The organism is Roseibium sp., assembly GCF_048260565.1.
In the GTDB taxonomy this organism is placed as follows: Bacteria; Pseudomonadota; Alphaproteobacteria; order Rhizobiales; family Stappiaceae; genus Roseibium.
The window spans coordinates 54178-108758 of sequence record NZ_JBLXGP010000018.1; the positions used below are offsets into that span (position 1 = coordinate 54178).

Annotated in this window: 61 protein-coding genes and 1 tRNA gene (1 of these 62 running past the window's edge); 47 read left to right on the forward strand and 15 right to left on the reverse strand. The window is 60.5% G+C overall.

The annotated features are described in order from the left end of the window. The 3 genes from ACN0SO_RS25480 to ACN0SO_RS25490 all read right to left on the reverse strand — a co-directional run. Positions 1–221, reverse strand: partial view of a hypothetical protein gene (locus tag ACN0SO_RS25480; RefSeq protein ID WP_417682428.1) — the 5' portion only. It extends 82 nt beyond the left edge of the window; the window shows 221 of its 303 coding nt (coding positions 1–221); it begins with the start codon at positions 219–221; its stop codon lies off the left edge, out of view. A gap of 107 nt (positions 222–328) precedes the next feature. Continuing rightward, on the reverse strand, positions 329–700 hold the full coding sequence (folB, locus tag ACN0SO_RS25485) for a dihydroneopterin aldolase (RefSeq protein WP_417682430.1): 372 nt from the start codon (positions 698–700) through the stop codon (positions 329–331). Between the two features lie 123 nt (positions 701–823). Then, a complete protein-coding gene (locus ACN0SO_RS25490) occupies positions 824–1282 on the reverse strand; it encodes a hypothetical protein (protein WP_417682432.1) in 459 nt (152 codons plus the stop codon). A 222-nt stretch (positions 1283–1504) separates the two neighbouring features. On the opposite strand from ACN0SO_RS25490, the gene ACN0SO_RS25495 reads away from it, so the two are divergent. The 7 genes from ACN0SO_RS25495 (at position 1505) to ACN0SO_RS25525 (ending at position 9395) form a co-directional block, all read left to right on the forward strand. Further along, positions 1505–3517: an acetyl-CoA carboxylase biotin carboxylase subunit gene (locus ACN0SO_RS25495; RefSeq protein WP_417682434.1), complete on the forward strand. Its 2013-nt coding sequence runs from the start codon at positions 1505–1507 to the stop codon at positions 3515–3517. A 180-nt stretch (positions 3518–3697) separates the two neighbouring features. Then, positions 3698–4354, forward strand: a complete 657-nt coding sequence (locus ACN0SO_RS25500) for an HAD hydrolase-like protein (RefSeq protein ID WP_417682435.1) — start codon at positions 3698–3700, stop codon at positions 4352–4354. Positions 4355–4513: 159 nt separating this feature from the next. Continuing rightward, positions 4514–5806 carry a diguanylate cyclase gene (locus tag ACN0SO_RS25505; RefSeq protein ID WP_417682437.1) on the forward strand — a complete coding sequence of 431 codons (1293 nt, stop codon included), beginning with the start codon at positions 4514–4516 and terminating at the stop codon, positions 5804–5806. 90 nt (positions 5807–5896) lie between these two features. Next, on the forward strand, positions 5897–6184 hold the full coding sequence (locus ACN0SO_RS25510) for an acylphosphatase (RefSeq protein ID WP_417682439.1): 288 nt from the start codon (positions 5897–5899) through the stop codon (positions 6182–6184). Positions 6185–6416: 232 nt separating this feature from the next. Then, positions 6417–7637 carry an NAD-dependent epimerase/dehydratase family protein gene (locus ACN0SO_RS25515; RefSeq protein WP_417682441.1) on the forward strand — a complete coding sequence of 407 codons (1221 nt, stop codon included), beginning with the start codon at positions 6417–6419 and terminating at the stop codon, positions 7635–7637. A 4-nt stretch (positions 7638–7641) separates the two neighbouring features. Beyond that, complete coding sequence (locus tag ACN0SO_RS25520) at positions 7642–8514, forward strand: glycosyltransferase (protein WP_417682442.1); 873 nt, start codon at positions 7642–7644, stop codon at positions 8512–8514. Continuing rightward, positions 8514–9395: an NAD-dependent epimerase/dehydratase family protein gene (locus ACN0SO_RS25525; protein ID WP_417682444.1), complete on the forward strand. Its 882-nt coding sequence runs from the start codon at positions 8514–8516 to the stop codon at positions 9393–9395. Before ACN0SO_RS25520 ends, ACN0SO_RS25525 begins: the two co-directional genes overlap by 1 nt. Positions 9396–9398: 3 nt before the next feature. Here the strand turns inward: ACN0SO_RS25525 and ACN0SO_RS25530 are convergent, their stop codons facing one another. Then, positions 9399–10004 carry a hypothetical protein gene (locus ACN0SO_RS25530; RefSeq protein ID WP_417682446.1) on the reverse strand — a complete coding sequence of 202 codons (606 nt, stop codon included), beginning with the start codon at positions 10002–10004 and terminating at the stop codon, positions 9399–9401. 136 nt (positions 10005–10140) lie between these two features. Here ACN0SO_RS25530 and ACN0SO_RS25535 point away from each other — a divergent pair, with 136 nt between their 5' ends. After that, positions 10141–10401: a type II toxin-antitoxin system ParD family antitoxin gene (locus ACN0SO_RS25535; protein WP_417682448.1), complete on the forward strand. Its 261-nt coding sequence runs from the start codon at positions 10141–10143 to the stop codon at positions 10399–10401. After that, complete coding sequence (locus ACN0SO_RS25540; protein WP_417682450.1) at positions 10394–10681, forward strand: type II toxin-antitoxin system RelE/ParE family toxin; 288 nt, start codon at positions 10394–10396, stop codon at positions 10679–10681. Before ACN0SO_RS25535 ends, ACN0SO_RS25540 begins: the two co-directional genes overlap by 8 nt. A 3-nt stretch (positions 10682–10684) precedes the next feature. On the opposite strand, the gene lipB is transcribed toward ACN0SO_RS25540, so the two are convergent. Continuing rightward, positions 10685–11395 carry a lipoyl(octanoyl) transferase LipB gene (lipB, locus tag ACN0SO_RS25545; protein ID WP_417682452.1) on the reverse strand — a complete coding sequence of 237 codons (711 nt, stop codon included), beginning with the start codon at positions 11393–11395 and terminating at the stop codon, positions 10685–10687. A gap of 108 nt (positions 11396–11503) precedes the next feature. Between lipB and ACN0SO_RS25550 the strand changes: the two genes are divergently transcribed. From ACN0SO_RS25550 to ACN0SO_RS25565, 4 genes are all read left to right on the forward strand, one after another. Next, a complete protein-coding gene (locus ACN0SO_RS25550; RefSeq protein ID WP_417682455.1) occupies positions 11504–11770 on the forward strand; it encodes a FliM/FliN family flagellar motor switch protein in 267 nt (88 codons plus the stop codon). Between the two features lie 105 nt (positions 11771–11875). Continuing rightward, positions 11876–11962, forward strand: a tRNA-Leu gene (locus ACN0SO_RS25555). 750 nt (positions 11963–12712) lie between these two features. Beyond that, on the forward strand, positions 12713–14170 hold the full coding sequence (locus tag ACN0SO_RS25560) for a DUF1254 domain-containing protein (protein ID WP_417682457.1): 1458 nt from the start codon (positions 12713–12715) through the stop codon (positions 14168–14170). Between the two features lie 96 nt (positions 14171–14266). Next, positions 14267–14848 (forward strand): nuclear transport factor 2 family protein, encoded by a 582-nt coding sequence (locus ACN0SO_RS25565; protein WP_417682459.1) that lies wholly within the window; start codon positions 14267–14269, stop codon positions 14846–14848. Between the two features lie 102 nt (positions 14849–14950). On the opposite strand, the gene ACN0SO_RS25570 is transcribed toward ACN0SO_RS25565, so the two are convergent. Further along, positions 14951–15814: a transporter gene (locus ACN0SO_RS25570; protein ID WP_417682461.1), complete on the reverse strand. Its 864-nt coding sequence runs from the start codon at positions 15812–15814 to the stop codon at positions 14951–14953. 173 nt (positions 15815–15987) lie between these two features. On the opposite strand from ACN0SO_RS25570, the gene ACN0SO_RS25575 reads away from it, so the two are divergent. Further along, entirely contained in the window at positions 15988–17028 is a 1041-nt protein-coding gene (locus tag ACN0SO_RS25575) for an AraC family transcriptional regulator ligand-binding domain-containing protein (protein WP_417682463.1), read from the forward strand. Positions 17029–17411: 383 nt separating this feature from the next. Continuing rightward, entirely contained in the window at positions 17412–18038 is a 627-nt protein-coding gene (locus ACN0SO_RS25580) for a hypothetical protein (RefSeq protein ID WP_417682465.1), read from the forward strand. Here ACN0SO_RS25580 and ACN0SO_RS25585 read toward each other — a convergent pair. Continuing rightward, complete coding sequence (locus ACN0SO_RS25585) at positions 18028–18507, reverse strand: NUDIX hydrolase (protein WP_417682467.1); 480 nt, start codon at positions 18505–18507, stop codon at positions 18028–18030. The genes ACN0SO_RS25580 and ACN0SO_RS25585 overlap by 11 nt on opposite strands. Positions 18508–18541: 34 nt before the next feature. After that, the gene (locus ACN0SO_RS25590) at positions 18542–19420 is read right to left on the reverse strand and encodes a LysR substrate-binding domain-containing protein (protein WP_417682469.1); all 879 of its coding nucleotides are present in this window, start codon (positions 19418–19420) and stop codon (positions 18542–18544) included. 142 nt (positions 19421–19562) lie between these two features. Here ACN0SO_RS25590 and ACN0SO_RS25595 point away from each other — a divergent pair, with 142 nt between their 5' ends. The 6 genes from ACN0SO_RS25595 to ACN0SO_RS25620 all read left to right on the forward strand — a co-directional run bounded on the left by ACN0SO_RS25595 (position 19563) and on the right by ACN0SO_RS25620 (position 25363). After that, a complete protein-coding gene (locus ACN0SO_RS25595; RefSeq protein ID WP_417682470.1) occupies positions 19563–20807 on the forward strand; it encodes an MFS transporter in 1245 nt (414 codons plus the stop codon). Between the two features lie 3 nt (positions 20808–20810). Then, complete coding sequence (locus ACN0SO_RS25600) at positions 20811–21425, forward strand: LysE family translocator (RefSeq protein WP_417682473.1); 615 nt, start codon at positions 20811–20813, stop codon at positions 21423–21425. A gap of 180 nt (positions 21426–21605) precedes the next feature. Next, on the forward strand, positions 21606–21902 hold the full coding sequence (locus tag ACN0SO_RS25605) for a hypothetical protein (RefSeq protein WP_417682474.1): 297 nt from the start codon (positions 21606–21608) through the stop codon (positions 21900–21902). Between the two features lie 69 nt (positions 21903–21971). Beyond that, entirely contained in the window at positions 21972–22487 is a 516-nt protein-coding gene (locus ACN0SO_RS25610) for a hypothetical protein (RefSeq protein ID WP_417682476.1), read from the forward strand. Positions 22488–22623: 136 nt separating this feature from the next. Then, on the forward strand, positions 22624–24042 hold the full coding sequence (gene mgtE / locus ACN0SO_RS25615) for a magnesium transporter (RefSeq protein ID WP_417682478.1): 1419 nt from the start codon (positions 22624–22626) through the stop codon (positions 24040–24042). Between the two features lie 208 nt (positions 24043–24250). Next, positions 24251–25363, forward strand: coding sequence for a hypothetical protein (locus ACN0SO_RS25620; RefSeq protein WP_417682480.1), 1113 nt, complete (start codon positions 24251–24253; stop codon positions 25361–25363). Between the two features lie 45 nt (positions 25364–25408). Here ACN0SO_RS25620 and ACN0SO_RS25625 read toward each other — a convergent pair whose 3' ends face one another. Next, positions 25409–25891 carry a MarR family winged helix-turn-helix transcriptional regulator gene (locus tag ACN0SO_RS25625; protein WP_417682482.1) on the reverse strand — a complete coding sequence of 161 codons (483 nt, stop codon included), beginning with the start codon at positions 25889–25891 and terminating at the stop codon, positions 25409–25411. Between the two features lie 166 nt (positions 25892–26057). On the opposite strand from ACN0SO_RS25625, the gene ACN0SO_RS25630 reads away from it, so the two are divergent. From ACN0SO_RS25630 to ACN0SO_RS25690, 13 genes are all read left to right on the forward strand, one after another. Continuing rightward, positions 26058–26483, forward strand: coding sequence for an organic hydroperoxide resistance protein (locus ACN0SO_RS25630; protein ID WP_417682484.1), 426 nt, complete (start codon positions 26058–26060; stop codon positions 26481–26483). A gap of 101 nt (positions 26484–26584) precedes the next feature. Continuing rightward, positions 26585–27022 carry a VOC family protein gene (locus tag ACN0SO_RS25635; RefSeq protein ID WP_417682486.1) on the forward strand — a complete coding sequence of 146 codons (438 nt, stop codon included), beginning with the start codon at positions 26585–26587 and terminating at the stop codon, positions 27020–27022. Positions 27023–27066: 44 nt separating this feature from the next. After that, positions 27067–28704, forward strand: coding sequence for a serine hydrolase (locus ACN0SO_RS25640; protein WP_417682488.1), 1638 nt, complete (start codon positions 27067–27069; stop codon positions 28702–28704). Positions 28705–28790: 86 nt separating this feature from the next. Next, positions 28791–29501 carry a GH25 family lysozyme gene (locus ACN0SO_RS25645; protein WP_417682490.1) on the forward strand — a complete coding sequence of 237 codons (711 nt, stop codon included), beginning with the start codon at positions 28791–28793 and terminating at the stop codon, positions 29499–29501. 92 nt (positions 29502–29593) lie between these two features. Beyond that, positions 29594–30010, forward strand: a complete 417-nt coding sequence (locus tag ACN0SO_RS25650; RefSeq protein WP_417682492.1) for a MerR family transcriptional regulator — start codon at positions 29594–29596, stop codon at positions 30008–30010. After that, entirely contained in the window at positions 30007–30450 is a 444-nt protein-coding gene (locus tag ACN0SO_RS25655; RefSeq protein ID WP_417682494.1) for a PaaI family thioesterase, read from the forward strand. Before ACN0SO_RS25650 ends, ACN0SO_RS25655 begins: the two co-directional genes overlap by 4 nt. A gap of 18 nt (positions 30451–30468) precedes the next feature. After that, complete coding sequence (locus ACN0SO_RS25660) at positions 30469–30906, forward strand: GNAT family N-acetyltransferase (protein WP_417682496.1); 438 nt, start codon at positions 30469–30471, stop codon at positions 30904–30906. Positions 30907–30943: 37 nt separating this feature from the next. Further along, positions 30944–32116 (forward strand): isovaleryl-CoA dehydrogenase, encoded by a 1173-nt coding sequence (locus ACN0SO_RS25665; protein ID WP_417682498.1) that lies wholly within the window; start codon positions 30944–30946, stop codon positions 32114–32116. A 116-nt stretch (positions 32117–32232) separates the two neighbouring features. Then, on the forward strand, positions 32233–33114 hold the full coding sequence (locus ACN0SO_RS25670) for a hypothetical protein (protein ID WP_417682499.1): 882 nt from the start codon (positions 32233–32235) through the stop codon (positions 33112–33114). Between the two features lie 168 nt (positions 33115–33282). Further along, positions 33283–33708 (forward strand): ACT domain-containing protein, encoded by a 426-nt coding sequence (locus ACN0SO_RS25675; protein ID WP_417682501.1) that lies wholly within the window; start codon positions 33283–33285, stop codon positions 33706–33708. Positions 33709–33860: 152 nt separating this feature from the next. After that, a complete protein-coding gene (locus ACN0SO_RS25680; protein ID WP_417682502.1) occupies positions 33861–35042 on the forward strand; it encodes a GGDEF domain-containing protein in 1182 nt (393 codons plus the stop codon). 114 nt (positions 35043–35156) lie between these two features. Then, positions 35157–36026 (forward strand): adenylate/guanylate cyclase domain-containing protein, encoded by an 870-nt coding sequence (locus tag ACN0SO_RS25685; RefSeq protein WP_417682504.1) that lies wholly within the window; start codon positions 35157–35159, stop codon positions 36024–36026. Positions 36027–36181: 155 nt separating this feature from the next. Further along, positions 36182–36796 (forward strand): ATP-dependent Clp protease proteolytic subunit, encoded by a 615-nt coding sequence (locus ACN0SO_RS25690; RefSeq protein ID WP_417682506.1) that lies wholly within the window; start codon positions 36182–36184, stop codon positions 36794–36796. 81 nt (positions 36797–36877) lie between these two features. Here ACN0SO_RS25690 and ACN0SO_RS25695 read toward each other — a convergent pair whose 3' ends face one another. Then, entirely contained in the window at positions 36878–37279 is a 402-nt protein-coding gene (locus ACN0SO_RS25695; RefSeq protein WP_417682508.1) for a Clp protease ClpP, read from the reverse strand. Positions 37280–37455: 176 nt separating this feature from the next. Further along, complete coding sequence (thiE, locus tag ACN0SO_RS25700) at positions 37456–38067, reverse strand: thiamine phosphate synthase (RefSeq protein ID WP_417682510.1); 612 nt, start codon at positions 38065–38067, stop codon at positions 37456–37458. 241 nt (positions 38068–38308) lie between these two features. On the opposite strand from thiE, the gene ACN0SO_RS25705 reads away from it, so the two are divergent. Next, on the forward strand, positions 38309–39553 hold the full coding sequence (locus ACN0SO_RS25705; protein ID WP_417682512.1) for an adenylate/guanylate cyclase domain-containing protein: 1245 nt from the start codon (positions 38309–38311) through the stop codon (positions 39551–39553). Here the strand turns inward: ACN0SO_RS25705 and ACN0SO_RS25710 are convergent. Further along, entirely contained in the window at positions 39439–40197 is a 759-nt protein-coding gene (locus tag ACN0SO_RS25710; protein WP_417682513.1) for a DUF599 domain-containing protein, read from the reverse strand. The genes ACN0SO_RS25705 and ACN0SO_RS25710 overlap by 115 nt on opposite strands. Before the next feature lie 299 nt (positions 40198–40496). Here ACN0SO_RS25710 and ACN0SO_RS25715 point away from each other — a divergent pair, with 299 nt between their 5' ends. The 5 genes from ACN0SO_RS25715 (at position 40497) to ACN0SO_RS25735 (ending at position 44185) form a co-directional block, all read left to right on the forward strand. Further along, positions 40497–40619, forward strand: a complete 123-nt coding sequence (locus ACN0SO_RS25715; protein ID WP_268956872.1) for a hypothetical protein — start codon at positions 40497–40499, stop codon at positions 40617–40619. A 162-nt stretch (positions 40620–40781) separates the two neighbouring features. Further along, the gene (locus ACN0SO_RS25720; protein WP_417682559.1) at positions 40782–41216 is read left to right on the forward strand and encodes a DUF1489 family protein; all 435 of its coding nucleotides are present in this window, start codon (positions 40782–40784) and stop codon (positions 41214–41216) included. Between the two features lie 132 nt (positions 41217–41348). Next, entirely contained in the window at positions 41349–42629 is a 1281-nt protein-coding gene (locus ACN0SO_RS25725) for an MFS transporter (protein ID WP_417682516.1), read from the forward strand. 93 nt (positions 42630–42722) lie between these two features. After that, positions 42723–43472 (forward strand): VWA domain-containing protein, encoded by a 750-nt coding sequence (locus ACN0SO_RS25730; protein WP_417682518.1) that lies wholly within the window; start codon positions 42723–42725, stop codon positions 43470–43472. Between the two features lie 5 nt (positions 43473–43477). After that, positions 43478–44185, forward strand: coding sequence for a DnaJ domain-containing protein (locus tag ACN0SO_RS25735; RefSeq protein WP_417682520.1), 708 nt, complete (start codon positions 43478–43480; stop codon positions 44183–44185). 17 nt (positions 44186–44202) lie between these two features. On the opposite strand, the gene ACN0SO_RS25740 is transcribed toward ACN0SO_RS25735, so the two are convergent. After that, positions 44203–45603, reverse strand: coding sequence for a serine hydrolase (locus ACN0SO_RS25740; protein ID WP_417682522.1), 1401 nt, complete (start codon positions 45601–45603; stop codon positions 44203–44205). A gap of 603 nt (positions 45604–46206) precedes the next feature. On the opposite strand from ACN0SO_RS25740, the gene ACN0SO_RS25745 reads away from it, so the two are divergent. From ACN0SO_RS25745 to ACN0SO_RS25770, 6 genes are all read left to right on the forward strand, one after another. Next, the gene (locus tag ACN0SO_RS25745) at positions 46207–46539 is read left to right on the forward strand and encodes a phasin family protein (RefSeq protein ID WP_394701477.1); all 333 of its coding nucleotides are present in this window, start codon (positions 46207–46209) and stop codon (positions 46537–46539) included. A 570-nt stretch (positions 46540–47109) separates the two neighbouring features. Continuing rightward, positions 47110–47442 carry an ATP-dependent Clp protease adapter ClpS gene (gene clpS, locus ACN0SO_RS25750; protein ID WP_346895229.1) on the forward strand — a complete coding sequence of 111 codons (333 nt, stop codon included), beginning with the start codon at positions 47110–47112 and terminating at the stop codon, positions 47440–47442. Positions 47443–47454: 12 nt separating this feature from the next. Then, positions 47455–49899, forward strand: coding sequence for an ATP-dependent Clp protease ATP-binding subunit ClpA (clpA, locus tag ACN0SO_RS25755; protein WP_417682524.1), 2445 nt, complete (start codon positions 47455–47457; stop codon positions 49897–49899). Positions 49900–49992: 93 nt separating this feature from the next. After that, complete coding sequence (locus tag ACN0SO_RS25760) at positions 49993–50619, forward strand: LysE family translocator (RefSeq protein WP_417682526.1); 627 nt, start codon at positions 49993–49995, stop codon at positions 50617–50619. A gap of 169 nt (positions 50620–50788) precedes the next feature. Next, the gene (locus ACN0SO_RS25765; protein WP_417682528.1) at positions 50789–51547 is read left to right on the forward strand and encodes an AzlC family ABC transporter permease; all 759 of its coding nucleotides are present in this window, start codon (positions 50789–50791) and stop codon (positions 51545–51547) included. Further along, positions 51544–51897 carry an AzlD domain-containing protein gene (locus ACN0SO_RS25770; RefSeq protein WP_417682530.1) on the forward strand — a complete coding sequence of 118 codons (354 nt, stop codon included), beginning with the start codon at positions 51544–51546 and terminating at the stop codon, positions 51895–51897. Before ACN0SO_RS25765 ends, ACN0SO_RS25770 begins: the two co-directional genes overlap by 4 nt. A gap of 52 nt (positions 51898–51949) precedes the next feature. On the opposite strand, the gene ACN0SO_RS25775 is transcribed toward ACN0SO_RS25770, so the two are convergent. Next, positions 51950–52990 (reverse strand): helix-turn-helix transcriptional regulator, encoded by a 1041-nt coding sequence (locus ACN0SO_RS25775; RefSeq protein ID WP_417682532.1) that lies wholly within the window; start codon positions 52988–52990, stop codon positions 51950–51952. Positions 52991–53091: 101 nt separating this feature from the next. On the opposite strand from ACN0SO_RS25775, the gene ACN0SO_RS25780 reads away from it, so the two are divergent. Further along, a complete protein-coding gene (locus tag ACN0SO_RS25780) occupies positions 53092–53736 on the forward strand; it encodes a glutathione S-transferase family protein (protein ID WP_417682534.1) in 645 nt (214 codons plus the stop codon). Positions 53737–53981: 245 nt separating this feature from the next. On the opposite strand, the gene ACN0SO_RS25785 is transcribed toward ACN0SO_RS25780, so the two are convergent. Continuing rightward, on the reverse strand, positions 53982–54410 hold the full coding sequence (locus ACN0SO_RS25785) for an HIT family protein (protein WP_417682535.1): 429 nt from the start codon (positions 54408–54410) through the stop codon (positions 53982–53984). Between the last annotated feature and the right edge of the window lie 171 nt (positions 54411–54581).

Below are 54581 nucleotides of genomic sequence, written 5' to 3' on the forward strand. Positions count from 1 at the left end.
TTGGGATAGGCGAGTTGTCCCCGGTCGCAGTAGCGAACATCCGCGACATAGCGGGAAAAGGTGTATTGCCCGGTCGTGAAGACGACAGCGCCATTGCGTTGGACCATGTGCTGGGCCTGTGAACAGGTCATTCGTCTCAGGTCAGGACGCGCCTGGGCAACCTGGCTCAATGCCGGGATAGTGAAAATGGTAATCGCAATGATTTTCGCAAGGGACCGCATGCGTGCCTCCAGATACAGCGCCAATGACGGCAGGTCATTCCTGAAATAGAGCAGTCCTACAGAAAAGCGACAAGATGGAGAGATTGCGGACCCGGAGCCGATGACGGTCAGCTTCGCGACGGCCGGTCCCGAAGCAGTTCGACGCTGACTTTTCCGGTCGGAACCGGAAGCGGCGCGCTGGGCTTGTGAACGCGGATCCTGATCTTCTGGATGCGTTCATCAGATTCGAAAATCGCCTCGATCACCTGCGCGGCCAGCCGCTCGATCATCTTGAAGCGGGTTTCCGTGACGGCGGTCTCCACCGTCTTGACCAGGGAGGCATAGCAGACGGTGTCTGCGTATTCGTCGGTCTCACTGACTTTCTGAAGGTCCACCCAGCAGGTCAGATCGATGTGGAACCTCTGGCCGAGCTTTGCTTCTTCGGCAAAGAGGCCGTGATAGGCAAAAAAAGCGAGGTCTTCGAGGTGGATCGCATCCATGGCGCTTGATCTTCCGTCAGAGGGCCTCAGGGAGGGAGGCGCTGCGACGGGCTTAGAGGCTTCATTTGCGAAAAGCGAGTCCCCCGGTCAAAAATATCCGGGCGCGCCGGAGGCGGGTTATCCTCAGGTTGCCGGAGAGCAGACCCCGCCCGGCAATATGTCCATGGCCCCATCGAGGGAGAACCCGGCCTGGCGGTCGTCGTCGAACAGAACCGACAGGTAGCTTGAGGATCTGAGGCGATTCCACAGGTAGACGAAATTGTCCGCGCATGTTGGACAGTCCGTCGGCAGGTAACCGTTGCTGTCCGCGGTCAGCTTGACGAGGGTGCGACCGATGACGATTCTGACCCTCTTTCTAGGCGGAGCGGGATGACCTCCGATACCGATGCTGATCAGGCTGACCGGACGGTTCTTCTGTGCCTTGCACCAGATCGTGAAATGAGAGCCGTCGCTGTTGGCCGTCCAGTATTTCGTAAAGCCCTGAACCGTTCCGCTGTGCCATTTGCCGATATCGGCCGCAGTAGCGGACGCCGGTATCAGAGCGGTTATTAAAACGATTGCGAGTTTTCGCGGATCGATCATAGGTTTTCCTCCCGAGATCGAAGCAATAGAGCTGAAATCTGTTAAAATTGATTATATGACTTTGCTTCTGGAAGGTTTCCCGACTTTAGACGGACCCGACCGTTTGTGTCGCGCAGCCTGTTTTTCCGGCATTTGCGAGGGGTGGCCCATCTTTTGGATATGTTGCACGCGGCGCGGCCTGCACATACAAACGTTGAACGATAAAAAACGGGCTGAGTTTGCATGTTTTCCAAGATCCTGATTGCCAACCGTGGTGAAATCGCATGCCGGGTCATCAAGACCGCCCGGCGCATGGGTATCAAGACCGTGGCGGTCTATTCGGATGCCGACCGGGATGCGCTGCATGTGGAGATGGCGGACGAGGCGGTCCACATCGGCCCGGCGGCGGCTGCCGAATCCTACCTCATTCCGGAAAAGATCATCGCAGCCTGCAAGGAAACCGGTGCGGAAGCGGTGCATCCGGGCTACGGCTTTCTGTCGGAGCGGGCCAGTTTCCCGGAAATGCTCGCCAAGGAAGGCATCGTCTTCATCGGCCCGAACCCCCGCGCCATCACGGCGATGGGCGACAAGATCGAATCCAAGAAATTCGCCAACGAGGCCAAGGTCAGCACGGTTCCGGGCTATCTCGGTGTGATCGAATCGCCGGACCACGCGGTCAAGATTGCCGAGGACATCGGCTATCCGGTGATGATCAAGGCCTCCGCCGGGGGCGGCGGCAAGGGCATGCGCATTGCCTGGAATGCGGAAGAAGCCCGCGACGGCTACACCCGTTCCAAGTCGGAAGCCGCATCTTCCTTCGGCGATGACCGGGTGTTCATCGAGAAATTCATCGAGAACCCGCGCCATATCGAAATCCAGGTGCTTGGCGACAAGCACGGCAACGCCATTTATCTGGGCGAGCGCGAATGTTCCATCCAGCGCCGGAACCAGAAGGTGATCGAGGAAGCGCCGTCGCCGCTTCTCGACGAGGAAACGCGCCGCAAGATGGGCGAGCAGGCCGTCGCATTGGCCAAGGCCGTAGACTATGACAGCGCGGGCACCGTGGAATTCGTCGCCGGTCAGGACAAGAGCTTCTATTTCCTGGAAATGAACACTCGCCTGCAGGTGGAGCATCCCGTTACCGAGCTGATCACCGGGATCGACCTTGTGGAGCAGATGATCCGGGTGGCTGCCGGCGAGAAGCTGGAGATCGCACAAAAGGACGTCAAGCTGAACGGCTGGGCGGTGGAAAGCCGTATTTACGCGGAGGATCCTTACCGGAGTTTCCTGCCCTCCATCGGCCGGCTGGTGCGCTACGCGCCGCCGGAGGAAAGCAGCAGAGACGGGGTTACGGTCCGCAACGACACCGGTGTGGTCGAGGGCTCGGAAATTTCCATGTTCTACGATCCGATGATCGCCAAGCTCATCACCCATGCGCCGACACGCGACGAAGCCATCGACGCCATGAGCGAAGCGCTGGACGCCTTCTATGTGGATGGTATCCAGCACAATGTCCCGTTCCTGACCGCTCTCATGAACCATCCGCGGTGGCGCTCCGGCGAACTGGCGACAGGCTTCATCGCCGAGGAATATCCGGACGGGTTCTTTCCCTCCGAACCGGATGATGAGGCTCGTGGGGTTCTGGCGGCCGTTGCCCTGTCCATGGGCGCGCTCAACCGGGAACGGCTGGATCATCTTCCAGGTCGGCTGCGGCCTCACTCCGGGGCTGTCCGGGAGGACTGGGTGGTCGGGATCGACAAGTCCTATGTGCCGATCCGCCTGGCTGCCGGCTACCCGGGGACGCCGATCGAAATCGATGTGGCGATCGGGAACGGACCGGTCACCACGGTTGAGTCGGACTGGGCTCCCGGGCAAGCGCTCTGGAGCGGGTCTGTCGGCGACCGCTCCGTCGTCGTCCAGGTCCGTCCCGTTCTGGGCGGCTATCGCCTCGACTGGCAGGGCTTTTCGGTGATTGCCAAGGTCATGACGCCGCGCATGGCCGAACTCGATGCACTGATGCCGGAAAAATTGCCGCCGGATACCTCCAAGATGCTGCTTTGCCCGATGCCGGGCCTGGTTGTTTCCATCGCCGTGGAAGAGGGCCAGGAGGTCAAGGCCGGCGAACAGCTGGCGATCGTCGAAGCCATGAAGATGGAAAACGTGCTCAGAGCCGAACGGGACGGTACCGTGTCCGCGATCAAGGCGAAGGCGGGGGACAGTCTTGCCGTCGACGCGGTGATCATGGAATTCAGCTGAGTTTTCGTAGCCGACGGAATTCGATGCGGCGCGTGTGTCAATGTTCGGGCCGCCTTGCCGTTTCTGCCTCAAGCTCCGCGTCAACGGACCTGTGACATCGTATAGGCTTTTCCTGGCCGGTGCGGCGGTATACAGAGCGGTATAAACGTCTTCTTCAGCTCTGTCGTCTATCGGGCCTTTATGACCTATTCCACACTTCTGTTCGATCTGGACGGTACGCTGACGGATCCCTTTATCGGCATCACCCGGTCCATCCAGTATGCGCTGGACAAGATGGGGGCGTCCCGCATTCCCGAAGCTGCAGACCTGCGCTGGTGCATCGGACCGCCGTTGTGGGAAAGTTTCGGCGTTCTCCTGGAAAGCGAAGACAAGGCGGTCCAGGATCGGGCGGTCGCCCTCTACCGGGAGCGTTACACCACGGAAGGGCTGTTCGAAAACACGATCATCGATGGTATCGAACGCCTTGTGGCCGATCTGGACGCCAGCGGACGCAGGATGTTCGTGGCAACCTCGAAACCTCATGCCTATGCGGCCAGGATCATCGAGCACTTCGGCCTGACGCCGCATTTCGGCAAGGTCTACGGCTCGGAACTGGATGGCACCCGCTCCGCGAAGGCGGACCTGATCGCCTATATCCTTGAGGAGGAAAACATTGCTGCAACCGACTGCGTGATGGTGGGAGACCGAAAGCACGATCTGATCGGGGCCAAGGCCAACAAAGTCGCCGCGCTGGGCGTCACGTGGGGCTACGGCAGCCGCGCGGAACTGGAGGCGGAGCATCCGGAAGCGATTTTCGATCGTCCGCAGGAACTGGAAGCCTGGGTCGCCACAAGTTGAGGCGGTTGCCTACATGAATTCCACAGGTTGTCGCCGGTGAGAAATCGCTAATCGGAATTTATGTTTTTGCGCAGTCTCAGCCGGGATTCGTGCCCTGACGTAATGAAATGTTATCGAGTTCTTCCTAAGTAAAATGCGTTACGGACTTCGGGATTCTGGATGTCGATGACGAGTGTGGCAAAGGAACTGGTGAGCGCTGGCACAGCGCCTAAAACCGTCGGCTATTTCGGCAAGCCGCAAGAGCCTCGTCCTGCCGTTCCGACCCGCTATCGTCTCCTGCCTCTTGATATTGCCTCGATTTCTCCGGTTGACGATCTTCGGATCTGCATCGTTTCGGTTTCGCCGGACGATGCCGGTACAATGCTTCGCCAGGTTCGTGCCGGGGTCGGGGATGCCTGCTACGTGATCGCCTATGTTCGCGAAGGTCTGGGTGGCAGATGGACACCGCGCCTGCTGGACCTGGGAGCGGACGATGTCGTGAGCGAAACGGGGCCAGATCGCCTCGATCTGCCGCTCCGAAGGGCGGAAAGGGCCGCCGCTGTCCGCGGCCGTATGCAAGAGGCGGTCTCCCGGCTGGAGGGCGAACGCGACATTCTTCAGGCCGCGATCGACAATCTTCCCTCGCCGATCTTCTTCAAGAACAGGCAGGGGATCTACAGCGGCTGCAATGTCGCCTTCACCCAATTTATCGGTCTCCCGGCCGAGAAGATCAAAGGGGCCAGCGTCTATGACGTCGCGCCCGAGCATCTTGCGAAAGTATACGAGGAAGCCGACGAAAAGCTGATGCAAAAAGGCGGCTCCCAGTTCTACGAGGCCGAAGTGTGCTATGCGAACGGTGAGAAACGTCATGTGATGTTCAACAAGGCCGTGACGCGTGATCCGTCCACCGGACAAGTGAACGGTCTTGCAGGCGCGATGCTGGATATTACCGAGCGCAAAGAACTGGAAGAACAGCTCCGGCTCGCAGCCGAGTTCGATCACCTGACCGGGGCATTCAACCGGCGCAAGTTTTTCAAGTCGGCCGGGGTGGCAGAAGCGGAAGCCCGGGAAAACGGGGCCGGTCTGGCCGTTCTCGTGATCGATGTGGACAATTTCAAGAGCATCAACGACCAGCATGGCCATGCGGTCGGCGACAGCGCGCTTTGCCATCTGGTTGAACAACTGGGCGAGCACCTGAGCGAAGGGCATTTTTTCGCGCGGGCCGGGGGCGAGGAATTCTTTGTCCTGCTCAGGGATTGCGATCTCGACCAGGCCGCCGCCATGGCGGAATCCATCCGGCGGAGAATTGAGAACAGCATCTTCAGCGAAAGCGGCGTGGTGCTTTCCTATCATGTCAGCATCGGTGTCGCGGCTCTCGAACCGAACGAGACGGTTTCCTCGGCTCTGATGAGGGCCGACAAGGCCCTCTACCGGGCCAAGGAAGTGGGGCGGAACCGGGTTTTCGTCGCCTGATGCCTGCGTACGCGGGTGCTTTATGATAAACTGAAATTCTTCGGTGCAAATCAGAATGCTTCCGCCGGTCAACGGCGGGCTGGGAAACCCATGACAGCTGCAGACAAATGCGTTCGGGCGATCATCCGCGGCCGGGTGCAGGGTGTCGGCTATCGCGCCTGGTGCGCACAAGCCGCGAGCGAACGCGCTCTGTCCGGCTGGGTCCGTAATCGCCGTTCCGGGGAAGTCGAAGCCTTGTTCTGCGGAGAGGAAGCAAGCGTCGATGCCATGCTCGCAGTTGCGTGGGAGGGGCCCCGGTTCGCGAGGGTGCTTGAGGTGGAAGTCATTGGAGAGAAGGCAATCCCGCCCGGGCCTTTCGAAGTTCGGGATACGTATTGAGCATCGCCTGGCGTTGCCGCTGCACCATCATCGGCCTCGGTGCCAGCTTGGTTTTCGCAAGGTTTTTCAGCGCCCGGCGGTTCGCCTCTGGCGGCGTCCCGTTATTTTTCCTAAGCTTTTCCACGTGTGAGATTCCCTTGTCATGTTATTCACACGCAAATGTCGTTTACCGTGGGACTCGGATTGTAAGCCGGCTTGTCGGCGCACAAGTGTTTGATCGAAGGAGATGATCGTGAAGATTGCTGTTCTTGGTGGAGATGGGTTTGTCGGCTGGCCGACGTCGCTGCATCTGTCCGATCTGGGCCACGAAGTTCACATCATCGACAATCTGAGCCGGCGCTGGATCGATACCGAGCTTGGCGTGCAGTCGCTGACGCCGATGGATTCCATCCAGGAGCGCACCCGGATCTGGAAGCAGGAAACGGGCAACAAGATCCATTTCCACCTGATCGACATCGCTTCCGATTACGAAGTCTTCAAGAAATGGCTGGCCGAGGCGCGGCCGGACGCGATTATCCATTTCGCCGAGCAGCGGGCCGCGCCCTATTCGATGAAATCGGACCGGCACAAGAACTACACGGTCAACAACAACGTCAATGCGACCCACCACCTGCTGAATGCCATGGTGGAGCTTGATCTCGACGCCCACCTCGTTCACCTGGGGACCATGGGCGTCTATGGCTATTCGACCGTGGGTGCCGCCATTCCCGAGGGTTATCTGCCGGTCGGCATCGAGACCATGGAAGGGGAGACGGTTTCCCAGGAAATCCTCTATCCGGCCAATCCGGGCTCGATCTACCACATGACCAAGTGTCTGGATCAGCTCCTGTTCCAGTTCTACGCCAAGAACGACGGCTTGAGGATCACCGACCTGCACCAGGGCATCGTCTGGGGCACGCACACCGAGCAGACCCGGCGCCACGAACAGCTGATCAACCGGTTCGACTATGACGGCGATTACGGCACGGTCCTGAACCGGTTCCTGATCCAGGCGGCGATCGACTATCCGCTGACGGTGCACGGCACCGGCGGCCAGACGCGGGCCTTCATCCATATCCAGGATTCGGTGCGCTGCATCGAACTGGCGCTGAAGAACCCGCCGGCGAAGGGCGACCGGGTCAAGGTGTTCAACCAGATGACGGAAACCCACCGGGTGCGGGATCTGGCGGAACTCATTTCGAAGATGACCGGTGCGAAGATCGCCTGGCTGCCAAACCCGCGCAAGGAAGCGCCGGAAAACGATCTGGTGGTGAAGAACGACCAGTTCCTGGAGCTTGGCCTGGAGCCGATCACGCTGGCCGAAGGGCTTCTTTCCGAAGTGGTCGATGTGGCGAAGAAATACGCCTATCGCGTCGACCGCAGCCGCGTTCCGGCCGTGTCCGCCTGGACCAAGGAAATCGCCAAAGAGGTGGAAAAAGACCCGGAACACCCACGCCTGCGCTCGGTATCCTGAATTCATGCCCGTCGAAGATATCGGGCCGGTATTTGAAGAACCGGCCCGAAACGCCCACGCCTATGTGACCCTTGTCACCAATCCGGACTATGTGACCGGCGCGGTCGCCCTGTTGCGCTCGCTGCGCCGGACGGGGACAGAGGCCGATCTGGTGGTGCTTCACACCCCCGGCGTGGAGGGAGTGGATCTGGACGCCTTGCGCGAATTCTCGCCACGGCTCGGCGCCTGCGAACGCCTGCCCACATCCGCCGCCTTTAACGAGCGCCATGAGCGCGGACGGCTGCATCAGGCTGCCCCCTTCACCAAGGGCGGCAAGCCGGTGTTCCACACGCCGCTCGACAATTTCGTCAAGCTGAGGCTGTGGCAGCTGGAGGATTACGAGAGCGTGGTCTTCATCGATGCGGATGCCATCGTGTTGAAGAGTTGCGACAAGCTGTTCGGCTATCCCGAGTTCTGCGCCGCGCCCAATGTTTACGAGGCGCTTGCCGACTTCCACCGCATGAACAGCGGTGTCTTCACCGCGCGGCCGTCCAGGGCGACCTTCGCGCGCATGATGGCGGAGCTGGACCAGCCGGATGTGTTCTGGCGCCGGACCGACCAGACCTTCCTTGAGAGCTTTTTTCCCGACTGGCACGGTCTGCCGGTCTTCTGCAACATGCTGCAATATGTCTGGTTCAACTTGCCTGATCTCTGGGACTGGGGGCAAATCCGCGTGCTGCATTTCCAGTATGAAAAGCCCTGGCAGGCGGACAATCCGAAGGCGGAACACCTTCAGCCGCTGATCGACCTGTGGCAGGCGTATTATACCGGCAAAGGCATTCCCGACGACATTGGCGCGCTGCCGGGACCTTCCGGCCTCAAGAAAGAAACTCCGTAATGCATGTGCTTTTGACCGGCGGGACCGGCGCGCTCGGGCGGTTCATCGCCGCCGGCCTGCTTGAGGCCGGGCACGCCGTGTCATTTCTCGGGCGCACGCAGCCGGAGGATCCCCGGATTGCGTTCATCGCCTGGGACTTGTCTGCCCCTGATATCGATCTGCCGGCCGCCGATGCACTGGTGCATTGCGCGCTGGCGCATGTGCCGGGCCGGTACCGTGGCGGGGAGGGCGACGATCCGGCCGGCTTCCTGCTTGCCAATGTGGACGGCACGCGCAAGCTGTTCCAGGCGGCGAAGACGGCCGGGGTGCGCCATTGCGTGTTCTTGTCGAGCCGGGCGGTCTACGCGGATAACGGCCAGTGGGAAGTGCTGACGGAGACAGCCCAGGTGCGTCCCGATACGCTCTACGGCCAGGTGAAACTGGCGGGCGAAGAGGCGCTGCGGGCGCTGTGCATTGAGCATTTTTTCGGAACCACCTTGCGCGCGACCGGCATCTACGGCCTGCCGCCGGGGGCTGCCACCCACAAGTGGTCTGAGCTTTTCTCCAATTTCAGGAACGGTGCCACCGTGATGCCGCGCGTGGGTACGGAGGTACACGGCGACGATCTCGCCGCTGCCGTTCTGCTCGTTCTGGAAAAGGTGGATGAGCGGGCAGTGCCTTACGAGGTCTATAACGTCTCAGACCTGCTGCTCGACCGGCAGGATTTGCTGAAACTCTTTGCCGAGGCGACGGGTTGTCAAACCGCGCTGCCGCCCCGGGCGGCCGGTCCTGTCGGGGTCATGGAGCCGGGCAAGCTGAAGGTGCTCGGTTGGGCTCCGGGCGGCATGGGAAAACTGCGGGAATTCGTGGAAGCGGTGGCGGCTTCCGGGGAAGCGGATTAGTTTTCAGCCACGCCGACTGTTGAAGTCGTGGAACTTCACGACGATGTCATTCCACTCGGGATCTGTCTTTGTCTCAAAATTGCCTTCGAGCAGCTTGATCCATTTTTCTCCGAATTCGCGATAGAAAGTTATCGAAACCGGCTCGGAGTTTGTTACATGCGGTTCCCAATTACCTTTCATTTCACTTAGGGCTCTAAGCTGTTCGATAGTTATCGAGCCTTTCAACGCATCCAGCTCCCTAAAAGCTTTCCAGCTTAACGTGATCATCCACTCTCGTTTTTCATTGTTATCAATGAATTTGTCCAAGCCGGTATAGACACATCCTGGCGGATAGGCGGTTCCCGATTCCACGAATTGCTGCCGGAGTTCGTGCTTCCATTCAACTCCATCGTTTTCCTTGTCAATCTGCCGGACCAAAAGGCAAAGCCAGACTGCTACATGATTATCGCGGGCCCAAAACCCATAACCCGCAAACTCTGTGAATGATGTTCCCATGGGAATATTAGGTTCGAAGCCCGGATGGAAAGCAATGGCAAGTATGGGACTTAGGGCGCGCGTTCCATCCTCAGGTTGCCGTCCCGGGCGAACGCCGTAAGAGCCTCTGCTCAAGCAATCGGCCTCACGGAATACTGGCCCCACTTTCACGAGGAAGACAATGGAGCGCGGAGTTGGCGCTTCAGTCTGGCTAATAATTCTTGTTAGAAATTGTTAGGACTGCCATACTTCACCTATGAAGGCGGAACCCATGAAAACACTGACCATTTCCCTTTCTCCGCATCAGGTGGCGCAGCTGCAGGATGCGGTGAAATCCGGCTCGTATGCCTCCAACAGCGAGGTGGTGCGGGATGCGTTGCGCCTTTGGGAGCAGCGCGAGGAACTGCGCAAGCTGGAAATGGCGCGTCTGAAAAAGGCGTATGATGAAGGAATGGCCAGCGGTGAAGGCCGATCGGTTGATGCAGATACTTTGTTGGCGGAGTTGAAGGCGGAAGCCCGGTCGCGTGGCTGACTTTGTTTTAAGTCCTCGCGCGGAACAGGATATTCGCGGTATCTGGCACGAGATTGCAGCGGATAATGAGGCGGCTGCCGATAATTTGCTGCGACGGTTCTTCGACAAGATCGAACTGGCGGCAGGACAACCGGAAATGGGCGCTCCCCGCCCGGAATTGAGCCCGACCGCCCGCATTTTGATCGAGGGCAGCTATGTCATCGTCTACGAGCCCATGCCCTGCGGGATACGGATTGTGACGGTCGTATATGGCGGCCGAAAACCTGAGAACTGGCTGTAGGTCTCACTCCACCGCCCGCGTCTCTCCAAAAATCTTCTCGAACTCCGCGCGCAGGACTGTGTCGTTTTCGGCCATGGAGACGGGGATGCCCAGGTCGACAAGGCTGGTGACGCCGTGGTCCTGGACGCCGCAGGGGACGATGCCGGAGAAATGCTCCAGTTCCGGGTCCACGTTGAAGCTGATGCCGTGGAAAGTGACCCATTTACGGACGCGAATCCCGATCGCGGCGATCTTGTCTTCCACGTTGAGCCCCCGCTCCGGACGGCGCACCCAGACGCCGACCCGGTCCTCGCGGCGCTCGCCGCGGATGTGATATTGCCAGAGCGTGTTGATGAGCCAGGCTTCGAGTGCGGCCACGAAAGCGCGGATGTCCTGGCGCCGGCGCTTCAGGTCCAGCATCACGTAGGCGACCCGCTGGCCGGGGCCGTGATAGGTGTATTGGCCGCCGCGCCCGGTCTTGAAGACGGGAAACCGGTCGGGGGCGACAAGGTCGCCGGCGTTCGCGCTGGTGCCTGCGGTGTAGAGCGGCGGATGTTCTATCAGCCAGACCCGTTCCTCGCCGGTGCCCGCGCTGATCCGGGCCACATGGACCTCCATTTCCGCAACCGCTTCCTCGTAACCGACGAGATCGTCGGAAACGACCCACTCGACCGGCGGACTGGAAACCTGGGGATGAAAGTCGTGGGCGAGGCTTTCGCGTTCCGGATGGGACATGGGGTGCTTTAAGCTTTTGTTAACGATTTGCGCTGTGAATGGGGCTTAAGGTTTCGTTAAGATCCTCGTTCGCGCGCAGCATCACTCTCATATAGGCGGAAGGCTGTCATGGCCACCTTCGATGAAATCAATGTCGACATCTCGGTCGTTCTCGGGTCCTCGGAAATGCCGGTGCATCAGCTCCTGCGCATGGGCCGCGGCGCGGTGATCGATCTCGACGTGCGCGAGGACGAGGACGTATCGATCTACGCCAACAACACACTGGTCGCAAAAGGGCAGGTGGTCCTGCTCGGAGAGCGGGTCGGGATCTCCATCACCGAGGTGCTGATGCGCAGTCCCGAGGTCCGCCCCATGCGGACCGACGGGCCGCTTTGAGCGGCTCTTTAGCTGTTGTGAATTATTCTGAAAAGCGCACTTGCTAAGCAGAATCCGATTTGCTACATGAGGCGCCTCGACGCCGACCGGCGCCGGGAAAATTTTGCGGTCGTGGCGGAATTGGTAGACGCGCAGCGTTGAGGTCGCTGTGGGGTAAAACCCGTGGAAGTTCGAGTCTTCTCGACCGCACCATTTTTATTTGAGCTATCGCCCTTCGGGCTACTTGAGCTCTGGCTTTGTTCCGAGTTTCTCCTCTCCTCAGCACCACCCTTCGCTCTTAGAGCTTCGGGTGGCGAGCCACCCAAACGGCATTCGGTTTGGGATCGGAAAGCTACCCGGACAAAAATGCGAAGGGTGTCGCCCGAAGCTGAAAGCGAAAGGGGGACGGGCTGTCTACGACGTCTATCTGCTGCGTAGTATTTCTTTTCCAGACCAAACCTGAATCGGTATTACCGGCGACCTGAAACAGCGCTTCGCCGATCACAAGGCCGGCGGGTCTCCGCACACCTCGAAATATACTCCCGGCGCCTCGTCAGCTATCACGCCTTTGCTTGGAAGCGTTTCCGGGACTTGAAACGCCTGCTTTGCAGGTTTCAATGCTGGTGTTCTTCCTTACTTCGAACATGTCCAAGTGGTGCGCCTTCAGCCTCTGTATTCCGGTTCCCGTTTCATTTCCTGGTTACCCAATCGTTGCCGACCCGGCAGACGCCTCAGACAGCCTCGCGAAAATGCCGTAGTCTGCAGTTGGTTTCAGGCGTAACGCGGTGCTCCGCGGCATCTCCGACAAATGCGATGGCGCGAAATGCAAAGCGGGAAGGCCTCGCTGGTCTCATCGTCCGGCGGACTACCGGGCTCCCAGACGGAGCGCCCGGACATGTTTTGATGCGACACCATGCCATTGGATGCCGGCATGGGTGGAGACTTTTGAACCAGGAGGCATGAATGAACTTGAGAGCCACGATTGCAGGAGCCTTGTTGGCGACTACAGTGGTGTGGGGAAATGGCGTGGCATACGCCCAGGATCTCACACAAAAAGAGGCGAATGCTATTGCCGTGGAGGCCTACCTCTACTTCTATCCGCTTGTCACCATGGATCTGACGCGTCGGCAGTTGCTCAGCCTGGATCCGGCCAAGAATGCGTTCGGCGGCGTGCAGAACTGGTTCAGAAATGTCCGAGCCTATCCGACCGCGGACGAAAAGTCGGTGGTCCGCCCCAATTTCGATACACTTTATACGTCCACGTTTCTCGACCTGACCGAGGGACCAATGGTCATCTCCGTGCCCGATACCGGCGGGCGCTATTACCTGCTCCCCATGCTTGACATGTGGACGGATGTCTTCGCCTCTCCCGGATGGCGAACGACCGGCACTGCGGCGGCGCATTTCCTGGTGGCCCGCCCCGAATGGCGGCCGGACCTGGGCAAGGACTTCGCCAAGGAACTGGGCCTTCCGGAAGGAACCCGGAGGATCGACGCTCCGACGTCGCATGTCTGGATCATCGGACGTACCAAGACCGACGGACCGTCCGACTATGACGCCGTTCACAAAATCCAGGACGGCTTCAAGATATCTCCCCTGTCCAAGTGGGGGCAGGAGGTGAAAGCACCTGCATTCTCGCCGGATCCCACCGTCGACACGAAGACGCCCCCGAAGGCCCAGGTCGACACAATGGCCGGAAAGGACTACTTCACCTATGCTGCCGACATCTTCAAGGTCGAGCCGCCCCACGACACCGATCAGCCGATTCTCGCGCGCATGGAGCGTCTGGGCTTCGAGCAAGGGAAGAGCTTCGATTTCGACAACGCTGATCCCGTCGTCAAGGCGGCGCTCGAGGCCGCGCCCAAGACCGCTCAGCACCTGCTGGCATGGAAGAGCCCCCGGATCGCCAATGAGGTGAACAAATGGTCGATGGATATCGACAACATTGGGGTCTATGGAACCAATTACCTAAAGCGTGCGGTCATCGCTCAACTCGGTCTCGGGGCCAATCTGCCGGAGGATGCGATCTACCCAATTGCGCTCACCGATGGTGACGGGAACCCGCTCGACGGGGCCAACGACTATGTCCTGCATTTCGAGCCATCCGACATTCCGCCCGTCGACGCCTTCTGGTCGGTGACGATCTACGATAATCACGGCTATCAGGTCGCAAACAGCCTGAACCGGTTCGCGCTCTCAAGCTGGATGCCGCTGCAGCGCAATCCGGACGGGTCGCTCGATCTTTATTTCCAGAACGAAAGCCCTGGTGCGGACAAGGAGGCCAACTGGCTGCCGGCACCTGAGGGCGGGTTCAACGTGACGATGCGTCTTTACGCGCCGCGGCCTGGGGCGCTCATCGGAAAATGGGCTCCGCCTGCCATTACCAAGGTCCAGAAGCTACCCTCTCATACTGTGCAGTAGCGGTTTGCCTGGATGCTGTCGAACGGGCTGTCTCGATCCGCGTTCTTCCTGTGAGGGCGAGGGGTCGGGACAGCATGACAACCCTACGAGAGAAACATGAAAAAGATCGTATTCTGGGCCCTGGCGGCTCAACTCGTCGCTTCTTCCTCCGGTGTCGCATTGGCTCAGACGGCACCGCCGAAGGGATCAACCTTTGCACCCGATGACGTCAAGGCGCTTCACTCCTATGCGCCGGCCACGAACCCCGGCGACACGGGTTTCAATGCGGCCGACCGTGCGGCGATTGCCAATCAGATCTACGCCTATTCGTTTGCCTACGACAACTACGAAGCCGATGCCTGGTTCAGCCTGTTCACCCCGGACGCGGTGTTCGTCGCCGGAGTGCCGGGCGAAAAGGCGCTCTCGTTCACGGGGGAGGGTTTCCACGCGTTCTGGCGGGAGCGGATGAAGGAGTTCAGCACGTCCGGGAATGTGCGCCGTCATCTGATGTCGAACATCCTGTTCCTGGAACAGACCGCCAACACGGCACATGTCAGTGTCGTTGGGCTGCTGACCAATGCGAAGGACGGCAAGTCCTTCACAGCCGTGTCGAGCCTGAATTATGAAGGCTGGCTGGTGAAAGGTCCGGACGGCTGGAAAATCAAGCGCTGGCACGATTTTCCGGACGCGCAGCTGTAATAGCGGCTGAAAAGCGTAAAAGGTCTTCGGCCCTCACGGCCATGGCGGAACCGCCGAAGCCGTGAGGGTCGTTTTCGTTTATGCGCCCCGGATGGGAACGGCCTATTCGGGGAAAAGGAAGGTGACGGCTGCCTGGAACTGCCAGTCGGAACCGGTGTCGGGACGCAGGGCGTTGTAATAGGCACTTGCAGAAAACTTGATCGGCGCGCCGTCGATCTCTGTGAGTTTCGTCACCCCGCCGCCGATGGGCAGGGTCACGTTGTCGTTCGCTTTCGTCCAGTCGACGGAAATGACCGGGGCGGTCTGCAGCGACCAGCCGTCTTTCATGTTGTAGTTGATGAAGGGCTGCAGGGTGAGCTCGTTCGTCTCCGGTTCGGCGTCCGGCCCGGCGAAGGACCATTGGTTGACCGCCAGGAAACCGTAGGTGAATGGCGCCTTGGAAACGAAGGCCACGAATGCCGGACCTGCGGAATAGTTGCGCGATCCCAGGCGCCTGTCCGTATGAGTGGGCAGGGTTACGGCAGGACCGAAGCCCACGGCGATGTCGCCGATTTCGGTGGCGATCGGTGCCTTGGGTGAGAAAAAGGCTTCGATCGTAAGGTCGCCGAGACCCGTCTCGCGTTTCTGACCGGGGAGCGCGCCGGGCGCCGACAGCACCGGCAGGATCGGTCGCGCAATCAGGTTCCAGCGGTCGGCGAAGGAAATCGGTACGACCGGCTCGATGTTGAGGACATACAGCGGCTTGTCCGTTGCCCCGCCGAAATAGACATTATTTTGAAACGGCACGGAGATCAGGGCGGCGACCGGATTCTGAGAGGCTGTCTGAAGATCCTGTTTCTGTGCCTTTGCCGCGTCCTCTGCGGCGGCAGGAGCAATCAGCCCGCCCAGTGTCAGTGTAACTGCCGCCGTGCGGACCGCCGTATCAGGCCAGAACCGTGTGCGCCGCCGCGCCGCGTTGTTTTCCATTCCAGTCTTCTCCAGAACAATCCGATTCGATGGGCGTCACCGATTTTTCAGCCTGCCGCTGCTTTCTGCATGGGGAGATGGCATCTAAGCGTGCGCCTTCTGCTTGCACGCCTTGGCAATAGTCGCCATGTTCGACATCGGATTCTTTGCATTTTGCGTCAGTCGGAGGGCGGATGAGCAGTGGCGGGTCGTTTCATCTGGTAAGGGCCAGCGGCTTTGGTCCTCTTCCGAAGGTTTTCGAACAGAGGGCAGGAGAATTCGCGCTGTGGCGGGCTTTCGAGCAGGAGGGGCTGCCCGTGGAAGTGATCGGCGCGCCACAGACCCCCATTCCGCTCCGCTCCATGATTGGTCTCTTTGAACGTTGTGCGCAGGTGTTGGGAGACCGGACTTTCGGGGTCGACGTGGGCTTTGAGATGGCGAAGTCCTGGGGCTTTGGTTTGTGGGGCAGGTATGGCGTTGGCGCACCGACCTTCGGCGAGGCGATCGAAAGGTACAATCAGACCTTCTGGGCCCATTCTCGCGGCGGGAGACTGGAGTTGGTCAGGTCGGGCGATCGCTGGCTCTGGCGCTGCGTGGCGCGGTCCATCAACGCTTCCAATACACAGCATGCAGACCATATGATCGGGCCGATGCTTATCATCGCAAGAGAATTTCTCGGTCACAACTGGTCGCCGGACTGGGTGGAAGTGAGCTATCGGCGAGACCCTGATGCGCATTTGCTCGAGGACCGGCTCCAGATCCCGGTACAATTCGGCCGCCGGGGGACGGGGATGGTCTTCACATCCGAAAACCTTCGCGCGCGGCGACGCCGAAACTTCGCAGAGGCCGGTGGCATCATTACATTGAGAGAAGTTGCCGCCGACATTGTTCTTGCCGACACGCCCGAGCCGGCCCGTTCGTTGTCGGCCATCGTCGCGCTTCGGCTGCTGGAAGGCCGGACGGATATCGAAGGCACGGCCCGGATGGCGGGTATCAGCGTCAGGAGCCTTCAGCGTCGGCTCATGCAGAAGGGTCACACCTACAGGGAAATCGTCTCCGGCACGCGCAAAGCGCGCGCGCTCAGCCTGTTGCGGGAAACGGATCTGCCGATTGTCGAAGTCGCCATGCTGCTCGGTTATGAAGACCATGCCAGCTTCACCAGGGCCTTTCACCGCTGGATGGGCTGTTCTCCGCTGCAGTTCAGGCGTCGACCTTCTTCGGCTGCGCTGGCGTAAAATGCAAAGCCGACAGCTCTGACCTTTCCTAGACCTCATCGGGTTGAAAACGGTTGATTCCGAAGCGGGTCGCCGAGCGGACGGGTGTTGAACTTGCCGCCGCCGCCGCCGGCCATGGACACGTGACGTGTTCAAGCGCCCGATGGAGAATTCTGCCGTGATATGGAAATGGCTCGAGGGCGGACATGCGGACACATCGTTTACATCGGGCGACAGGCACACGAGGCCTGTTCTCTGCTCTGGGTACTGCCTTTGCCATCGTTGCGAGTTCGCCCGCATGCGCACAAGGTCCAGAAGGGCCAAGGGTTCCCCCCGAAGCATCGGAAACTGCGGCACATCCGCAGTGGAGCATCGACATCGCGCCTTATTTCTGGGCGGCCGGGATGAGCGGTACGGTTGCTTCCTTCGGCGCCGCGCCCGTCGATGTCGATATGGACTTCTCCGACATTTTCGGTGACCTCGACTTTTCCATCATGGCGGCCGGAGAGGCCCGCTATGGCCGCTTCAGTCTGACGATGGATCTCCTCTATCTGAAGCTGTCGACGAGCGAGACGACCCCTCGGGGCATTCTGCTTTCGAGTGTGGGGCTCGATTCGACGATGACGGAGGTCAGCGCGCTTGCAGGTTACTCCGTGCTGGACCTTCCCAACGCACGCGTCGATGCTGTCCTTGGCGCCAGGCTCTGGTCGGTCGACAACGCTCTCTCCTTCAATGGCGGGCTGCTCGGCGGGCGGATCTTCAAGGATTCCGCGACCTGGGTCGATGCCATGGGCGGGCTCAAGGGACGGGTGGATCTCTCCGACCGGTTTTATCTGACCGGTACGGCACTGGCCGGCGGCGGAGGGTCGAATTTCGGCTGGGACCTGATGGGCGGTCTGGGCTATCAGGTTACCGATCGTTTTTCCGCCGTTGCCGGCTATCGCGCGATGGGCGTGGATTACCAGGACGGCCCGTTCGAATTCGACGTGACCATCAAGGGACCGATCATCGGGGCATCCTTCAAGTTTTAGCGTCTGGCGCCTCGCGACGCATGAGATCTGCCGCTTCGGCCGCGACCTCCGCCACGTCGAGGCTCAGGGCGAGGGTCGGCTGGTCCAGATCCTGAAGGCAAAACCACCGCGCTTCGAGCGCATCGTCGCCTGCGACCGGTTCGCCTGACGTCCAGCGGCACAGGACCGCGACCAGGATGAAGTGACGGCGCAATGTCCCGTCGTCGTCCCGGTCGAAGACATCGACAGCGGTGAAGACTCGAAGCGGGTCCGCCCTCACCCCTGTTTCCTCCAGAAGTTCGCGGATGGCGGCGTCCTCGATCGTCTCGCCCTGGTCGATTTTCCCACCCGGAAAACCCCAACGACCGGCATCGGGCGGATTGGCCCGTCGGACCAGCAGCACATGGCCGTCCCTGATGACGGCGGCAATGGTTGCGGGGATCGGGTGTTGCTGGAGAGGGGAGGAGGGTTCTGCGGTCGATGTCGTCACAGTGGTTGCGATCCTGTCATATCTAAATGTGGTATCAGCGGACCGTTCCGCCGATCCGGGCGAGTGTCTCCTGCCGCAGAACCCGGCTCAGGTCATGGGCGAGCGGCGACGCGTTCGGCGCGACGAGCAGACGAACCTCGATGGGCGGAAGGACAGGCAGGTTCAGCGAGCTGCCGATGCAGGCGATGTCCTGCGGTCTGCCGTGGTCGGTGCGTACGGCCACCCCGAGACCGGAGCGCAGGGCGGCCCAGATGCCCGGAAGGCTCGGGGTCGTCAGGGCCGCGCGCCAGCGCATCTGTGCCTGTTCGAGCGTCGCGAGAGCCGCCTGGCGGAACAGGCAGGGGTGGCTGAAAAGGACGAGCGGAACCGGACCTTTGGGCTGGGGTTTCAGGACAGTTTCGCAGGCGAGCCATTGCATGGGGAGCTCACACAGAACCTCGCCTTCGTCATGGGCGCCGGACTTGAAAAAGGCGATGGCGACATCGAGGCGACCGTTACGTACTTCTTCGGCGAGATTGTGGTTCTCGCCGGCGTGCACTTCCACATGGACGTTTTCATGCGCACCGGCAAACGCCTTGAGCGTCGCCGGCATCACGTCGTCGAAGAAATCCTGGGGGAGGCCGAAGCGGACGGCCGCCGTCGTCGTGGTCGAGCCGAGCGCAAGGGCGGCTTCGTCGTTGAGGGCAACGATGCGGCGGGCATAGGAGACGAAGGCTTCGCCTGCTTCCGTCGGCACCAGCCCGCGGCCCTTGCGGATGAAAAGCGGGGTGCCGGCCTGCTGCTCCAGCTTCTTCAGTTGCATGCTGATTGCCGATTGCGAGCGGCCGAGCTGGACCGCCGCGCGGGCGAAGCTGCCAAGATCGGTTCCCGCCACCACGGCGCGTAAAGCATCGATGTCGAAGGTAGGCTTCACTTCAAGAATCCGGAATTCAGATTTCAGATATATTCGTTATTCTAAAGTATAGCGCCCTGCTACCTTCCGGATCAAGCTTGATGGTTGTCCGTGCTCACGGACGGCTTCCGGGCGCGGAAAGAATTGGACGGACGGTCTGGCGATGGCAACGGAAGCAACAGTGAGGGCGGCGGGCGGAAGCCGGGATATGGTCATCATCGTCACGGCCGGGAGCATCGTGCTGGCCCTGGCCTTTGGCGTGCGCGCGGTTTTCGGCGGGGTCGTGCAGCCGCTGTCGGATGATCTGTTCGGCGGCCGGATCGAGATCTTTTCCCTGTCGATCGCGATCCAGAACCTTGTCTGGGGGCTGGCGCAGCCGGGCTTCGGGATGATCGCGGACAAATACGGCGACCGGCCGGCGCTTTGGCTGGGCTTCGTCTGCTATGCCGCCGGCATGGGTGTCTGCATCCTGGGAACCACGCCGCTTGCCCAGCATCTGGGCGCGGGCGTTCTGGTCGGCATGGGCATTTCGGGCACGGCCTTCGGAACGGTTCTGGCTGTGGTCGGACGGGTCGCCCCGCCGGACAAGCGCGGGTTTTATCTCGGCGTTACGTCCGCCATGGGTTCGGCGGGCCAGGCGCTGCTGCCGCTGCTGGTGTCCTGGCTGATCGCGTGGTTCGACTGGCGCATGACCCTGCTCATCGTGACCGGGCTGCTCGCACCCATGGCGCTGTGCATTCCTTTTCTGGGCGCAGGCGGACACAGCCTTGCGGAGGAGGACCCGGTCGACATTCCGCAGACCGTGCGCGCTGCCTTCGGGCATACCAGCTTCACCATGCTCAGCGCCGGCTTCTTCGTCTGCGGCTTCCATCTCGCCTTCATTACCGCGCACCTGCCGAATTTCGTTCAGAACTTCTGCACCGGGACGGCCCTGTCGCCGGAAGAATTGCGCGGGCTTGGGCTTCGGGCCCTTGCCCTGGCCGGCTTTGCCAACATCTTTGGCACGTTACTGGCGTCCCGGCTCGGCGGACTGTTTCCAAAGCCTTATGTCCTGGCCGCGATCTATGCGCTGCGGGCGGCGGCTATCCTCTTCTTCATCTCCTTTCCCGTCACGCCGATGTCGGTGATGGTCTTCGGGCTGGTGATGGGGGGGCTCTGGCTGTCCACCGTCCCGTTGACCAGCGCGCTGGTGCTGGTGATGTTCGGTCCGCGGGCCATGGGGACCCTGTTCGGCTTCGTGTTTCTCAGCCACCAGCTCGGCGGCTTTGCCGGGGTCTGGCTCGGCGGGATCTGGTTCGACCGCTATGGGAGTTACGACATGGTCTGGTATGTGGCGATTTTCCTGGGGCTTGCCTCCGCTGTCATGCACCTGCTGGTGCGCGAGCGCGCAGCGCCCGTGCCGGTCTGAGCGATGGTCGGCAATCTTCTCCTCCTGTGGCTCGCAGCCTTTCCGCTCATGGGCAGTCCGGGACCGGCCACGCTGAGCCTGGCCAGTCTGGGGGCGACCTATGGGGTCCGGACCAGTGTGCGGTACCTTGGCGGGATCATCGCCGGGACGACGGCGGTTCTCCTCATCATCGCCACCGGCGTCACGGCCGTTCTTGCCGCCGATCCGGTCGTGCTGACCGTGCTCCAGATCGCCGCCGCGGCCTATATCGTCTATCTCGCCTGGAAGATCGGCACGGCGCGGTTCGGCGATCTCGGCGCGCAGGTCGAAGGCGGGCAGAAGATGGCATTGGTCTCGTTTGTCGCCGGTTTCGGTCTGGCAATCGCCAATCCGAAGGCGTTTGCCGCCATCGGGGCGGTCTATTCCGGACATGTGATCTTTCCCGAAAATCCCGCCCTGGATGCGGCGGCCAAAGTGGCCGCGCTGACGCTGGTTATTGCCATCGTGAACACCGCGTGGCTCGCGTTCGGTGCGAGCTTCGCCCGGTTCCTGACCAATCCGGCGATCGGCCGGCCGGTCAGTATCGTCTTCGCTCTTCTTCTGATCGCCTCGGTCGGATTGGCGATGGCCGGGGGATAGGGGCGGCGGCAGTCTGTGGCCGTGGGGAGATACCTTCAACGATAAAGTCTGAGCTGGCCTTGCTCCTGACCGAAAGCCTTTGCAGGATCACGTTTGTTGTGCCCCGCGAGGGCTGGTGATTCACAGGATGGAGGCAGGAAACCAGCGATGATATCGAGGCGTTCCACCGGGAAGATGCAGTTGGCAGTCGCTGCATTGGCCTTCATCGCTTTGACCGCCTTCATTTCCCCGGAGCAGGCGCGGAATATGCAGCGCAATCCGTCGACCTTCGGCACCATGCTGTGCCGTCAGTTCTGGTATCTGGAAAACAAGATCCTGGCGGAAGGCCGGGTGTGCCTGAAGTCGGATCGTGCGCGGCGGGCGTTCAAGGCCGCGAAGCCGTGTATTTCCGACGATGAGAAGATCCTGCCTCGGCGGGTGCGCGACTATCTGGCGGAACTGCGTAAAGCGGCGGCGAAGAAGGGGTGTTTTCGTTGAGGGGCGGGCGAAGTTGGTCGAATAGGGGAGGGGAAAACCTCGAATGGATCAGCTTCGGAAGACCGTGACATGACCCGCCCTTCGTGGAAAATATCCGGCATCGGGGATCTGATCGGTGCGCTGTATGCGTTGGCCGACAGCGGGTACTGGAACAAGTCCGAGATCGGGGGATGGGCCGACGGGGTCATCGCGGCGATCGAAACCCCTCGATACTGGCTTGTCGATCTGAGCCTGCGTGCTTCCTCCGATGTGCCCGCCTGCGACGTGGTGACTTTCGATCACGTGGATTGGCTTCAGGCGAACTTTCCTGATGACCTCGCGGACATGACCGCAGGACTTGTGCTGCTTCGATACGACAACGGCCGCCTGCCGGAAAAAGAGACCAGGCATAAGCTCGGAGACCTCGCCGACGGAGGGTATGTAACCGGAATCGAGATCGAGGACATGTGGGACATTCCGCTTGATGATCTGCGGCTGAACTTGCTCAGGCTCCTTGGTCGAGAGGTCCTGACGTCCGTGGATGCGGACAGGATACGTACCGTTCATGCGGAACTGGTCTCTTCCACCCGTCTTCAGCCTTTTTAAGAAGAATTTTCCGAAGCTTGTGGAGTTCCACCGGTTTTCCGGTGGCAAAGCAACGCCGGCAAGGCTACTCCTGTGACGGGCGTGCCTTTGACGGGACGGGGGCGCCGATGGCGCGGATGGAAACGAGGAGGGAGCGATGACACAGGTCGACATGCTTGAAGACCCGACTCCTCCCGAGGCGGAAGACCTGACCGTCCGCGACGAGGAAGGCCGCCTTAATCCCGAGTTCATCGTTGCCGTCGAAGCGGCAATCGAGGCGGAAGACAGCCCCGGCCTGATCGAGCTGGCCGGCGATCTGCACGAAGCCGATACCGGCGACCTGCTGGAAGCGCTCAACGAGGAAGAGCGCACGGCTTATGTGCGGCTTCTGGGCGACGCCTTCGACTATACCGCGCTGACGGAAACCGACGAGGCGATCCGCCGTCAGCTTCTGGAAGATCTGCCAAACGAGGATATCGCCGAGGGCCTGGGCGAACTCGATTCCGATGATGCGGTCTACATCCTCGAGGATCTGGACGAGGAAGACCAGGCGGCGATCCTGGGCGAGTTGCCCTATGCGGACCGGGCGCAGCTGCAGAAGTCGCTGGATTATCCGGAAGAATCCGCCGGTCGGCGGATGCAGACCGAGTTCATCGCGGTCGCCCCGTTCTGGACTGTCGGCCAGACCATTGACTACATGCGCGAGGCGCGCGACCTGCCGGACAGCTTCTACGAGATCTACGTGGTCGACCCGGCGTTCCGCCTTCTGGGGGCTGTGGCGCTCGACAAGGTGCTCCGCACCAAGCGGGACGAAAAAGTCACCTCGATCATGACCGAAACCCGTCACTGGGTGCTGGCCACGGACGACCAGGAAGAGGTCGCCCGTATGTTCGAGCGCTATAACCTGGTCTCCTGCGCCGTCGTCGACGATGCCGACCGGCTGGTCGGGGTGATGATGGTCGACGACATCGTCGACGTGATCCAGGAAGAGGCGGAAGAAGACCTGCGCGCGCTCGCCGGGGTGGGCGACGAAGAGATTTCCGACAGCGTGGTGACCATCGCCCGGTCGCGGTTGACCTGGCTCGTGGTCAACCTGGGGACAGCGGTGCTTGCCTCCGTCGTCATCGCGTTGTTCGAGGATACCATCGAGGCCATGGTGGCCCTGGCGGTGCTGATGCCGATCGTCGCCTCCATGGGCGGCAATGCGGGCACCCAGACAATGACGGTCGCCGTGCGCGGTATCGCCACCCAGGAACTGAGCGCGCGAAACCTTTTGCGCGTTCTCAACCGCGAGATCGTGGTGAGTTTCGTGAACGGGATCGCCCTGGCGGTGCTGATCGGCTTTACGGCCTATTTCTGGTTTTCCAGTCCGGGGCTGGGCATCGTGATCGCGGGCGCCATCGTCATCAACATGCTGTTTGCCGGCCTTTCCGGGCTGCTCATTCCGATCGCACTCGACCGGATGAACGTGGATCCGGCGATCGCCTCCAGCGTGTTCGTGACCACGGTGACCGACGTGGTCGGCTTCTTTGCCTTCCTCGGCATCGCCGCCCTGTGGTTCAACCTGCCTTTTTGATCTTGCGCTGTAATCGTTCGCGATAGCGGCGGTAGAATTTGCCTGGCATTGGTAATTAATACCGGGGCCTGTCAGCCTGTTAAGGATCTCTTAAAGTCTGAAGCCGTGTTTCCGCAGATTTTTTCAATCGGCGGTGGCATGGCTCTTGCTGCACGTTTCTCCGTTCATGTGTCTTTTTTGTTTTTTGACTCAATCCGGGGAATTTGAAATGCAAACCGATGTCAGCCACAGGACCTTGTTTGACGGATCCGGTTTTAGCTCCCGATCGCATCACGAGCCGCCGGCTCCTCCCGATTTCAGAAACAGTTTTCCCGACGGCGCCGGCCGGCATACCGAATTTGCGCGCGAAACTTATGAAACTGCCGAGGCCGATCCCGAAACCGGGGAAGAGCCGACAACGGCGGCTGTGAGCGATACGCTGTCGGAGACGGTCCTGGCGTTTCTGACGGCCATTCAGGAGATGGGGATCGAGACGATGCTGGGGACGGACGGCGCCGACAAGCTTTCCGGCTGGACGAACAGCGCCATAATTGCTGGCGACGGCGACGATGTCATCAAGGTCTGGTCCGATTCCCATGTTTCCGGCGGGGAGGGGAACGATCGCATCGACATTTGGTCGGGGTCGCAGGCCGACGGCGGCGCGGGAGACGATGTTATCCACGCCTGGAGCGAAACCCGGGTTTCGGGTGGGGCCGGGAATGACCGGATCGACATCTGGTCCGCTTCTTATGCCGATGGCGGTGAGGGGGATGATGTGATCACTGCGCACGTCAACGCCACCGTCAGCGGTGGGAGCGGTAATGATACCATCTCTGCATACGATGACAGCCGTGTGGATGGCGGACGTGGCGACGACACGATCCAGGTCGGTTCGGGTTCCGTCGTGACCGGCGGGACCGGGTCCGACACCATCATAGCGTGGGGCGGCTCCGACATCAGCGGCGGCGGCGGCGACGATCAGATCAAGGTGATCGGAGAGGGAAGCACGATCCGGTTCAACGCCGGAGACGGCCACGACCGCATGGTGCTGGGGAGCGGCGGGACGATACGAGTTAGCGGCGGCCTGAACGCCGAAGACGTTCAGGTGAAGGTCGAGGGCAATGTGGCGACCGTGACCTTCAACGGCAGCGAAGATATGTTCGAAGTCCAGATGGTGCCCGACAAGCCGGTGAATGTCGTCTTCGACAGCGGGGAAGCTTTTGCCCTTGAACCCGACGATGCTTTCACGGTGGCCTATGAAGATGCCCGGCAGAGCGTGAAACAAAAGCTGAATGCCGGTGAGGTGGTCGGTTATGAGGACATGAAGTTACTCATGATATAGCGCCATAGGGACTTGTTGTCCCTTGCCCATCAGGAGCCACCTGTTTCAAGCGGCATCCGCGTTTTCCAGCAGATTGTCGCGCAGGGCGGCGATCCGGGCCTGCAGGTCCCTCAGGTCGTCCAGGGAAATGCCTGAAGCGGCAAGGATGCAACTGGCGAAATCCGTTGTCTCCTGCTTCAGGGCGGTCCCCTTTTCCGTCAGCCGGATGCGCACCTGGCGTTCGTCCTTGTCGTCGCGCACGCGGCTGACGAGCCCCAGGCTTTCCAGACGCTTCAAGAGCGGCGTGACCGTGTTCGATTCCAGATGCAGGCGGGCGCCGATCTCGCCGACGAGCTGGCCGTCCTGTTCCCACAGGGTCACCATGGCCAGGTATTGCGGATAGGTGAGGCCGAGCTTCCTCAGCAGCGGCTTGTAGACCCGGTGCATGGCGTGATTGGCTGAATAGAGAGAAAAGCACAGGAACTGGCTGAGGGGGATGTCGCCGATTTCGAGCGGCTGCGCTGGGTTCCCGGTATGTATGTCCGTCATTGAATAGGGTTCCTTGTCGACTATCTTCTAGATAATTCGCGCACGATATAATCGCAACCGCTTGATTTCTGATTTTAGTCGTTTATATAAATCGTACACGAATTAATCGTGTTCGATTTTTCAACGGGCGCGCGGATGGCGGCGCTGCAAAGAAGGAGACGGGAAAATGACGGTAGACGTGAAATACACCGCCAAGGCCAAGGCAACCGGCGGTCGCGACGGGGCAGCGGAAACGCTGGACGGCAGCTTCGCAGTCAAACTGGCAACGCCGAAGGAACTGGGGGGCGCAGGCGGCCCGGGCAACAATCCGGAGCAGCTCTTTGCTGCCGGCTATTCGGCCTGTTTCATCGGAGCGCTCAAATTCGTTGCCGGCCAGGAAAAGGTCGCCATTCCGGCGGATACCTACATTGTATCGGAGGTCGGCATCGGCCCGCGGTCCGAAGGCGGCTTCGGTCTGACGGTATCGCTCGATATCGCGCTTCCGGGTCTGGACAAGGCGCAGGCGGAAGCACTCGTCGCCAAGGCGCATCAGGTCTGCCCCTATTCCAATGCGACCCGCAACAACATCGACGTCAAGCTGACCGTCCTCTGAAGACGGCTGCTGTCGGCTCTTTCCGTAAGGGGCGTGCTTGATTGCATGCCCCTTTCGCTTTTAGGATTCAGGCTCCATCACGATCACAAGGCCACGACCCCATGACCGGCACACCTCCCAGACTGGACGGCATCCTGGAGACGGCGGTCTATGTGGACGACATGGCGGCCGCCCATGCGTTTTATTCAGACGTTCTCGGCCTGACGCGGATGGTCACCGGCGACCGCCTTTTTGCTTACGATGCCGGCCCGGCGCAGACGTTGCTTGTCTTTCACCGGGGGCACACGGGTGAAGACGTTCAGACGCCGGGCGGTGTCGTTCCCGGACACGATACCACCGGTTCGTCCCACTTCGCGTTCCGTATCGGACGTGACGCGCTGGACGATTGGCGAACGTATCTCAAGGCCTCCGGCGTTGACATCATCAGCGAGGTCGACTGGCCCGCCGGCGGACAAAGCCTTTACTTTCGCGATCCGGACGGCAATGTGCTGGAAATCGCGGCGCCGCCATTGTGGCCGAATTTTACCGCTTCTCCATGAAGTGGGAGTAGGTGAGGGGCCAGTTTGAAGCCCGGAGCCTCGTTATGTCCCTTTTCCAGTCTGTTTTGCCGAAACGCGTTTTTTCTCAAACGGGTGCCGTCTCCTCAAGACGTGCTGTCCGCGGGCTGCTTGCCGTGATGCTCGTCCTGACACCGGCTGGTTTCAGCCAGCCTGCAATTGCTCTTGATGCATTGCTACCGCCGCCGCAGACCGTCTCCGTTCCGGTCGATGATGCGCAGATCGAAAAGGCCCTGACGCAGCTTGACCGGTTGACCCGGGATCTCATGGAGCGTTCCGGCGTTCCCGGTGTCGCGGTTGCCGTGACCTGGAAAGGCAGGACCGTGTTTGTCCGTGGCTACGGTGTCCGCAAGGCGGGTGCGCCTGACGTCATTGATGCCGATACCGTGTTCCAGATCGCTTCGGTTTCCAAGTCGGTCGCCGGATCTGTCGTAGCCGCAAAGGTTGGGGACGGTACCCTGGGTTGGGACGATCCGGTCCGGAAATACCTGCCGGACTTCCGGCTTTCGGATGAGCGTATCAGTTCCATGGTTACGTTTGGCGATTTGTTCGCCCATCGCTCCGGGCTGCCGGCCCATGCCGGTGACGATCTGGAAGACCTCGGCTATGACAGGGCCGAAGTCCTGAAACGGTTGCGCCTGCTGCCGCTTGGCAAGTTCCGTCTTGACTATGCCTATACGAATTTCGGTCTGACCGCGGCGGCCGAAGCGGTGGCCATGGCGTCCGGCACCGATTGGGCGACGCTCTCGGAGGAGGTGCTTTACCGTCCTCTCGGGATGGAACGCACCAGTTCCCGGTTCAAGGACTTCATGGCCCGCAGGAACCGCGCCTTTCCGCATGTCCGCCAGGACGGTGCGTTCGAGGCACTCTATCAGCGGCAGCCGGACGCGCAGTCGCCTGCGGGCGGCGTTAGCTCCAGCGTCAATGATCTGGCGAAATGGATGGCACTTGTTCTGGCTGGTGGAGAATACGACGGCAAACGTCTGATCGGCGCCGAAGCGCTTCTGAAAGCGACCACAGCGCAGGTTATCGCCTCCCATTCCTATGCACCGGATGCCCGCCCGGGTCTTTACGGCTACGGCTTCAATGTCGGTGTGGAACCGTCGGGGCGGGTTACGGTCAGCCACTCCGGCGGGTTCGCGCTGGGGGCGGGGACGAATTTCCTGCTGGTGCCCGCGCTCGATCTGGGGATCGTGGTGCTGACCAACGCGGAGCCGATCGGACTGGCGGAGAGCCTGACCCGGTCGTTTATCGATGTCGTTGAATATGGCGCGCCCACGCGGGACTGGCTTCAGGCCTATGGCAAGGTGCTGGCTCCACTGACGGCCCCCTTCGGCAAGACCGTCGGCGAGGTCCCGCCTGCAAATTCCAAGGCGGCCCATCCATTGGCCAGTTATGCCGGAACCTATGAAAATGCCTATTTCGGTCCGCTCACGATCGCAGAACAACCCTCCGGACTGGAATTGACCATTGGTCCCGAGCATCAGCGATATGCCCTGTCGCTCTGGAACGATGACAGTTACACCTTCGAGCCCCGCGGGGAGAACGCGCCGGCCGGCAGCAGGTCGCTGGTGCGTTTCGAGACGGGCTCACAGGGCACGGTAAAATCCGCCTGGATCGAATTTTTCGATGAAAACGGTCTCGGGACATTTGAGAAGCGCTAACCGATGGGGTTTACTTGAATGTGGGGGATAAAAAGGGTTCGGCCCGGCGGAGCGTTCGCCGGATCCGAGGTGCTCTCGGGGGCAGAATGAAAGTCTTGCAGGCGGTATTGCGGGTGCTGTTCTACATCGCCGTGGGCGGTGTCATTTCAATTGCGGGAGCGGCGTTCTTCTTCATGCACTGGGAACCGAACCGGGAAAAACATCCGCTGCGCGGTATCGACGTGTCCCATCACCAGGGCGAGATCGACTGGCAGCAGGTGGCCGGCGACGACGTGGCTTTTGCTTACATCAAGGCGAGCGAAGGCGGGGATTTCAGGGACAAGGCCTTCGAGACGAACTACAGGGGCGCAACCGGTGCCGGCCTGCCCTGGGGCGCCTATCACTTTTTCAGCCTGTGCAAGAGCGGTGCGGCACAAGCCGCCAATTTCCTCAACGCCCTTCCGGGCGATTTGCCGATGTTGGCTCCGGTGCTCGATCTGGAGTTCAAGGGCAATTGCGCCGAACGGCCGCCGCAACAGGATGTGGCCCGGGAAATCGCCCACTTCGTGACGCTTGTGGAGCAGGCGACCGGGCAAGGGGTCATCCTCTATGTGCCGAAGCCTTTTTATGAGGCTTACATGAAAGGCGAGAGCGTGAACCGGCGAATCTGGGCGCGTTCGATCTGGCGTTCTCCCGGCTATGTGAAGAAATGGAGCCTGTGGCAATATCACATGCGCGGCAAGGTCGCGGGTATTTCCGGCGACGTGGATCTGAATGTGCTGGCCACCGATCTGCCGTTGGGCAGCTTGAAGAAGTAATCTGTAACCTGTTTATAAATTTATGAAAATTTCTATCTGTTGACTTTAACGTAAAAAGAGCTGAGTGTCCTCATTCGAAACGGCGAGGACCCATGCAACGGCTCTATACGATTACCCAGCTTACCCAGGAATTCGAGGTGACGACGCGCACCTTGCGGTTCTATGAGGCGCAGGGCCTGCTCTCGCCGCAAAGGCGCGGACGCCAGAGGCTTTACACGCCCGCCGACAGGACCCGGCTCAAGCTGATCCTGCGTGGCAAGCGCCTGGGTTTCTCTCTCGCCGAAATCAGCGAAATCATCCAGATGTACGGCAAGGCCCCGGGCGAATCCGGCCAGCTTCGGGTGATGATGCAGAAGATCGAGGCCCGCCGCGCGGAACTTCAGGAAAAGCGCCGGGATATCGAACTCACCTTGAAGGAACTGGACGATGTGGAGGCCGGCTGCCGGCAGCGCATGGCGGAACTCGGCATGAGCGAGGAGGACGTGATGGCCGGGGAAGGAGTGTCATGATCCTGGAACCGAGAGATCCGGAATGGGAAGCGCGAGTCCGGTCAAGCTTTTCCAGGCAACCGTTCATGTCCTTCCTGGGCGCCGAGCTTACCCATGTGTCGCCCGGAGCGGTGGATATCGAACTGGCCTTCAAACCGGAACTGACCCAGCAGCACGGCTATTTTCATGCCGGCAGCACGTCGACCATCGCCGACAGCGCTGCCGGCTACGCCGCGCTGTCGCTCTATCCGGCGGGCACCGGTGTGCTGACCACGGAGTTCAAGGTCAACCTGCTCAATCCGGCGCGCCAGGAGAAGCTGGTGGCGCGGGGGCGGGTGCTGAAACCCGGCAAGACGCTGACCATCTGCCGGGCGGATGTCTACGGCCTCGGCGACACGGAGCAGGTGCATGTGGCGACCGGGCTCTTTTCCCTGATCTGCCTGCAGGGCATGGACGACTAGGAACGACAAGAGGAAACAATGAGCGAGATCCTGATCCGGCCGCTGGAGGCGGAGGACAGACCAGAATGGGACCGGCTGTGGCAGGCTTACCTGGCGTTCTACGAACAGGAGCTTGCACCGGAGGTGACCGCGACGCTGTTCCAGCGCCTCCTCGGAGAGGGGCGGCATTTCGGCCTGGTCGCGGAACAGGGTGGCCGGCTTGTCGGGTTGGTCCATGCCTTGCCCCATGACAGCACCTGGGCGGTTGAGCCCACCTGTTATCTGGAAGACCTTTTCGTCGATGGCGCATGCCGGGGAAGCGGGGTCGGCCGCAAGCTGATCGAGGCGGTTTACGCCGAAGCCGACCGGCTCGGCTGCTCGAAGGTCTACTGGCATACCCACGACGACAACGCCCGTGCCCGGCAGCTTTACGACCGCATCGGTCATCTCACCCCTTTCGTCAAATACGTCCGCTGACCGGACTTGAGAACTCGGCTCCAGGGAGGAACCAGACATGATCCGCAACGACTTTCCGTCCTTCAATTTCAACCTCGGCGAAACCGCCGACATGCTGCGCGACAGCGTGCGCTCCTATTCCCAGGACCGGATCGCGCCGCTTGCAGACCGGATCGACCGGGAGGACTGGTTCCCGAGGGAGCTGTGGCCGGAAATGGGCGAGCTCGGCCTGCACGGCATCACCGTGGAAGAGGAATGGGGCGGTTCAGGCCTTGGCTATCTGGAACACTGCATCGCCATGGAGGAGGTCAGCCGGGCGTCCGCGTCCATCGGCCTCAGCTACGGCGCCCATTCCAACCTCTGCGTCAACCAGATGCGCCGCTGGGGCAATGACGACCAGAAGAAACGCTACCTGGGCAAGCTGATCACCGGCGAACACCTGGGCGCGCTCGCCATGTCCGAGCCAGGCGCAGGATCCGACGTAGTCTCCATGAAGCTCAAGGCGGAAAAGAAGGGCGACCGATACGTTCTCAACGGTTCGAAGATGTGGATCACCAACGGTCCGCAGGCCGATACGCTGATCATCTACGCCAAGACCGATCCGGAGGCGGGCCCGAAGGGCATCACCGCCTTCCTGGTCGAGAAGGGGTTCAAGGGCTTCTCCGTCGCTCAAAAGCTCGACAAGCTCGGCATGCGCGGCTCGGAAACCGGCGAACTGGTGTTCCAGGACTGTGAGGTGCCGGAGGAAAACGTGCTCGGCGAAGTGGGCAAGGGCGTCAACGTGCTCATGTCCGGTCTCGACTACGAACGCACGGTGTTGGCGGCCGGTTCCATCGGCATCATGCAGGCGGCCATGGACGTGGTGATCCCTTACGTGCACGAACGCGAGCAGTTCGGCCAGCAGATCGGCACCTTCCAGCTCGTCCAGGGCAAGGTGGCTGACATGTATGTCACCATGAACGCCACCAAGGCCTATGTCTACGCGGTCGCGCAGGCCTGCGACCGGGGTGAGACCACCCGAGAGGACGCCGCCGGTGCGATCCTCTATGCAGCTGAAAACGCTACCAAGATCGCCCTGGATGCGATCCAGCTTCTGGGCGGCAACGGCTATATCAACGAATACCCGACCGGACGACTGCTGCGCGACGCCAAGCTCTACGAGATCGGCGCCGGCACGAGCGAAATCCGCCGCATGCTGATCGGCCGGGAGATCTTCAACAAGACCGCATGAGGACTTTCCGGTCTTCGTCACGGCTCACGGCCGTTGATCAGAGTGTAACCATCCCGATTAACGGCCGTGTAATTTTTCCCTCATAGGTTGTCTTTCCGGATATTGGAGGACAGTCGGTGGAACGCGTTTTACGGTATTTTTTATCACTTTTCGTTGGCCTGATCGGCGTTGTCGCCGGAGGCCTCCTCATCTGGATGGCGATCGCCAATTCCATTTTGCTCTGGGGTGTTTATCAATACGCCACGGCGGATTCCGGACTGCTCCATGAACTGAGGGTGGCTGAGGAAAAACTGAAAGGGGTCAGGTTCGACCTCGATAAGTTGACCCAACCCGCACTCCTGGCCGTTCTTTCGTTGTCCGCAGGGGTGTTTCTGCTGGTTATCGGCGGCAGGAGCCTCATTCGGCGATTGATGGCCGGGCTTCCGCAAGAGGATGAAGGTCGCGCCGAGACGGCCGTCGGCCGTTGGGGGCATATCGCCATTTATCTTTTCGGCATCCTGCTCGCCGGAAAGGGGCTGGTGTTCGGTATTCTGTATGTGCCGACCGATGTTCCACTGACCTTTGCCAGCGTGCCTGGCGAAGCAACGGCAGAAAAACAATGGTCGGTTCCATCCGAGCGCGCAGGAGCACGGCCTAATTACTATGCCGTGTTTCGCTATACCGCTGCCGACGGCCAGACCTACCGCAAGGAAATGCAGCTCGATTCGATTGCTGCGGTGGAAGTGGAACAGGATCCCAATATCCGGATAGCGTATGTTCCCAATGACCCGCAGAATATGACCATTGCACGCTGGCTGCGAAGCCCGCTTGGATATATCTGGTATTTTTTATGGCGTATCCTGTTTGTGGTTGTCGGTGTTCGCGGAATAGCGAGGGAACTCAGGCCACCTGACGGCGGTGTTCGTGACAAAATCCAGCCGTCGCGCATTTCGAGCGTCGCTCCGCCGCCAGGCAGCCCTGCAGGCCTTCGGCGCACCCAGTTCGGCCGTCGCACCTGAAGCGCCAACCGGAAAGTGCCGCGACGGTCGCCAGGGGACGGATTCAGGCGGATCTTTTCCAGTTTGCTCAGGCCTGAACTTTGATGCAGGCCCGTCTTCGGACGCCGTACCGCTTGACACTCCCGCCTGTTAGGCAATTTTCTCAAGGAGGCGACAGGAGGATTGCCCATGCCCGGCGAGACCGATCTCGATCAACTCATTTCCCATATGCGGCCCATGCTCGATCCCGAGCCATACGTGTTCTGTACCTTCGCGGGAAAATCGATTGCGGAACTGGCGGCTTACGAACCGGTCGGCCTGTTTGCCGAAACCGAGGGCGTCAGCGCGATCCTGCCGGTGGAAAAGGCGCGGGCGCTCGGGCTTGCGGAAGCCGAATGGTTCCGCCGGATCACGCTGATGGTCCATTCCAGCCTGGCCGCGGTCGGCCTGACCGCTGCCGTTTCAGCCACCCTTGCCCGTGCCGGGATCCCGGCCAACGTCGTCGCCGCCTTTTTTCATGACCACGTGTTCGTGCCGGCGGCACAGGCCGAAGAAGCTCTAAGGCTTTTGACATGTCTTGCCGAAGAGGGCGTTCCGGAAGCTGCACAAAATTGACATTTGGCGTCCCTCGTTTAACGAAGTCCGCATAACTTTGTGCCATTGTTAAAAGTTGCAGGCAGGTTGTGGTAACCGGTCTTCGGATCGGAAGTGGGCTCCATTTCATGCATTTGGATATATTTACGCTTTTCTTCTTGCTGGGAACGGTGATGTTCCTGGTCGGAACGGCGCTGCTGATCGTCTGGCGGCCGAGCCGATCCGAACAGGGTCTGCTCTATTGGGCCATCAGTTTCTTCGTTCGCATTCCCGCCCTACCGCTGTTGATGGCGCGCGGGCAGATCGGCGACAGGTTGTCGATCGACTTAGGCGGAGGACTGCTGCTTGCCGGTCTCGGGCTGGGTTGGGTCGGGACCCGGATGATCGCCGGGCGCAAGGTGAGCATCCCGGTTGCGGCCGCACCCATGGCGATCTGGTTTTTTACGTGCCAGGTGCCGGTCATTTACGCTGACACCGGCCTCCGGGTTTTCGTCTTTTCCACACTGACTGCCCTCTACAGCCTCGCGATTGCCTTTGAGTTCTGGCGGGATGCGATCCTGTCGGGGCAACGGCTGAAAAAGGGGTTGGCTGCCCTGTTTGTCGTCAACGGGTCCTCCCATGCGATCCGAGCCGTCTACGGACTCGTCACCGATTTTCAGGGCGGTCTACTGGAACAGCATGACGTCATGGCCGTCTCCGTTTTCGTACCGCTGGTGCTGGTGGTGATCGGGACCCTGATCGCCATGGCCATGTACCGGGAAGAACACCTGGACACGCTGCAATACGATGCGTCCCATGATCCGCTGACCAACGTTCTCAACCGTCGCGCCTTTTCCTCCCGCGCCGAAGGTGTGTTGCGCGAAGGCCGACAGGACGGAGTGAGTGTGGCGCTTCTGATGCTCGATCTCGATCACTTCAAGACGGTGAACGATTCTCATGGCCATCTGGCCGGCGACCAGGTTCTGAAGCAGGTCTGTGCCCGGGTGACGGGCATGATCCGCCGGACCGATCTGTTCGGACGCATGGGTGGGGAGGAGTTCGCCGCTCTTCTCAAGGTCGTTGCACCGGATGACGCGATGATGGTTGCCGAGAAGATCCGCAAGGCCGTCCGTTCCATGGCGATATCGACCGATGAAGGCGATCTGTCCGTCACTGTCAGCATCGGCGTGGCGGAAGATGCCGGCGAGGGGCATGGTTTCAGCGAGATGATGCGAAGAGCGGATGCTGCCCTCTACACGGCAAAACTCGGCGGACGAGACAGCGTCCGCTGCTACACCGAAGGTCAGGCTCATCCCGCAATCGGAGGAACCGGACTGGTTCCGGCTGTCGAACGGGTATCCTCGCCGGAGAAATAGGTTTCGAATCGGTGCTGCTTTTCAGTGACACCGTGATCGATCATTTCGGGCATGGCGGTTGCAATTTCGACCCGGCAGTCCCATTCCTAAAAGGAGTTGAGCAGGGGATAGGCCATGCGTGCCAAACGCCGATTGGCTGCCGTGATGTGTGCCGACGTGGCCCATTACGCGCGGTTGATGGAAGTGGATGAGGACGGGACGCTGGACCGGCTGAAATCCTACCGCGAAATCATGTCGCAATTGGCGGAGCGGCACAACGGGCGGATCGTCAACACCTGGGGCGACGCGGTCATCATCGAATTCTCCAGCGTGGTGGAGGCGGTGCAGTGCTCGGTTGAGATCCAGACGGAATTGTCGCTGCGCAACGCGGACCTTCCGGATGCCCGTAAGATGGAATTCCGGATCGGCTTGAACATGGGCGACCTCATGGTGGAGGGCGACGATATCTATGGTGACGGCGTCAATGTCGCGGCCCGTCTGCAGGAACTGGCGCCGCAGGGCGGTATTCTCCTGTCCCAGTCCGTCTATGATCAGGTGCGCAGCAAGCTGGCTTTGGGATTCGAACCTCTGGGGCTGCAGCACATCAAGAATGTCAGTGAACCGGTGGTAACCTATGCCGTTCGTCTCGGCGGGCGGAACGCACCGGAAGACGACCTGACGGGCGCGGAACGTGAAGATCGGTCACCGGGAACCGCGCGGGCTCATACCGATAACGGGACCAGTGGTCCGGGAGGCGACCGGGATGCGGCCGTCCTCGCCAACGGTTTCGAGCAGGCGCGTGCCTGGCTAATGCGTCAACCGCGAATTGTCCGCAGGTGCGTCTTCATAATCGGCTTTTTCTTCCTGCTCAATCTGCTGACATCCGGGCTGTCGCCGCTCTGGTTCGTCTGGCCGTCACTGCCGTTTTTCGCGGCCATGATGTGGCATCTGTTCCTGGGAAAGGGCGATCGAAAATTCCGGGGCGGATCGCATCAAGCCGATTGATCCTCGCCAAAAACCCCTTATGTTTCGGTTCTGATAACTCTTTCAGGATATGCCTCGGCTGAGGATTTGCGAGCCGCTCCCGGTTCGCATACACATTGAGACACCGAACGTCCGGCGCCTGAGCCGGCAAAACGCCAACGGAGCCTATCCCGCGCATGAAAAACTATTCGACAACGGTGCCCGCCCGTCTCGATGACGAGGAAGAGGAAAAGGCCAAGGCCCAACCGTCCATCCAGGTCGACAAGCATCTGTTCGAGGCCCGTACCGTTCTGATCACGGGACCGGTCAACCAGGAGATGGCCCGGGATATCTGCTCACGCCTTCTGGCGCTTGCGCAGGTGTCCAACGATCCGATCACCGTGATCGTGTCGTCTCCCGGCGGCCATGTGGAATCCGGGGACATGATCCACGACACGATCAAGTTCATCTCGCCGGAAGTCCGCATTCTCGGCATGGGCTGGGTGGCGAGCGCCGGGGCGCTGATCTATGTGTCGGTGCCGAAGGACAAGCGCTTCTGCACGCCGAACACCCGCTTCCTGCTGCACCAGCCGTCCGGCGGCGCGGGCGGCATGGCCACGGACATCGAGATCCAGGCCCGCGAAATCATCAAGATGCGCGACCGCCTCAACAAGATCTTCGCCGATGCGACCGGACAGCCGCTGGAGCGCATCGAAAAGGACACGGACCGCGACTACTGGATGAGCCCGGAAGAGGGCATTACGTATGGCCTGGTCGGCAAGGTCGTGACCTCTGTCAGCGAACTCGGCTGATCCGTACACGATCAATCGGTAAAAAAAGAAAAGCGCTGGCAGGGTAACCTGCCGGCGCTTTTTCGTCGCAGACTGTCCCGATCAGGCCGGGACGCCGACCGGGTCCCGAGGCGCAGAATCCGTTCGAAATTCCGGGACGTTCACGACGTGGGGACGAATATGCTCCATCACCACCCGCATCTGGGCTTCGCTGCGGGCCGAAGACCGGTTGCCGCCCAATGCGTTGACGACATGGTCTACAAACCGGTCGTAACGGCTGTCGTCGAGACGAAGCGGCTCCAGGACCGTGCCGATCGGCATACCGTCGTAAAAGGGAGCGCCTCCGAATAAAAACACCAGGAATTCGCAAAGCTCTTCGGAGTAGCGCAGCACACGGCCATCCTGAGACGGCCTGAACGTACCGTCCTGACGCAGTTTGTTTTCGAGCGTTTCGATGGCTTCCTGGAAAGCCGGACGTCCGCCGAGTTTCAGATATAAGGTCATTCCTTTGCCCTCGATTACATCGTTGATCCGATGGGAGCAAAATGGACCAGGCGCGTGCCGATGCCTGTGACATCTGTCACGGATTGCGCCTTTGGACCTCGTCACTTGTCGCGATGGGATAAACTGCAGGAAAATCAAGGGGTTCAACGGAGTGGACGGCGATGCCGCGGTTCGCTTCAGGCCTTTTTTCCAGCCTCAGCGAGCCAGTCTCTGCATCTTTGTTCCGGATCTGCCGCCTTCAGAACATCGGTGATCACGCAGATGCTGTCAGCGCCGGCGGCATAGACGTCGGATGCTTGTTCCAGGCGTATCCCGCCAATGGCGACCAGCGGGCAGGAGATACGGGTTTTCCACTCCCTGATCCGGTCGAGACCCTGGGGGGCGTGATCGACCGTCTTGCCGCGCGGTTCGTAGATCGGCCCGAGCGCAACGTAGTCAGGATCAAGCGCAAGCGCCCGTTCCAGCTCGGCTGGGGTATGCGTCGAAACACCGATGCGGATCCCGGCGGCTTTCAGGGCGGAAACGTCGGCCGCGTCGAGGTCTTCCTGTCCGAGATGGACCCAGTCCGCCCCGGCATCGATGGCCTGTTGCCAATAGTCGTTGATCACCAGAATGCAGCCGTGCGCGCGTGCGATCTTCAATGCGTCCCGAATCGCCTTCTCTGTTTCAGGCAGGCTTTTGTCCTTGATCCTGAGTTGGGCGAAGGTCAGGCCGACGGGACACAGGCGTGGGAGCCAAGCGGGATCGTCCACGATCAGGTAAAAGGCTGGCAGCATGTTGGATGTCATTCGGATTCGGTCAGATGAATTGGGAACGTAGCTCAAATATCTGCTCCGCGAAACGTGCATGGCCGTTGAGGTCCTGAATCTGCTATTGTCAGTCTAGACACTAACCCTAGGGTATTTTTTCGGGTTGAAACAATCTGTTCGGTCCGACTGCCCTTTGCGAAAAACAGACGGAGCACCATATAGGAGCTGTTCGCGACCCCTAACGGGCGGGACCGTCGTCAATCTTGAAGGAACAGGGCTCATGGTCCTTGAAGCGCCGCTGCTTGCTGCGAACGTCGTCCAATGGCTTTATTCGGAAGCCGTAGGACGCCAGGATAGCCTCGAACTGGTGGAAGAGCTGGCTACTCACTTGCGCGAAGGCGGGCTTCCTGTCGACCGGATCACGACCGCGATCATGCTGCTGCACCCGAATGTGCGCGCCGAGGCGGCAGTGTGGGAAAGCAGCGGAACGCGCGAGTTGCGTCGTTATATTGGTTCCGAAGAGCTCGATGAGCGTTATCACAACAGCCCGCTGAAGGCCGTTTTTACCGAAAGCCAGCCGGTTCGCTGCCGTATTGCGCCGGAGCCGGAACCGGGGGAATTTTCCGTCATTCCTGACCTCAGGGGCGAAGGGTATACCGATTACATCGCGCTGCCGATGCCGTTTTCGGACGGGTCGACCAAGGCCGTGACCTTCGCGACCAAGGCGCCGTCCGGCTTTTCGGGCGCGCAGATCGGCGTGCTGGAATCGATCATCCGGCCGCTTGGCATCGTCTGCGAACTTGCGACCTTGAAGCGGACAGCGGAAACGCTGCTCGACACTTACGTGGGTGTGCGCGCCGGCAGCAAGGTGCTCAACGGTACGGTCAAGCGCGGCGACGGCGAGTGGATTTCCGCAGTGGTCAGTTTCGCGGACCTGCGCGGCTTCACCCGCATCTCGAATACGCTGCCGGCTGACAAGCTGATCAAGTTCCTGAACCAGTATTTCGGTGCCATGACGGTGGCGGTGGAAGCCCACGGCGGCGAGGTGCTCAAATACATTGGCGACGAGATCATGGCGATCTTCCCCTATTCCAACGAGGACGAGGCGGAGGACGCAGCAAAGCGGGCGTTGCTCGCTGCCCGGCAGACGATCCGGAGCATTGAAGAAATCAACCAGGCCAACATCTGCCTGGAGACGCCGGACCTGAGCGTCGGTATCGCGCTTCACGCCGGCGACGTCTTCTTCGGCAATGTGGGCAGCGAGACCCGGCTCGACTTCACAGTGATCGGTCCGGTGGTCAACATGGCTGCGCGGATTGCGGAGCTTGCCAAGGACCTGGATCTGGAAATCCTGGTTTCGGAGGTCATCGCCGACATCATGGGCTGCCGGGGCGGTCTGTTCGGCGAATATCAGGTGAAGGGGTTCGACGATCCGGTGCGCGTGTATTCGTCGGCTTCCGCGCTGAGAGACAATGCCAGCTTGTGCCCGGACAATACCGCCATGCGCGCTCTTGAGGCGAACTGACGGCGAAGCAGCACGATCAGGACCGCCAGCGTCATCACGGCGAAGGCGATGGGGCCGCCGAACCAGCCCATGAAGCCGATCGAGAAGAAAAAGGCCCGCTGGCCGCTGTTGAAATGGCGGCCGGCGAGGACATTCAGTTCGGCCGCCGTTCCGGCCAGCTTGCGAATGGCTTCCGTTTCCGGCGAGCCGACTTCCGGTACCGAGCCCATCACGATGCTGGAATAGTTGAACAAACGGTAAGCCCAGCCGAATTTGAAGAATCCGTAGGCGAAGATCAGCATCAGTCCGAGAACCTTGATCTCCCACAGAGCCCGGCTGCTCTCGACCGGCAGGGACAGGTCCGTCGCCACCTGTAGGATGACATCGGTGGAGTTCAGAAGCGCGAAGCCGCCGCCGATGGCAATCAGCGAGGTGGATGCGAAAAAGGCGGTGCCCTGCTGCAGGCCGGATGTGATTGCCGTGTCCATGATGCGCACAGGGCGCCGGGTCATGGAGATCATCCACGCGCGCCGGTAGTTGTCCATGGCATGGGCCAGGGTCTTGTGCCGCAAGGGGCTGAGGTCGATCAGCAGGTTGAAGCCGAACCAGGCGAACAGGAACCAGCCTGCGGCGATCAGATCGGTAAGCGAAAGAACGTTCATCATGGCCGGCCTCTTTGATTCATTCCGTTCCCAATTCGGACTGCTTCCGGACACACAAACGGCGCCTCTCCCGTGTTTAGCGCAGCTTTTTTTCTCTGGCTACAATCACTTAAGAATTTGAATTAAAAGCTAAAAAGTGAGATCAGCGTGGAATGCATTCCTGATGCCTGTTTTTTGCACTTGCGAAGTCGTTAGGGATCCCTTAACTCCTCGCCTCAATAGGGCCACATTTTGCCACGGGGCACCTCCCGCTACCGCGGCAGTGGGCAGAAAAGGTCTAAAGGGTTTTCATGGACGAAAACGTGCAAAAGTCCTGCTGGGGCGTCACTGTCTGGACAGTACTCGCTCTGGGAGGCGCGCTGGCATTGTTCATGCTTTTTCACGACCCGGACGCCGCTCAACAGGCGGTCGCGGTCGTGAACTGACAAGCAACCAGAATACGAAACGGGCGCGGATCTCCGCGCCCTTTTTGTTTGTGGAAATCGCTTGATCGGACGACATTCGCTCCCTTCCACGACCTGTGTAAAAGATCCTTCGATCCGTCCGGGTGCTTGACCTTGGGAGGTTTGCTGATACCTCATCGGGTTATGACCCTGCATCTGGTAAAATTGTGTGTTGGCGCGGACAGCGTGGAAAGCCTGCAGGCGTGGCTCGATTTCCGCATGGAACAGAAGCGCCAGGCCGGAGAGCCGCTTGAGCAGACCCATACCACGCGCATGGTGCCGACCCGCCGTGAGGAACTTCTGGAAGGCGGTTCCCTCTATTGGGTGATCAAGGGCCGGATCCAGGTGCGCCAGCATCTGGTCGATATTCGTCCGTTCACCGATAAATCCGGGGTCAAGCGTTGCGACCTGGTGCTCGAACCGCGGCTGATCCTGACCCAGTATCAGCCGAGGCGACCGTTCCAGGGGTGGCGTTATCTGAAGCCGGAAGATGCGCCTGCCGACATACGTTCCGCAGGTGAGGCCGTGGCGATGCCGGAGGAAATGCGCCGGGATCTTTCGGAGCTTTGCCTGATTTAGGCGGGAAATGCCGCCGGTTCTGAAAATTTAACCTCTATAGCGCCTATTCATTCCCGGGATTGTGAAGTTCCATGGAACGTCTGCGAGGACGCGGATCGCAGGCCCTTCTGGATACTCGAATGGATGGCAACCTTGTTGACAGACAGTCGCTGGAATTTGCGGGTCCTGTTGGCGCATGGGCTGTTTACATCGGTCGGGCATCGATTGGCGCCGCCAAGGGTGATCATTCCCTACATCTATATCGCGGTCGGCGCGCCGACGGTTTTCGCCGCCATCCTCGTTCCTCTGCTTTACGGAATTTCCCAGCTTTCCCAGACGGTCTCCGCTCCCCTGATCGCCAAGGCGAAGTTGCGCAAAACCTATCTGGTGACGGGTAAAATCATCATGCTGGCCGGAATGGTTCTCGCGGCGGTCTCCATTCAGTTTGACTGGATATTGGCCGTGACCGCGATTTTCCTGCTGGCGGCGGCGGCTGTCGGCGTCGGACAGGGCGTTGGCAGTCTGGCCTACAGCACGCTCATGCCGGAATTGCTCGACAAGGACCGCCGGAGTCTGCTGTTCAACATCGCGGGCGGAATAAGCGCTTGCGCGGTTATCGGCTTTGCCCTGGCAACCCACTGGTACTTTCAGGGCGAGGACCCGCTAACAAGTCACGTGACCCTCGTCTGGCTGGCCGTTTCCAGCGGGATAGTCGGGGCCATCCTGGTCCTGTTCGTGCGGGAACGGCCGAAAGCTGCCGGTGCTGAGCAAAGAACAGAGGAGGCGGGCAATCGGGACGTGCCCGGGCATTGGGCGCAGATCAAAAGCGGCTGGGCCTTCAGCCTGGAGCACGGCTGGTTCCGGCAGTACATCATCGCCCAGATCCTGTTATTATCGATTACACAGGTCATCCCCTTCTACGCCATGCATGCTGCATCGCTGCATGCAAACGCATCTGGTTCCCTGAGTTCCATCATTATCGCCTTGTCGGTGGGGGCGGTTCTGAGCGGGCCGGTGCTTTTGGTGATGGCCCGGCGATCGATCCATACCAAACTGATTGCAGGGATCTGTGCCAGTGCCCTGTCTGCGGTCATGGCGCTTCTGATCGACGGATACCCGGACTATCAGCATTACCTCTACTACACCCCGATCTTTGTCCTTCTCAGTTTTTCGATGCAGGCCGTGAATATCAACATCAGGGTGTATCTCGGCGAGATGGCGCCCAATGACGGCGGTGCGTATTTCTTTTCCGCCAGCAAGATGTTTGCCGGATTGATCGGTATTATCGTTGCTGCCGTGTTAGGCTTCCTGGCGCATTACAAGCACGAGGCTTATCCGATCGCGATCATCCTTATTATTAACGTGATCGCGATGTTCCATGTATTTTTCTATCTGCCGCGGCTGGTCGTGCCGGCGGCGGAGCAAGCGACCTGAGACAACTGGTCCGGATTGGCAATGCCGGCTTGCTTTAGCCTGTATCGAGCCCAATTATTAAAGCTGCTGTTGATGTTGAACTGAAGGCTGAAAATGGATCCTGGTAAACCGGTTGAAAAAAAGAACACTGCGGCCAGCGAAGCGCGGGCGCAGTCGCAGGATGTCCAAAGCCGGTCGTCATCTGCAGACATTCAGGCCTTTCTGCACAAGGTGTCGGAGCTTTCCGTACCGCCCGAGGCACGCAGCCGGCTGGTGTTCGGCCTTGACGCGACCATGAGCCGCCAGCCGACCTGGGACCAGGCCTGCCAGATTCAGGCGGAAATGTTCAAGGAAGCGGCTAAGCTCTCCGGCCTGGAGATCAAGCTGGTCTATTTTCGCGGATTCGGCGAATGCCGGGCGTCGCGCTGGTTTTCCGGCAGCGAGGATCTGGCGGAAGCCATGTCACGCATCGATTGCAGGGGTGGGCACACGCAGATCCGCAAGGTGCTGTCCGCTGCCTTGTCGGCGGCGAAGGACGACAAGATCGCCGGTCTGGTCTATGTGGGCGACTGCATGGAGGAAAACGTCGACGATCTGTGTGCCCGGGCCGGAGAACTCGGCCTTCTGGGCGTGCCGGTGTTCCTGTTCCAGGAAGGCCGGGACCCGGCGGCCGAACAGGCTTTCCGCGAGATTGCGCGGCTTACCCGCGGGGCCTATTGTTCCTTCGACGCGGGCTCTGCGCGCCAGCTTGCGGATCTGCTGAAGGCCGTTGCCGCCTATGCCGCCGGCGGCCATGGTGCGCTGAAAAAGCTCGAGGCCTCCGGCGGGCAGGGCGCCCGGCTTCTGCTTGATCAACTGAAATAGGCCGAATGTTCTATCTTCTTCTGGGAATTCTGCTGCTGATCATGCTGCTTTACGCAGCCCAGCACTTCGTTCAGGCCAATCCGGCCGATCTGTCGCGCACGCTCAGGCGAGGCGGCGGGATCGCCCTTCTGGCGATTGCCGCAATATTTGCCGTGGGGGGAAGGTTCGTTTTCGCCGTTCCCCTTGCCGGTGTCGGCCTGTCGCTTCTGGGCTGGAGGCGCCTCGGCGGGGCCTTCGGCGGGGGGAGCGGTCAGGCGACGCCGGGGCAAACCTCCCGGGTGCGGACGGCCATGGTCGAAATGGAGCTGGACCATGACAGCGGAGACATGAGCGGAACCGTTCTAGCCGGACGGTTCACGGGCGCGTCGCTGGGTGACCTCAGTGACGCCGATCTGAAGGCCCTTTGGGAAGAGACCGCGACGGATGCGCAGAGCCGGGCTTTAGTCGAAGCTTATCTCGACCGCAGGCTTTCCGGCTGGCGTGAACACTTCCAGGCGGATGGAGCAGAGCGGCAGAGCAGCCCGTCGAGCGCGGGCGCCATGACAGATGAGGAGGCCTACCAGATCCTGGGGCTTTCGCCCGGCGCCGGGGACGCGGAAATCCGAGCGGCGCACCGACGGCTGATGCAGAGGCTGCATCCCGACCATGGCGGAACCACCTTCCTGGCGGCGAAACTCAACGAGGCTAAAGACACTCTTCTCAGAAGACATTGACGACATCCGTTACGCGATTACTGGTAGATGGCATAGCAGGCGAATTTCGCCCGTTTCAGAGTCTTGCAGGCGCTTAAGGCCGCAGTTTTCGTTTCAAAGCCGACAAAGCGCGCGCGGTAGAGGGTCTGGCCGTTGGCCTCGACCGGTTCTGTATAAGGCACGCGGCGGTGCAGACCGGCGGCAGTCGTTGCGCGTTTCAGCATCTCGACCGCGTCGCTCTCGGTTTCGGTCGCGGCGATCTGGACTTGCCAGCCCGGTTCCTGGTCCTTGGTGTCGCTGGTAGCCACGGTTACGGTGGTCTGTTCGGGGCGCTCGGGCGCTGCCGGCGGCACCGGTGGCAAACCGGCAGCTTCAAAGGCATTCGTCATGCGCTGCCTGACCACTTTCGGCGGGACCGGGATTGCGCCGGTGACGATCATCGGGGCTTCGAGTTCCGCCTTGCTCGGCGGGGCGGCAAGCGCGAGCAGGTTCGACGGCGCTTTCGTTGCCGGTCCCGGTTTCCGGGAGGGCTTGGGAACGTCATCCAGCTTGGCGGCGACGAAGGTCGGTGTGCGAGCGGCGGATGCGATGACCTGGTCGGTCACCTTACCCTTGCTGGCACGCGGCAGATATTCGTTGATCAGCTTCACCATCTGGGCATTGCGAGAGCGGCCGGTCCGACCGCCCATGACGACGGCGACGATGTAACGGCCGTCGCGCTTAACGGAAGTGACCAGATTGAAGCCGGACGCACGGATGTAGCCGGTCTTGATGCCGTCAACGCCCTTCACCTTGCCGAGCAGGCGGTTGTGGTTGCCGTAGCGGCGGCCGCGATAAGTGTAAACCCGGGTCTTGAAGTAGCCGTAGTATTTGGGGAACCGCTCCTGAATGGCGCGACCGAGCGTCGCCATGTCCCGGGCGGTCGTGTATTGCCTGGAATTCGGCAGACCGTGCGGATTGCGGAAAACCGTCCGCTTCATGCCCAACTGATGCGCTGTGCGGGTCATGCGCTCGGCGAATTTGGTTTCCGAGCCGGCGATGTTTTCGGCGACGGTGGTGGCAACGTCGTTGGCCGACTTGGTCACCAGCGCAAGGATGGCATCCTTGACCTTGATCGTCGATCCCGGCTTCAGGCCGAGCTTCGAAGGGGGACGGCCGGAGGCGTATTTGGAGACCTTGAGCTGCGAATTGAGCGACAGGCGCCCGGCTTCGAGTTCCTCAAAGACCAGATACAGGGTCATGATCTTGGTGAGGGAGGCGGGATAGCGGCGCGCGTCAGCGGAAGACGCATAAAGCGTCTTTCCGGTTTTGGCGTCGACGACGATTCCCGCATATTTGGAGTTAGCAGACGCCGACAGGGGCGCGGACAGGACGACTGCCGCCGCGATGCCGAACTTTACCAACAAACCCAGATTTCGTGCACTGCGATACAAACGCATACCAAACACCGACAGTTCCCATTCTGGGTCACGCACTTCCATCACGGCACCAAACCTAACCAGTCCGGCTACCGGCTGCAAACAAGCCGTTTCCCGTATTCTCTGCGATTCATTTGATGGAATCGCGGTTACGAATGAGTAAATATAAAAGGGAGAATGTCGAAAAAATTTTAGATTAAAATTAGTATTAATACCTTCTTAATTTTCGCTAAATTGCCATTAAGATATGTGGCGATGTTGTTTTCTCTACATAAGCTAATAAAATTATCATTACTCAAGTATATGTATTTTTTAATTGACGATTTGCCAAGTTTAAATTGATATCAGTTAGAATTTAGATTTCCGATTGTTTATTTTGATTTTCTTTGCTTGCGTGAACCTTGCCGCTCCTTCCTGTTGAGCCATATGGGCGGTGGCGGAAAGAAAAGTGGGTATGCCCGAACAATGCATATTTCAGGTTGATGTTGCAGCGCAAAAAAATCTTGACAAATTTTGTGCGGCGCATAAGTTAGTGTCGTAGGGTAAACAAGTCGCCTGTCGAGGTGGCGCAAAGGCGCGTGACGCGCGAAAGCGCAATCACTCCAGGATTTAAGGGTTGGAAGAATGATGAACAATTTCGAGGAAGTGCAGAAGCTGGGCAAGGACAACATGGACATGGCCATGGAGTCGCTCAACACCATGTCCAAGGCTATGCAGGCGATCGCCGCCGAGATGGCTGACTACCAGAAGAAGTCCTTCGAGGAAGGCTCTGCCGCGGTCGAAAAGGTCGTGTCCTGCAAGTCTCTCGACAAGGCTTTCGAAGCGCAGACCGATTATTTCAAGACGGCCTATGAAGGCTTTGTCGGGGAAATGACCAAGCTCGGTGAAATGTACACCGATCTGTCCAAGGAAGCCTACAAGCCTTACGAAGGCATGCTCGGCAAGATGGGCAAGTAAGCCGGCCTCTCACGGCCTTCGGTCAATTTGTACCTGAAAAATTCACCTGAACCGGGTCCCGAGTATCCTTTGGGGTACGTGGCGGTTCAAGGGAAATTGAACCCGGTTCGAAAGAGCCGGGTTTTTCGCATTTCGGGTCTCCGAGAGGGTCTCTGCCGTTCCCGCAAACCGCTGGTTTCATGGCGTTCAAGAGGGTTGTCAGGCATGTGGAGAGTATGAATTGACCGCTATCCCCAACCTTCGGCTTTCCGTCCTTTTTCGCTGAGTTCCTCCGTGTGAAGCTGTCTTTGCTTCTGATCTTTTAAAAGTTTTTTCCTATCCTACATACAATCCGAAGGGCGGTGCCGGTTCAGGCCGGCAAAAAACCGCAGCCTCTCGATCAAATCGGCCATTGCGCAGGCGGGACTTGCGCGGCAGGATTGGTTTAGCAAGGTGGACGAACCCGGAATGGACAAGGGCTGGCGCGGGCAACCGGTCGGCTACAGGGCTACACAAGATTGAGGGCCTTTACTCCGGGTTTGCTGCTGATAGACTCGATAGGTCATCGTTTGAAGGGCAGTAGACTGAAGTATGGCAGGCGGGGCTGACTTTGAAGATGGTGACGGCGACGCCGGAACTGTTGTTGTCACCAGGACCAGAACGAATACCAAGCGCCCGAACCTTTATCGGGTGCTGCTGCTGAACGACGATTACACCCCAATGGAGTTCGTGATTCACGTGGTGGAGAATTTCTTCCAGAAGAACCGGGAGGAGGCCACCCGCATCATGCTCCATGTTCATCATCACGGCGTCGGGGAATGCGGGATTTTTTCCTACGAAGTCGCGGAGACAAAAGTGACGCAGGTCATGGATTTTGCCCGGAAACACCAGCATCCATTGCAATGCGTCATGGAGAAAAAGTGAAGGATATCACACGTGCCGTCATTCTCTCGTAGTCTCGAAAAAGCGCTCCACCAGGCTTTGGCTTTCGCCAACGAGCGCCAGCAGGAATACGCGACGCTCGAGCATCTGTTGCTTGCACTCCTGGACGACCAGGATGCGGCTGCCGTCATGCGGGCCTGCAACGTGGACCTGGACGTCATCCGGCGCAACCTGCTCGACTATATCGAGACGGAGCTGGACAACCTGGTGACCGACAGCGACGAGGACTCAAAGCCGACCGCAGGTTTCCAGCGGGTGATCCAGCGTGCGGTGATCCATGTCCAGTCGTCCGGACGGGAAGAGGTGACCGGAGCCAATGTGCTGGTTGCCATTTTTGCCGAGCGCGAAAGCCATGCGGCCTATTTCCTGCAGGATCAGGACATGACCCGCTACGATGCGGTCAATTACATTTCCCACGGCATCGCCAAGCGGCCGGGCATGGCCGAAGCGCGCCCCGTCGAAGGTGCGGAAGAGGAAGAAGCCCTCTCGGGCAATCCCAGCGAGAAGACGCCGAAGGCCAAGACCGATGCGCTCGAGGCCTATTGCGTCAACCTCAACGAGAAGGCGGAAAAGGGCAAGATCGATCCGCTGATCGGCCGTGACGACGAGATTTCCCGCACCATCCAGATCCTGTGCCGGAGGTCCAAGAACAATCCGCTGTTCGTGGGCGACCCGGGCGTGGGCAAGACGGCGATCGCCGAAGGTCTGGCGCGCCGCATCGTCAACGGCGACGTGCCGGACGTGTTGAAGGACGCCACCATTTTCGCGCTCGACATGGGCGCCCTTTTGGCCGGCACCCGCTATCGGGGCGATTTCGAGGAACGCCTGAAGCAGGTGGTCAAGGAGATCGAGGACTATCCGGGCGCGGTCATGTTCATCGACGAGATCCACACGGTGATCGGCGCGGGCGCAACCTCGGGCGGGGCGATGGATGCCTCGAACCTGTTGAAGCCGGCGCTGGCCTCCGGCGCAATCCGCTGCGTCGGTTCGACCACCTACAAGGAATACCGGCAGTTCTTCGAAAAGGACCGGGCGCTGGTGCGCCGGTTCCAGAAGATCGACGTGAACGAACCGACCATTCCGGACGCCATCGATATCCTGAAGGGGCTGAAGCCTTACTTCGAGGATTTCCACAAGGTCCGCTACACCAATGACGCCATCAAGGCGGCGGTGGAACTGTCGGCGAAATACATCTCCGACCGCAAGCTGCCGGACAAGGCGATCGACGTGCTCGACGAGACCGGGGCGTCGCAGATGCTGGTGCCCGAGTCCCGTCGGCGCAAGACCATCAACGTCAGGGATATTGAGAACACCATCGCCACCATGGCCCGGATCCCGCCGAAGTCGGTTTCCAAGGACGACGTGGAAGTCCTGTCCAACCTGGGCACGGACCTGAAACGGGTCGTCTACGGTCAGGACGCGGCGATCGAGACCCTTGCTTCGGCGATCAAGCTGGCCCGCGCGGGCCTGCGCGAGCCGGACAAGCCCATCGGCAGCTACCTGTTCTCCGGCCCGACCGGCGTCGGCAAGACCGAAGTGGCCCGCCAGCTGGCGTCCTCGCTCGGCGTGGAACTGATCCGCTTCGACATGTCGGAATACATGGAGCGGCACACGGTCTCGCGCCTGATCGGCGCGCCTCCGGGTTATGTGGGCTTCGACCAGGGCGGTCTTCTGACCGATGGCGTCGACCAGCATCCGCACTGCGTGCTGCTGCTCGACGAGATCGAGAAGGCCCATCCGGACCTGTTCAACATCCTGTTGCAGGTGATGGACCACGGCAAGCTGACCGATCACAACGGCAAGCAGGTCGATTTCCGCAATGTCATCCTGATCATGACCACCAATGCCGGTGCTTCGGACATGGCCAAGGAGCCGGTGGGCTTCAATCGGTCCAAGCGCGAAGGCGAGGATTCGGAAGCGATCAACAAGCTGTTCACGCCGGAATTCCGCAACCGTCTGGACGCGGTCATTCCCTTCGGCAACCTGCCGATGGAAGTGGTCTACAAGGTGGTCGAGAAATTCGTCATGCAGCTCGAGGTCCAGCTCGCCGATCGCGGCGTGACCTTCGAACTCACCGAGGATGCGGTCAAGTGGCTCGCCGACAAGGGCTACGACAACCGGATGGGCGCGCGTCCGCTGGGCCGGATCATCCAGGAGCACATCAAGCGGCCGCTCGCCGACGAGGTGCTGTTCGGCAAGCTGAAGAAGGGCGGCATGGTCAAGGTCTCCGTGTCCGAAGACCGGGCCGGTCTGCTTCTGGAATCGATCGAGGAACGGGCAACGCCACCGTCGAAGCCGAAGGCCGCAGCCGCGTCCAAGACGAAGCCGAAGCGCCGCAAGAAGCCGGCAGCCAAGGCCGCCGCCAAGCCGTCGAAGCCGGAAAGCGGCAAGGGCGGGGCGAAGAAGAGCCTGGTGCCGAAGGTGCCGCTGGCGGACTGAGGCCCTTGCCTGAAACAAGACAAAAGGCCGGGATGCGGATGTGTCCCGGCCTTTTTCTTGAATTGAGGCTGCAGGAAAACGGGAGGAAAGTGCATGATCGATCAAACGACCCTGGTGACCTATCTGGCCATTCTGCTCGGCTTTGTCTTCATTCCAGGTCCGGCGGTCCTGCTGACGCTTGCCCGCGCTTCTGGGTCGGGAACCCGGGCCGGACTGGCAACTGCACTCGGCATTGCGGCGGGGGATCTTGTCCACACCGCATTCACGGTGCTGGGCCTGTCGGCGATGATTCTGGCCTCGGCCACGCTGTTCAGCGTGATCAAGTATCTCGGTGCGGCCTATCTGGTTTATCTCGGCATCAAGGCGTTCCGAGATCGGACGCCGGTGCGTGTCCGGACCGGTGACGGCGGGATCTCTCCCTGGCAGGCGTTCCGTCAGGCGGTTCTGGCGGAGGTTTTGAACCCGAAATCGGCCATGTTTTTCCTGGCCTTCCTGCCGCAGTTCGTTCGGCCGGAAAACGGTTCGGTCGCATTGCAGTTGTCGGTCCTCGGTGTCCTGTTCGTTGCCATGGGGCTGTTGAGCACCCTGACGGTTGCCGTCTTCGCCGGCGGTATCGGCCGCGTGCTCCGCCGCAGCGAAACGGTCATGCGTTGGCAGGGCAAGGCGATCGGCACCATCTACTGTGCCCTCGGGCTCCGCCTGGCGCTGCAGGAGCGATAACGTTCTCGAAGGATTGCTTCGTTGGCTGGCAATCGTTTGTTGCCGGTGGCGAGCTTATGCGGGGTGGGCTCATCCCCGTTTCCCGAATTGACAAATTGTCGCAATCCGTTTTTATAAGGAAACCTTCCTATTCTCCGTTTCCAGATCCTGTTTTCCAGATCCGGCAGTGATGGCTTCCAGCAACGAAATCGATCCGCCCGGCGGACCCGGTAACACCCTTCCTTCCCGTGTTTGGGCGCTGCGCGGCGCGCGGGCGGCCATGTCCATTCCGGCGCTGATCCTGACCGCTGCCTTTGTCGGCTATGCGGGGCTGGCGCGCGAGACCGGCCTGTCGCTGACAGAGACCCTGGCCATGACAGGGCTGATCTGGGCGCTGCCGTCGATTGTCGTCCTCACGGGAGCGCTCAATTCCGGGATGGGGCTCGTTCCCGCGGCGATCGCCGTTGCGCTTGCCTCCGTGCGGCTGATGCCCATGACCATGGCGCTGATGCCTATGGTCAAGGTGGAGGGCAAGACCAAGCGCTGGCAGCTTCTGATCGCCTCCCATTTCGTGGCCGTGACCGCCTGGGTCTATGCCATGCGCAACCTGCCGGACATGCCGCGCGAGGCCCGGCTGCCGTTTTTCTTCGGGTTCGGCTTTGCGATCACCAGTTTCGTCTTCTGCGCGACCGGCGTTGCCTATCTTCTGGTGGAGCGCCTGCCGCCGATCCTGGCCGGCAGCCTGCTTCTGCTGACGCCGGTCTATTTCCTGTGTTCGCTCTGGGGCGCCTCGCGGCTCCTGGCCGACAAACTGGCCCTGGCGATCGGCCTTGCGCTCGGACCGGTGTTCTTTGTCTATGTGCCCGGGCTCGATCTGCTGTGGACCGGTCTTTTCGGCGGCACGGCGGCCTATCTGATACACCGCGTGGCGCGAGGGAGGCTGTCATGAGCGACGTCGCCTGGTGGTGGCCCTATGTGATGATCGTGGTGGCCGGCTGGATTGCCACCGACATGTGGCGTTGGCTCGGCGTGTTCGCCGGCGGGCGCCTGCGCGAGGACAGCGAGCTGTTCGTGTGGGTGCGTTGCGTGGCAACGGCCCTGGTCGCCGGCGTCATCTCCAAGCTGATCCTGTTTCCCAACGGTATTCTGGCGGACACCCCCATGTGGCTGCGCCTCGTGGCGGCGGGCGCCGGCTTTGCCGCCTTTCTGGCCGTCCGCCAGATGGTGATTGTCGGAGTGCTGGTCGGGGTGGCGGTGCTGATCTGCGGCTGGCTTCTGCTCGGCGGGGTGTCGGGGTAGGGGGAAAGTGATGAAGGTTCCGGTTTATTGTTGCCCACCGTGGATCGACCTATCAGTCGGATTTCAGATCCGGTGGTGACGCGGGCGCGTCGACATCACGGGAAAGGCTGCCCTCCCTGCCGGACGTCTCCCCACCATAGATCTCCCCCAACCCCCCGGCGATCTCCGCCATGGCGGCGCGCAGGTCGGGAGGGGAGAGGACTTCCGCCTCCGCGCCGAAGCGCAGCAGGTCGACGCAGGTCTGGCGGATGGAGCCGACGGGCAGGCTGACGGTGGTCCAGCCGGTCTCGTCCGGCTTATCACCGAATTCCGCATGGGCGCAGACGTAGGGTGGCAGGAAGGCCTCGAACATCTTTCGTCCCCACGGCGACAGGCGCAGGGTGGCGCGGTTCGGATGAAGTTCGGCTTCAAGGCGGCGGGTGCTCTCGTGCCAGTAAGCGGCAAGATCGAAATCCGCCGGGCGCTCGAAACGAGCGTCGGTCAGCGAGAATTCCAGGATACGGGAAATGCGGTAGGTGCGCGGGTTGCCTTCGACGGCCCCTACCAGGTACCAGGACCCGCTTTTCAACACGATGCCGAGCGGGGCCACGCGGCGCCGCTTCTCCGCTTTCCAGGCCCGGTAGCGAATGTCGATGAAGCGTTGCTCCCAGACGGCCTTGGCGACCTCCTGCAGGTGTTCAGGCTGTTCGGCCTGGGCAAACCAGGCCGGGGTATCGAGAAGAAACCGGTTCTGCATCTGCTCCGCGCCTCTGCGCAAACCCTCCGGCAGGGCGGTCAGCAGCTTGTTTTTTGCGCCCGCCATGACAGCCCCCAGTCCCAGATCGGCGGCGGGGCCCGGCAAGCCGGTCAGGAACAGGGCATCGGCTTCTTCCGCCGACAGGCCGTTCAACCGGGTGCGGTAGCCGTCAAGCAGCCGGTAGCCGCCATCCGATCCCCGCTCGCTGTAGACCGGAATGCCGGCTTCGCTCAGGGAATCGATATCCCGGTATATCGTGCGTTCTGAAACCTCGAACTCGTCGGCAAGCGTCCGGGCTGTGACCCGGCCCTTGGCCTGCAGCGTGAGGAGGATGGAAAGAAGGCGGCTGGCTCGCATGAAAACATTCTAATCCAACCTGACAAAAGTTGACAGGTATGCCGTTGTAACTTGCCGCCAGTGCCGGTTTCGGCGACCACGGATTTGGAGACAGGGACACCATGCCCGACAGAATCACTTTCTATTATGCACCGCAGACCCGCGCCCGCAGCGTCATGGTCCTTCTGGACGAGCTGAGCGCGCCGCACGATCTGCATGTCCTGAACATGAAGGCCGGCGAGCAGAGGCAGCCGGAGTTTTTAGGCATCAATCCGCTCGGCAAGGTGCCGACGATCCGCCATGGCGACGCGGTCATCACGGAACAGGTCGCCATTCACATCTACCTCGGCGATCTCTTTCCCGAGGCCGGGCTGACGCCGGGGATCGACGATCCGCTGCGCGGTCCCTATCTGCGCTGGCTGGTGCATTACGCGGCCTGTTTCGAGCCGGCGGTGGTCGACAAGTTCATGAAGCGGGAGCCCGCGCCTGAGAGCCAGTCGCCCTACGGCACCTATGATCAGGTGGTGGATCTGCTCCGGGCCCAACTCGCCAAGGGGCCATACATGCTCGGCGACAGGTTCACGGTTGCGGATGTCTTATGGGGAACAGCCCTCTACTGGACGCTGCAATTCGGCATCGTGCCCGACTATCCCGAGTTCGAAGACTATGCCGCCCGCATGAGTGAACGGCCGGCCTTCAAGCGGGCCATGGAGCGGGACGCGGAAATTGCCGCGGAGCACGAGGCTGCAGTTGCTGGGAAGGGGTGAGGGCGGCAAGATCTGCGATGGTTTCACCACCCCATGGGAGTGGTAAATGGGGCATGGTCATACCTTGTCCCCAGGCTGTCATCATGGACGATGCGAAGCGCAGATCCGGGAGCCACTCGCCTTTCCACAATCGCGCGAACTGCGAATGGCTCCGCTATTATCGCGGAGGCAGCATTTTTGCAGTTGGTCTCTGGAAACGAGTAGGCCCCGGGTCAAGCCCGGGGTGACGATGGGAGGTGGCGTTCTTAACCCAGCACCGCGCGAATCTTTTCCGCGTTGGCGGCGAGCACCTCGTTGTCGGCCATTTCACCGGTATGCGGGCGCAGTTTGACGCCGTCGAAGCGCGGGATCACGTGGACATGGGTGTGGAACACCACCTGGCCGCCGGCGGGCTCGGAAAACTGCTGGATGGTGGTGCCGTCCGCGTTGAAGGCCTTGACCACGGCGGCCGCCATCTTCTTCACCGTCGCCATGACGGCAAACAAATCGTCTTCGGCAATGTCGAAGATATTGCGCGAGGGGGCCTTGGGGATCACCAGGACATGGCCGTCGCCGCGGGGCATGATGTCCATGATCACCAGGGTCTTGTCGTCCTCGTAGATCTTGTGGCTCGGCAGCTCGTCGCGCAGGATTTTCGCGAAAACATTCTGATCGTCGTAGGCAGGTGCAGACATTTCCGTCCCCAAATAGAAATCGTTGAAGCGGAGACTAGCGACTGGGGCGGTCCTCCCGCAAGGGTCAATTGCCGCTGAGTCAGGGCGCTCATGTAATGATTCAAGGAACGTTCGGAGGGCGATTCAGTGCGCGCTTCAGAAATTGATTCAACGCCATGCTCGGCCGCGGCG

Coding starts and splice junctions, on each gene's coding strand:
- ACN0SO_RS25570 (WP_417682461.1), bottom strand. CDS start 15,814: ATGGAAAACAACGCGGCGCGGCGGCGCACACGGTTCTGGCCTGATACG.
- ACN0SO_RS25775 (WP_417682532.1), bottom strand. CDS start 52,990: ATGCGAGCCAGCCGCCTTCTTTCCATCCTCCTCACGCTGCAGGCCAAG.
- ACN0SO_RS25745 (WP_394701477.1), top strand. CDS start 46,207: ATGATGAACAATTTCGAGGAAGTGCAGAAGCTGGGCAAGGACAACATG.
- ACN0SO_RS25730 (WP_417682518.1), top strand. CDS start 42,723: ATGGATCCTGGTAAACCGGTTGAAAAAAAGAACACTGCGGCCAGCGAA.
- ACN0SO_RS25760 (WP_417682526.1), top strand. CDS start 49,993: ATGATCGATCAAACGACCCTGGTGACCTATCTGGCCATTCTGCTCGGC.
- ACN0SO_RS25645 (WP_417682490.1), top strand. CDS start 28,791: ATGAAAGTCTTGCAGGCGGTATTGCGGGTGCTGTTCTACATCGCCGTG.
- ACN0SO_RS25690 (WP_417682506.1), top strand. CDS start 36,182: ATGAAAAACTATTCGACAACGGTGCCCGCCCGTCTCGATGACGAGGAA.
- ACN0SO_RS25580 (WP_417682465.1), top strand. CDS start 17,412: ATGAGCGGTACGGTTGCTTCCTTCGGCGCCGCGCCCGTCGATGTCGAT.
- clpS (WP_346895229.1), top strand. CDS start 47,110: ATGGCAGGCGGGGCTGACTTTGAAGATGGTGACGGCGACGCCGGAACT.
- ACN0SO_RS25505 (WP_417682437.1), top strand. CDS start 4,514: ATGTCGATGACGAGTGTGGCAAAGGAACTGGTGAGCGCTGGCACAGCG.
- ACN0SO_RS25635 (WP_417682486.1), top strand. CDS start 26,585: ATGACCGGCACACCTCCCAGACTGGACGGCATCCTGGAGACGGCGGTC.
- ACN0SO_RS25560 (WP_417682457.1), top strand. CDS start 12,713: ATGAACTTGAGAGCCACGATTGCAGGAGCCTTGTTGGCGACTACAGTG.
- ACN0SO_RS25625 (WP_417682482.1), bottom strand. CDS start 25,891: ATGACGGACATACATACCGGGAACCCAGCGCAGCCGCTCGAAATCGGC.
- ACN0SO_RS25650 (WP_417682492.1), top strand. CDS start 29,594: ATGCAACGGCTCTATACGATTACCCAGCTTACCCAGGAATTCGAGGTG.
- ACN0SO_RS25595 (WP_417682470.1), top strand. CDS start 19,563: ATGGCAACGGAAGCAACAGTGAGGGCGGCGGGCGGAAGCCGGGATATG.
- ACN0SO_RS25680 (WP_417682502.1), top strand. CDS start 33,861: ATGTTCCTGGTCGGAACGGCGCTGCTGATCGTCTGGCGGCCGAGCCGA.
- ACN0SO_RS25620 (WP_417682480.1), top strand. CDS start 24,251: ATGCAAACCGATGTCAGCCACAGGACCTTGTTTGACGGATCCGGTTTT.
- ACN0SO_RS25535 (WP_417682448.1), top strand. CDS start 10,141: ATGAAAACACTGACCATTTCCCTTTCTCCGCATCAGGTGGCGCAGCTG.
- ACN0SO_RS25770 (WP_417682530.1), top strand. CDS start 51,544: ATGAGCGACGTCGCCTGGTGGTGGCCCTATGTGATGATCGTGGTGGCC.
- ACN0SO_RS25490 (WP_417682432.1), bottom strand. CDS start 1,282: ATGATCGATCCGCGAAAACTCGCAATCGTTTTAATAACCGCTCTGATA.
- ACN0SO_RS25740 (WP_417682522.1), bottom strand. CDS start 45,603: ATGCGTTTGTATCGCAGTGCACGAAATCTGGGTTTGTTGGTAAAGTTC.
- ACN0SO_RS25575 (WP_417682463.1), top strand. CDS start 15,988: ATGAGCAGTGGCGGGTCGTTTCATCTGGTAAGGGCCAGCGGCTTTGGT.
- ACN0SO_RS25685 (WP_417682504.1), top strand. CDS start 35,157: ATGCGTGCCAAACGCCGATTGGCTGCCGTGATGTGTGCCGACGTGGCC.
- ACN0SO_RS25510 (WP_417682439.1), top strand. CDS start 5,897: ATGACAGCTGCAGACAAATGCGTTCGGGCGATCATCCGCGGCCGGGTG.
- ACN0SO_RS25565 (WP_417682459.1), top strand. CDS start 14,267: ATGAAAAAGATCGTATTCTGGGCCCTGGCGGCTCAACTCGTCGCTTCT.
- ACN0SO_RS25525 (WP_417682444.1), top strand. CDS start 8,514: ATGCATGTGCTTTTGACCGGCGGGACCGGCGCGCTCGGGCGGTTCATC.
- ACN0SO_RS25495 (WP_417682434.1), top strand. CDS start 1,505: ATGTTTTCCAAGATCCTGATTGCCAACCGTGGTGAAATCGCATGCCGG.
- ACN0SO_RS25735 (WP_417682520.1), top strand. CDS start 43,478: ATGTTCTATCTTCTTCTGGGAATTCTGCTGCTGATCATGCTGCTTTAC.
- ACN0SO_RS25780 (WP_417682534.1), top strand. CDS start 53,092: ATGCCCGACAGAATCACTTTCTATTATGCACCGCAGACCCGCGCCCGC.
- ACN0SO_RS25660 (WP_417682496.1), top strand. CDS start 30,469: ATGAGCGAGATCCTGATCCGGCCGCTGGAGGCGGAGGACAGACCAGAA.
- ACN0SO_RS25765 (WP_417682528.1), top strand. CDS start 50,789: ATGGCTTCCAGCAACGAAATCGATCCGCCCGGCGGACCCGGTAACACC.
- ACN0SO_RS25640 (WP_417682488.1), top strand. CDS start 27,067: ATGTCCCTTTTCCAGTCTGTTTTGCCGAAACGCGTTTTTTCTCAAACG.
- ACN0SO_RS25665 (WP_417682498.1), top strand. CDS start 30,944: ATGATCCGCAACGACTTTCCGTCCTTCAATTTCAACCTCGGCGAAACC.
- mgtE (WP_417682478.1), top strand. CDS start 22,624: ATGACACAGGTCGACATGCTTGAAGACCCGACTCCTCCCGAGGCGGAA.
- ACN0SO_RS25695 (WP_417682508.1), bottom strand. CDS start 37,279: ATGACCTTATATCTGAAACTCGGCGGACGTCCGGCTTTCCAGGAAGCC.
- ACN0SO_RS25610 (WP_417682476.1), top strand. CDS start 21,972: ATGACCCGCCCTTCGTGGAAAATATCCGGCATCGGGGATCTGATCGGT.
- ACN0SO_RS25500 (WP_417682435.1), top strand. CDS start 3,698: ATGACCTATTCCACACTTCTGTTCGATCTGGACGGTACGCTGACGGAT.
- ACN0SO_RS25655 (WP_417682494.1), top strand. CDS start 30,007: ATGATCCTGGAACCGAGAGATCCGGAATGGGAAGCGCGAGTCCGGTCA.
- ACN0SO_RS25520 (WP_417682442.1), top strand. CDS start 7,642: ATGCCCGTCGAAGATATCGGGCCGGTATTTGAAGAACCGGCCCGAAAC.
- ACN0SO_RS25720 (WP_417682559.1), top strand. CDS start 40,782: ATGACCCTGCATCTGGTAAAATTGTGTGTTGGCGCGGACAGCGTGGAA.
- ACN0SO_RS25600 (WP_417682473.1), top strand. CDS start 20,811: ATGGTCGGCAATCTTCTCCTCCTGTGGCTCGCAGCCTTTCCGCTCATG.
- ACN0SO_RS25785 (WP_417682535.1), bottom strand. CDS start 54,410: ATGTCTGCACCTGCCTACGACGATCAGAATGTTTTCGCGAAAATCCTG.
- lipB (WP_417682452.1), bottom strand. CDS start 11,395: ATGTCCCATCCGGAACGCGAAAGCCTCGCCCACGACTTTCATCCCCAG.
- ACN0SO_RS25630 (WP_417682484.1), top strand. CDS start 26,058: ATGACGGTAGACGTGAAATACACCGCCAAGGCCAAGGCAACCGGCGGT.
- ACN0SO_RS25550 (WP_417682455.1), top strand. CDS start 11,504: ATGGCCACCTTCGATGAAATCAATGTCGACATCTCGGTCGTTCTCGGG.
- ACN0SO_RS25705 (WP_417682512.1), top strand. CDS start 38,309: ATGGTCCTTGAAGCGCCGCTGCTTGCTGCGAACGTCGTCCAATGGCTT.
- folB (WP_417682430.1), bottom strand. CDS start 700: ATGGATGCGATCCACCTCGAAGACCTCGCTTTTTTTGCCTATCACGGC.
- thiE (WP_417682510.1), bottom strand. CDS start 38,067: ATGACATCCAACATGCTGCCAGCCTTTTACCTGATCGTGGACGATCCC.
- ACN0SO_RS25675 (WP_417682501.1), top strand. CDS start 33,283: ATGCCCGGCGAGACCGATCTCGATCAACTCATTTCCCATATGCGGCCC.
- ACN0SO_RS25710 (WP_417682513.1), bottom strand. CDS start 40,197: ATGATGAACGTTCTTTCGCTTACCGATCTGATCGCCGCAGGCTGGTTC.